Source organism: Stutzerimonas sp. Brlt_14 (assembly GCF_051948915.1).
Classification (GTDB): Bacteria; Pseudomonadota; Gammaproteobacteria; order Pseudomonadales; family Pseudomonadaceae; genus Stutzerimonas; species Stutzerimonas stutzeri.
Window position 1 is genome coordinate 111,163 of sequence record NZ_JAYJLM010000007.1, and the last position, 56,221, is coordinate 167,383.

Sequence of the window (56,221 nt, forward strand, 5' to 3'; positions counted from 1 at the left end):
ATCGCCCCGGCCAGAGGCTGGCCACCCGGCGCCAAGCCGCAGGCCGCGCCCGGTCTGCGCGTCGAGGCATTCGCCACGGACCTGGACCATCCACGCTGGCTGTATGTGCTTCCCAATGGGGATGTACTGGTGGCCGAAAGCGACGCCCCGCCGAAGCAGGAGAACCAGGGCCTGCGCGGTTGGATCGCGAAGAAGCTCATGGCGCGTGCAGGCTCGGGCGGGCCAAGCGCCAATCGCATCACCCTGCTGCGAGACGGCGACGGTGACGGCGTGCCGGAAGTGCGCACCACCTTCCTCGAGAACCTAAATTCGCCGTTTGGCATGGCGCTGATCGGCGACAGCTTCTATGTGGCCAACACCGATGCCCTGCTGCGTTACCCCTACGAACAGGGTGCTGACCGCATCACAGCGCCCGCGCAAAAGGTAGTGGACCTGCCGGCAGGGCCGATCAACCATCACTGGACCAAGAACGTCATCGCCAGCCGGGATGGCTCGCGGCTATACGTTACCAGCGGCTCCAACAGCAACGTGGCGGAGAACGGCATGGCCGCCGAGGTCAACCGCGCCGCGATACTGGAGGTCGATCCGCAGGCCGGCACGCTGCGGGTGTTCGCCTCCGGCCTGCGCAACCCCAACGGCCTGGCCTGGCACCCTGATACCGGCGACCTCTGGACCACCGTCAACGAGCGCGACGAGATCGGCAGTGACCTGGTACCGGACTACATGACCTCGGTCCGGGACGGCGGCTTCTACGGCTGGCCCTACAGCTACTTCGGCCAGCATGTCGATGTTCGGGTCAAACCGCAGCGACCGGATCTGGTCGAACGCGCCATCGTCCCGGACTACGCGCTCGGCGCGCATACCGCCTCCCTCGGGCTCGCCTTCTACGAGGGCAGGCTGCTGCCATCACGCTACCTGCACGGCGCATTCGTTGGACAGCACGGCTCATGGAACCGCAGGCCCCGTAGCGGCTACAAGGTGGTGTTCATTCCCTTTCGCGATGGCAAGCCGGCCGGGCAGACGGAAGACGTGCTGAGCGGCTTCGTCAATGCTGCGGGCGAAGCCATGGGCCGGCCCGTCGGCGTCGCGGTGGATCGGCACGGCGCGCTGCTGGTTGCCGATGACGTGGGTGATGTCATCTGGCGTGTCACTCCAGACGACCGCCGAGCCGCCGGCGCTTTGCCACGTTGAACCTTGCGAGCCGCCTGATGGCCATAAATGCATGACCGTCCGGCATGAGGATCTCACATGTTCAAGCGCACCCTTTTTTTCATCGCTCCGCTGGCTCTGTTGATCGGCTGCTCCGGCAACGTGCAGAACCCCGTCGACCGAATCACCTATCGCGACGAGCCGCTGGTACGGGACGTGGAAACCGGCATGACGCAGGCACGCGTGCTCAGCATCGGCGGTGAGCCGTCCCGGGCCACGGCACGCACCGTGGTACCGGGCCTGTGTCACGACTACATCCTCAACCGGGACGGCAAGCAGCAGCCCTATTACGTCAGTTTCGACAGTGCCGGCCGGGTGGATGGCCAAGGTTTCCTGACCTGCAAGCAGCTCGAGGAAAACCAGCGCAACCTGCGTCGCTGAGGGTCGCATTCACGTCAAAGCACAGTGGTAGATGCCAGAGGAGGTTTCACCATGCCCCGTGGAGACAAATCCAAGTACACCGACAAGCAACAGCGCAAGGCCGAACATATCGAGGAAAGCTACGAAAAGCGTGGCGTCTCGGAGAAAGAGGCCGAAGCACGTGCCTGGGCGACCGTCAACAAGCAGTCCGGTGGCGGCGAACGCAAGGGCGGCTCCGGCAAGGGCAAGAGCGAAACGGCCAAGCGTGCCGATCGCAAGGACTCGGCCCATCGCGCCGCCGATACGCGCAAGGGCAAGTCACCCAACAATGGCTCGGCCCGCAGCTCCGGCTCCTCCAGCACAAGCCTTGCCGACATGACCCGCGACCAGCTGATGGAAAAGGCCCGTGAGCGGGACATTCGCGGCCGCTCGAAGATGCGCAAGGACGAGCTGCTGAAGGCGCTCAGCTGATGCTGCCAATCCTGACCAGCCAACAGCCGCCCGAGCCGTCGCCAAGCAATCCCAAACGCGAGGACCCGGGCCAGCCGGAGCCCATCGACGAGCCTGACCCTGGCCGCTCCGAACCTGAGGCTCCGCCGCCGGAACAGGTCGCAGGCTAAACTTTTCGCCAGCATCCCGATCTCAATTGGCGAACCGTGAAGCACTGCACAGCGGTGCACAGACCAGGAGATGGCGATGAGTTACGTACAACTGAGCGACAAGCAGAGCCTGCGCGAGCGGGCCCGTCAACACGTCGAGAACGGCGCGGTCACCGAGAGCTATTCCGCCGACCGCGAGGTGGTGATCAACCTGCTGAACGAGGCGCTGGCCACCGAGCTGGTCTGCTACCTGCGCTACAAGCGTCACTACTACATGGCGACCGGGCTGAAATCCAGCGTCGCCGCCGCCGAGTTCCTCGAGCACGCCAATGAGGAGCAGGAACACGCCGATCGCCTGGCCGAGCGGATCGTTCAGCTGGGTGGCGAGCCCGACTTCAACCCCGACAGCCTCACCGAACGCGCCCATGCGCAGTACGCCGAGGGCAACGGCCTGCGCGACATGGTCTTCGAGAACCTGGTGGCCGAACGCATCGCCATCGACAGCTATCGCGAGATCGTCCAGTACATCGGCGACAAAGACCCCACCACCCGGCGCATCTTCGAAGACATCCTGGCGCAGGAAGAAGAGCACGCCGACGACCTGGCCGGCCTGCTGGACGGCATGAACTGATCCGGAATCAGCCGGCTCTGCTACGGAATAAAAAAGGTTCATCGCGCTTTCCCGGGGAAGGCGGCCTTGATTTTCAGGAAGAAGTACTCCGAGTCCCGGAATCCATAGGCCATGCGCTTGATTACCTTGATGCGGTTGTTAACACCCTCAAGGACGCTGGTATGCATGTGGAAGTGAGCACTGGCAAGGATGCCTCGCGCGTATTTGCGCAGGTTGCGAGCGAAGCGTTGCAGCGGCGCGAGGTCGCTCTCGCGAGCATGTCGCAGCCAGGTTCGCCAGCGTCGCCAACCCTCTCGTACGCTGGGGGCGTACCAAACATCCTTCAGCGCATCCTTGAGCACATAGACCGTAGCCAACGGCTGGTTGGCAGCAAGCAGCTCCTGTAACTGCACGGCCTGTCCGTCCTTCAGGTTGTCGCGGTTGCGCAGCAGCAGCCAACGACTCTGCTTGACCGCCTTTCGTGCCGGCTTGTCTTCGCGCAGAAGGTTGGCCTGGTCGACCCGGATTCGGTCGATCACATCCCGACCGTAGCGCGCGACGACGTGAAACAGGTCGTACACCACTTCGGCCTGCGGGCAATGCTTCTTCACCTCCAGGTCGAAAGCCGTGTTCATGTCCATGGCCACCGCCTCAATCTGCTGGCAGTGCTCGCCGAGCAATTCAAAGAACGGGCGGATCGCCTCACGGCTGTTGCCGTGGCCGACCCACAGCACCCGTGTTCGCTCGGCGTCCATGATGACCGTGGCATAGCGATGCCCCTTGTGCAGGGCGAACTCGTCCATCACCAGGCGGCGGACACCGCTTGAATAGAAGGTGCCTACCTCGGCTTGCAGGCGGCGCTTGTCGAGCGTCTTGAGGGTGTGCCAGTGCAGGCCGGTGAGCTGGCTGACGTGGCTGATCGGCAGCAGCCGCAGCAAGCTTTCGAGCCAGACCTGTAACCGCCGGGTCAGGCGAGATGCAGGCTCCAGCCAGTCGATCCGCTCGGTCACCCGACCACAGTTCAGGCAATCGACTCGGCGCACGGGTAGTTGAAGCAAGACGCGCTGATCGAACAGATCACGATCGCGCACCAGACGAATTCGGCGCTCGTGAATCAACGGACTGAGCTGACCACAACGCCCGCACTTGGGCACTGAACCGGCTTGAGGCTCGAGCTCAATCAGAAGGGAGTTGTTGGCGGATGAACGGCAGGCAACGGCGTCATAGCCTGGCCAGAACGAGGCAAGATCAATAGGATGCACGGCGACAGCAGGGACAGGTGAAGGGTGTGTTTGGCGACTGCCAATTTACCTGCTTCCCTGACTGTCAACTCGCTCTTCCCCCAGAGTCCGCGAAGAACCATAAAAAAGGCCACCCGAGGGTGGCCTTAAATCTAGGAAGAGAGGTACAGCTTAGCCGGCTGCCACCGGACGCATGTAGGAGATCGGTGCGGTCTGCGGGTCATCGAAGGTCACCAGTTCCCACGCATCCTTTTGTTCCATCAGGGTGCGCAGCAAGCGGTTATTCAACGCGTGGCCGGATTTGTAGCCGCGGAATTCGCCGATCAGACTGGTGCCCAGCAAGTACAGATCACCGATGGCATCGAGAATCTTGTGCTTCACGAATTCGTCCTCGTAACGCAGGCCGTCTTCATTGAGCACACTGGTTTCGTCCACCACGATGGCGTTCTCAACGCTGCCGCCCAGAGCCAGGTTGTGCGAGCGGAGAAACTCGATGTCACGCATGAACCCGAAGGTCCGTGCACGGCTGACTTCCTTGACGAAGGAAGTGCTCGAGAAGTCCACACTGGCAGTCTGGGTGCGACCCTTGAAAACCGGGTGATCGAAATCGATCTCGAAGCTCACCTTGAAGCCGTCGAAAGGCAGGAAGGTCGCGCGCTTGTCGCCCTCCTCGACCGTCACTTCACGCTTGATGCGGATGAACTTCTTGTGGGCGTCCTGCTCCTGCAGGCCGGCGGATTGAATCAGGAATACGAAAGGCCCAGCGCTGCCGTCCATGATCGGCACTTCCGACGCGGAGAGTTCGACGTAGGCGTTGTCGATCCCCAGGCCGGCCATTGCCGAAAGCAGATGCTCCACAGTGTCGACCTTGACGTCACCGTTGACCAGCGTCGTGGACATGGTGGTTTCGCCAACATTCTCGGCCCGCGCGGGAATCTCCACAGGCGGGTTGAGGTCGGTGCGACAGAACACGATCCCGGTGTCCACCGGTGCCGGTTTCAGGGTGAGATAAACCTTCTCTCCCGAATGCAAGCCGACGCCGGTGGCGCGAATGATGTTCTTCAGGGTGCGTTGTCTGATCATGGCCTTTTGCTTCGCTGTAGCACTAGTTGCGAATAGTTTTCAACAATTGGCGGCGATAATAGCAGATGCCAACTTTGCTGAACACCAATCACACCAATACTCCTGATAACTTCAATCAATCGGCCTGACGACGCAGGAACGCCGGAATATCCAGATAATCCAGATCCTCCTGCGGATTCAGCTTGGCAGCGGTGGCCGCCGCATGGGCCTGGTTGCGCATGACGGTCGGGCGCTCCAGATCGCGGTAGTTCACCGCAGCCTGCTCCTGCTGGCGCGGGGCCGGAGCGGCAGCGGCGACGGTCTGCACGGTATTGTCGATGACCTTGACCGGCTTCTCGTTGCGCGGACCCAGGCCGGTGGCGACCACGGTGACATGCAGCTCGTCAGCCATGTCCGGATCGATCACGGCACCAACCTTGACAGTGGCTTCATCGGAAGCGAAGGCCTCGATGATCTCGCCCACTGCGGCGTACTCGCCGAGCGACAGGTCCAGACCGGCGGTGATGTTGACCAGAATGCCACGTGCACCCTGCAGGTTGACGTCTTCCAGCAGCGGGTTGCGGATGGCCGCTTCGGTCGCTTCACGCGCGCGGTTCGGGCCGGTGGAGCAACCGGTGCCCATCATGGCCATGCCCATTTCGCCCATGACAGTCTTCACGTCGGCGAAGTCGACGTTCATCAGGCCCGGACGCTGCATGATGTCGGAGATGCCGCGCACCGCGCCGGTCAGCACGTCGTCAGCCTTGGCAAAGGCGGCCAGCAGGCTCGCGTCCTTGCCGAGGATGGTCAGCAACTTCTCGTTGGGAATGGTGATCAGCGAGTCGACGCACTCGGACAGCGCACGGATGCCCTCGTCGGCAACCTGCATGCGACGGCGGCCTTCGAACGGGAACGGACGGGTGACCACAGCGACGGTCAGGATGCCCATTTCCTTGGCGACCGAGGCGATGATCGGCGCAGCACCGGTACCGGTACCGCCACCCATGCCGGTGGTGATGAACACCATGTCCGCACCTTCCAGTACTTCGGCGATGCGCTCACGATCTTCCATCGCGGCCTGACGGCCGATGTCTGGGTTGGTGCCAGCGCCCAGGCCCTTGGTGATGGCCGAGCCGAGCTGCAGCACGGTACGCGCTTCGATTTTCTTCAGCGCCTGCGCATCGGTGTTGGCACAGATGAATTCGACGCCTTCGACGTTGTTGCGAACCATGTGGTTCACGGCATTGCCGCCACCACCACCAACGCCGATGACCTTGATGACTGCACTTTGCGGGGTATGATCTACGAGTTCGAACATTTCCCTCTCTCCTTCCAGCTTTCTAGTTTTGGTTTTACAGCGCACTGCTTAAAAATTGCCCTGGATCCAGCCCTTGAGCCGGTCCAGAACAGACGCCTTTGATTCGTCGGCGAAATTGCCGAGCCCAGGCACGGGAACGCCGTCGGCCTGCTTGTGCAGTCCGTACAGCAGCAGGCCCACGCCCGTCGAATAAATTGGATTGCGTACTACGTCGGTCAGTCCCTTGACGCTGTGCGGCACGCCCAGGCGCACCGGCATGTGAAAGATTTCCTCGGCCAGGTCGACGGCTCCTTCCATCTTCGCTGTACCGCCAGTGAGAACGATCCCGGCCGGGACCAGATCCTCGTATCCGCTACGCCGCAGCTCGGCCTGGATCAGGGTGAAGAGCTCGTCGTAACGCGGCTCGACCACCTCTGCCAGGGCCTGCCGCGAAAGCTCACGCGGAGGGCGGTCGCCGACGCTGGGAACCTTGATGGTCTCACCCGCACCGGCCAGCTTGGCCAACGCGCAAGCATAACGAATCTTGATCTCCTCGGCATACTGGGTCGGCGTACGCAACGCCATGGCGATGTCGTTGGTGACCTGGTCGCCGGCGATCGGGATGACGGCCGTATGGCGAATCGCACCCTCGGTGAAGATGCAGATGTCGGTGGTGCCCCCACCGATATCCACCAGGCAGACGCCCAGTTCCTTCTCGTCATCGGTCAGCACGGCATGGGCCGAGGCCAGCTGCTCAAGGATGATGTCGTCCACTTCCAGGCCACAGCGGCGCACGCACTTCTCGACATTCTGCGCGGCGTTCACCGCGCAGGTGACCACATGGACCTTGGCCTCCAGGCGCACACCGGACATGCCCAGCGGCTCGCGCACGCCCTCCTGGTTGTCGATCACGTAGTCCTGCGGCAGCGTGTGCAGCACGCGCTGGTCGGCGGGGATCGCCACCGCTTGCGCCGCATCGAGCACGCGCTCCAGATCGGCGCTGCTGACTTCGCGGTCGCGAATCGCCACGATCCCGTGGGAATTCAGGCTGCGGATGTGGTTGCCGGCCAGACCGACGAAGGCCGAATGGATGCGGCAGCCGGCCATCAGCTGGGCTTCTTCGATGGCGCGCTGGATCGACTGCACGGTGGATTCGATGTTGACCACCACGCCCTTCTTCAAACCGCGCGAAGGATGGGTACCGATCCCCACGATTTCCAGTTCGCCATCGGCGGTCACCTCACCCACCAGCGCCACCACCTTGGAGGTGCCGATGTCCAGGCCGACGATCATCTTGCCGCTTTGCACGCTCGACATGTGTTTCATTCCTCAATTCTTCGCAGCGACGGTCGCATCCGTCGCGGTCGGGATCGGCTCATGCCAGGCAACGGCCAGGCCGTTCGCATAGCGCAGATCGATCCGTGCGATCTTCTCGCTTTCCTGCTCCAGCGCCTTTTGATAGATGGCAGTGAAGCGACGCATTTTTTCTACAACCTGGTCCCGCCCCAGCAACAACTCGATGCCCTGGTTGGTGGTCAGGAACCAGCTTCCACGTTCACGCAGCTCGAGGCGGGAAATGGAGAACCCCAGCGGGCGCAGCATTTGGCTGAGCATCTGGTATTGCTGCATGACCCGCTGTTGGGCCCGCTTCGGACCATACAAATGTGGCAAGTGTTCATATCGGCTCAGGTCATCCGGCGAGAAAGCCTGGCCTTTATTGTTAAGCAATGCTTCGCCCCCCCAACGGGCAATCGGCAATTGCTCATCCAGATGCACCATCACCTGATCCGGCCAGACGCGGCGAACCTCGACATGGGCAATCCATGGCATCTGTTCGAGTTGGTGGCGCATGCCGTTCAGATCAACCTTGAAGAAGCTCTGCTCGACGAAAGGCGCGATGCGCTGCTGAACCGCCTCGCGGCTTACGTAACCCAGCTCGCCCTGAACGCTGACCTTGGCGATCGGCCGGTCGGCATAGGGCAGCAGGCGCTCGCCCAGTTCGTACAGCCCGACCGCCAGGCCGACCAGCAGCACTGGCCAGACGAAACGCTTCAGACCGGCAAGGCTGGGCCTGGGCAGGCGCTGCGACAGCGGCTGCGGCGTCACCAGGCGGCTCGCACCCCGTTGCACGGGCTTGCGCGAGGCACGTCCGTTGGCGGGTTGCGAATGACGCAGCGTGGTGATCATGGCTCAGTTCCCCGCCTCGAGGCTGTCGTCGAGAATGCTCAGCACCAGCTGCTGGAAATCCAGCCCGGCGGCACGCGCCGCCATCGGCACCAGGCTGTGATCGGTCATGCCCGGCACGGTGTTCACTTCCAGCAGCCAGAAGTTGCCCTCGGCATCCTGCATCACGTCCACCCGCGCCCAACCGCGAATACCCACCGCCTCGCAGGCACGCGCCGAGAGCACCTTGAGTTCTTCTTCGCGGGCCGCGTCCAGCCCGCAGGGGATGCGGTACTGGGTATCGGAGGCCAGGTACTTGGCGTCGTAATCGTAAAAGGTATGCGGCGTGCCCAGGCCAATCGGCGGCAGGACCTCACCGTGCAGCACCGCCACGGTGAACTCGGGGCCCTGGATCCACTGTTCAACCAGCACCTGCGCGTCATAGGTGCTCGCTGCGCGCCAGGCGGCGATCAGCTCGGCGACATCGCCAACCTTGGCCATACCGATGCTCGATCCCTCGTGCGCCGGCTTGACGATCAGCGGAAAGCCCAGCATCTGGGCCGCGGCCTGGCAGTCGGCTTCGCTGGCCAGCACCGCGTGCCGCGGCGTTGGCAGGCCTAGGCTCTGCCAGACCTGCTTGGTGCGCAGCTTGTCCATGGCCAGCGCCGAGGCGAGGATGCCGCTGCCGGTGTAAGGAATGCCGGCACACTCCAGCAGCCCCTGCATGCTGCCATCTTCGCCACCGCGGCCGTGCAGGACGATAAAGGCACGGTCGATCCGCTCGCTGCTCAGGCGCTGCAGCAGGTCATCACCGGCATCGATACCAAAGGCATCCACACCCGCCGCCTGCAACGCGGCGAGCACGGCAGCGCCGGACTTGAGGGAGACCTCGCGCTCGGCGCTCTTGCCGCCGAAGAGCACGGCGACGCGGCCGAATTCCTTGGGGTCGCGCGTCGATTGCAAAGCCATCATTTGGTTTTCCTTGCGGCGTCATCGCCACCGAACAGGGGACTCTTGAGAAGTTGCGGAGCCAGCCCGCCGATATCACCAGCGCCCTGGCAGAGCAGGATGTCACCGGCACGCAGCAGCGGCTTGACCAGCGGCGCCAGATCGACGCCACGCTCGACATAGATGGGGTCGAGCTGACCGCGCTGGCGGATGCTGTGGCACAGCTGGCGACTGTCGGCACCGGGGATGGGCTCTTCACCGGCCGGGTAGACTTCCATCAGCAGCAGCACGTTGGATTCGCCGAGCACCTGCACGAAGTCGTCGTAGAGGTCCCGGGTACGGCTGTAGCGGTGTGGCTGGTAGACCATCACCAGGCGCCGCTCCGGCCAGCCACCACGTACCGCCTTGATCACCGCAGCGACCTCCCGCGGGTGGTGGCCGTAGTCGTCCACCAGCATCACGCTGCCGCCGTCCACCGGCAGATTGCCGTAGACCTGGAAACGGCGGCCGACGCCGGCGAACTCGGCCAGGCCCTGGACGATGGCTTCGTCATCGATGCCCTCGTCGGTGGCGATGGCGATGGTGGCCAGGGCATTGAGCACGTTGTGGTTGCCGGGCATGTGCACCGAGACGTCCAGCGGTTCGCAGCCGTCGCGCAGCACGGTGAAATAGGTGCGCATGCCTTCCTGACGAACGTTGATGGCACGCACGTCGGCGTCTTCACTGAAACCGTAGGTGGTAGTCGGACGGCCGATCTGCGGAATGATCTCGCGCACCACCGGATCGTCGACGCAGAGCACCGCCAGGCCGTAGAACGGCAGGTTGTGCAGGAACTCGACGAAGGTCTTCTTCAGCTTGCCGAAGTCGCCGCCATAGGTGCTCATGTGGTCGGCGTCGATGTTGGTCACCACCGCCACCATCGGCTGCAGGTGGAGGAAGCTGGCGTCGCTTTCGTCCGCTTCGGCGATCAGGTAACGGCTGCTGCCCAGCTGGGCATTGGTACCGGCCGCGGTCAGACGGCCACCGATGACGAAGGTCGGATCGAGCCCGCCTGCTGCGAACACCGAAGCCAGCAAGCTGGTGGTGGTGGTCTTGCCATGGGTTCCGGCGACGGCGATGCCATGCCGGTAGCGCATCAGCTCGGCGAGCATCTCGGCCCGCGGCACCACCGGGATGCGCTGTTCCAGGGCCAGGGCCACTTCCGGATTGGCCGAATTGATCGCGCTGGACACCACCAGCACGTCGGCACCGGCGACATTGCCGGCCTGGTGGCCGATGAAGATCTGTGCGCCGAAGCTCTGCAGACGCTCGGTACTGGCCGATTCCTTGAGGTCCGAGCCGGACACCTCGTAGCCGAGATTGAGCAGCACTTCGGCGATGCCGCACATGCCGACCCCGCCGATGCCAACGAAATGAATGCGGCGGATGCGCCGCATGCGGCGTACTTCGGCTTTCACCGCAGCGGGCGACTTAGCCATGGGCCACCTCCAGGCAGATATCGACCACGCTGCGGGTGGCGTCGGGCCGGGCCAAGCGGCGCGCGGCGGCCCCCATGGCCTTGAGTTTTGCCGGCTGCATCATTACCTCGGTCAGCTGAGCGGCGAGCGCGGCCGCGTCAGTCTTGGCTTGTGGCAGAAGGACGGCAGCGCCCTCCTTCGCCAGATATTCGGCATTGCGGGTCTGGTGATCGTCGATCGCGTGAGGCAACGGCACCAGGAACGACGGCAGCCCGGCGGCGGCCAGCTCGCACACGGTGAGTGCGCCGGCGCGGCAGATCACCAGATCGGCCCAGGCGTAAGCCCGCGCCATGTCCTTGATGAAGGGCGCAACCTCGGCCTCGACGCCCGCCTCGGCATAGCGCTGCTCGGTGATCTCGGCGTGCTGTTTGCCGGCCTGGTGGAACACTTCCGGCCGCAGTTCGGCGGGGACCTGCGCCAGCGCTGCGGGCAACAGCTTGTTCAGCGGTTCGGCACCCAGGCTGCCGCCCAGCACCAGCAGACGCGGCCGACGATGAGCCAGGCTGTCGCGCGGGGTTTCCAGAAACAGTTCCTCCCGCACCGGGTTGCCGGTGGTCCGGCGCTTGGCGCTGGAGCTGAAGGTATCCGGGAAGGCCTCGCAGACCCGGCTGGCCAACGGCACCAGGCTACGGTTGGCGGTACCGGCCACGGCGTTCTGCTCGTGGATCACCAGCGGCACGCCGGCCAGTTTGGCCGCCAGCCCGCCGGGACCGGTGACGTAGCCGCCAAGCCCCAGCACGCAGACCGGACGCAGCTCGCGGATGATGCGGCGCGCCTGGAACAGCGAGCGGACCAGCTGCAGCGGAGCCTTGATCAGCGACGCCAGACCTTTGCCGCGCAGTCCACTGACCTGAATCAGATGCAATGGCAGCCCGGCAGCAGGCACCAGTTCGTTCTCGATGCCACGCGGCGTGCCGAGCCAATGCACGGCATAGCCACGCGTCTGGAACTCGCGCGCGCAGGCCAACGCAGGGAATACGTGCCCACCGGTACCGCCGGCCATGATCAGGACATTAGCGGCCATGAGCGACCTCCTTGGCCGAGGGCTCGGCAAAGTCGGACTCGTCGAACTCGGTGTCCTCGCTGCCCAGTACGGTGCGGCTTTCCCACTCGATGCGCAGCAGCAGCGCCATGCTCGCGCAGGTCACCACCAGCGAGCTGCCACCGTAACTGAGGAAGGGCAGCGTCAGGCCCTTGGTCGGCAACAGGCCGACATTCACCCCGACGTTGATCAGGAACTGACCGAGCCAGAGGAACGCCAGACCCCAGGCGACATAGGCGGCGAAGAACTGCCGAGCCTTCTCTGCCCAGAGTCCGATGTAGAGGGCACGCACGCCGACGAAGGCAAACAGCGCGATGGTCGCCAGCGCGCCGATCATGCCCAGCTCTTCGGCAAGTACCGAGAACACGAAGTCGGTGTGCGCTTCGGGCAGGTAGAACTGCTTCTGTACGCTGTTACCGAGGCCGACGCCGAGCCATTCGCCACGCCCGAAGGCGATCAGCGCCTGGGTCAGCTGATAGCCGGCGCCATACTGATCGGCCCAGGGGTCGGTAAAAGTGATCAGGCGCTGCAGGCGGTATTCCTGAGTCTGCACCAGGACCACCACTGCACCGACCGCGGCGATCACCAGCAGGCTGAAGCGGATCATCCCGACCCCGCCGAGGAACAGCATGGCCACCGCAGCGCCCATCATCACCACCGTCGCCCCGAAGTCGGGCTCCAGCAACAGCAGGAACGCCATTGGCAGGAGCACCAGGAACGGCTTGGCGAAGCCCCACAGGCTCTCGCGAACTTCCTCCTGCCGGCGCACCAGATAACCGGCCAGGTAGATCACCACGAATACCTTGGCCAGCTCCGACGGCTGCACGTTGAACGCGCCGAAGCCGATCCAGCGCATGGAACCATTGACCTCGCGACCGATGCCCGGCAGCAGCACCAGGATCAACAGCCCGAAGGCCGCCAGGAGCAGCATCCAGTCCATCCGCTGCCAGAACGAAAGCGGTACCAGCAGCATCGCGGCGCCGGCACCCAGCCCCAGCACCACATAGATCAGGTGGCGAATCATGTGGTACAGCGGATTGCCGGAGTTGACCGCCGCCACCTCGGACGACGCCGAGGTGATCATCACCAGGCCGAGACCAAGCAGCGCCAGACAACCGGCCAGCATGGGGAAGTCCAGGTCCACACCACGGCGGCCGTACAGGGGCGAAGGGGCTTGGCGCAGGAAGGCGAGCATCAGTCGAGCGCCTCCACCGCAGCGGCGAAGAGACGACCGCGCTCCTCGAAGTTCTTGAACATGTCCAGGCTGGCGCAGGCCGGCGAAAGCAGTACCGCATCGCCCGACTCCGCACATTCGGCGGCGCGCTGTACAGCCTCTTCCAGGCTGGCGACGCGGATCAGCACCGTCGCTTCGCCCAGCGCCTCGGCCAGACGCGGGGCGTCGCGACCGAGCAGCACCACGGCTCGGCAGTAACGCGCCACGGGAGCGCGCAGCGCGGAGAAGTCGGCGCCCTTGCCGTCGCCGCCGGCGATCAGCACCAGCTTGCCGTCGATGTCGGCGCCGAGGCCTTCGATCGCTGCCAGCGCAGCACCGACGTTGGTGGCCTTGGAGTCGTCGTAATAGCTGACACCGGCACGCTCACCGACCCACTGGCAACGGTGCGGCAAACCGGTGAAACGACGCAGCGTATCCAGCATGGGGCCGAACGGCAGCCCCACCGCGTGCCCGAGTGCCAACGCAGCCAGGGCGTTGGACTGATTATGCGCACCGCGCATCTTCAGTTCGCGCACCGGCATCAGCGCCTCGAACTGGAACGCCAGGTACTTCTCGCCTTTTTCCTCGAAGAGCCCGAAGCCCTTGAAGTCCGGCTTGCCGAGCCCGAAGGTCCAGGTCGGCACATCCTCACCCACCAGCGGCCGGCTCAGGCGGTCATCCCGATTGACCACCACCTGACGCGCGCCACGGAAGATGCGGTGCTTGGCCTGGTGATAAGCCGGCAGCCCACTGTAGCGGTCCATGTGGTCTTCGCTGATGTTCAGGCAGGTGGCCACTTCGGCATTGAGCTGCTCGGTGGTTTCCAGCTGGAAGCTGGAAAGCTCCAGTACGTAGAGATCGACTTCATCGGCAAGCAGATCGAGCGCTGGCGTGCCCAGATTGCCGCCGACCGCCACGGTACGCCCGGCTGCCGCGGCCATCTCGCCGACCAGGGTGGTCACAGTGCTCTTGGCGTTGGAGCCGGTGATCGCGACGATGGGTGCCTTGGCTTCGCGGGCGAACAGCTCGATGTCCCCCGACAGCTTGACGCCCCGTGCCGCGGCTTCCTGCAACGCCGGCGTGCTGACCGCAAGCCCGGGGCTCACCAGCAGCTCGCTGGCGGTACAGAGGAAATCCACATCCAGTTCGCCGCAGCGTACCTGCACATCCGGGTACTCGGCCTTCAGCGTGGCCAGTTCCGGCGGGTTCGCACGAGTGTCCACCACGGCAAACGGCAGCCCGCGGCGCGCCAGGTGGCGAACCAGGGACATGCCGCTCTTGCCGAGGCCGACAACGATGCGGAACTGGTCGGAAGCGATGAGCACTCTCGGTTACCTCAGTTTCAGGGTGGCAAGGCCGACGAGCACCAGGATCACGGTAATGATCCAGAAGCGCACGATCACCCGGGGTTCGGGCCAGCCCTTGAGTTCGAAATGGTGATGGATCGGCGCCATGCGGAAAACGCGTTTGCCGGTGAGCTTGAAGCTGGCGACCTGGATCATCACCGACAGCGTTTCCATCACGAACACGCCGCCCATGATGAACAGCACCACTTCCTGGCGGACGATCACGGCAATGGTGCCCAGCGCTGCGCCCAAGGCCAGCGCGCCGACGTCGCCCATGAAGACCTGCGCCGGATAGGTGTTGAACCAGAGGAAGCCGAGGCCGGCACCGATCAGCGCGCCGCAGAAGACGATGAGTTCTCCGGAACCGGGGATGTAGGGGATCAGCAGATACTCGGCGAAATTCACGTTACCGGAGAGGTAACAGAAGATGCCCAGACCGCCGCCGACCATCACGGTCGGCATGATCGCCAGGCCGTCGAGGCCGTCGGTGAGGTTGACCGCATTGCTCGAACCGACGATGACGAAATAGGTGAGAATCACGAAACCGATGCCCAGCGGGATCTCGATGTTCTTCAGCAGCGGCAGGATCAGCGTCGTTTCAACCGGCGTCTGCGCAGTCATATAAAGGAAGATCGCCGCACCGAGGCCGAACACCGACTGCCAGAAATACTTCCAGCGGCTTGGCAACCCGCGCGAGTTCTTCTCGATCACCTTGCGGTAGTCATCGACCCACCCGATGGCGCCGAACAGCAATGTCACCGCCAGCACGACCCACACGTAGCGGTTGGCCAGGTCGGCCCAGAGTAGCGTGGAAATGCCGATGGCACTGAGGATCAGCGCGCCACCCATGGTGGGCGTGCCGGATTTCGACAGATGCGACTGCGGTCCGTCGGTACGCACCGCCTGGCCGATCTGGCGCAACTGGAGGGTGCGGATCAGCCACGGGCCCATCCACAGCGACAGTACCAGCGCGGTGAGGACGCCGAGGATTCCACGCAGCGACAGGTACTGGAAGACCGCGAAGCCCTTGTGGAACTGTTGCAGATACTCGGCGAGCAGCAGCAGCATCAGTGTTTCTCCATGGATGGCCCAGCGAGCGCATCGACGACTTTGTCCATCGCCGCGCTACGCGAGCCCTTGATCAGAATGGTGGTGCCGCTGCCCTGCTCGGCACGCAGGCTTTCGATCAGGCTGGCCTGATCGGCGAAATGCCGGGCACCCTGCCCGAAAGCGGCGACCGCATGGGCCATCAGTGGCCCAACGGCATAGAGGGTGTCGACCTTGCCCGCCGCGTAGGCACCGACATCGCGATGCCCCTGCTCGGCCCACTCGCCCAGCTCACCCATGTCCCCCAGGACGAGAATGGTGCGCCCGGCGAAACTGGCAAGCACGTCGATCGCGGCGCAGATCGAAGCGGGGTTGGCGTTGTAGCTGTCGTCGATGAGACGCACACCATTGGCGAGCATCTGCGCCACGGCACGCCCCTTGACGGGTTGCAGGCCCTGCAATCCGGTCACGACAGCCTCGGCGGTGATGCCCAGGGCGTGGGCGGCCGCGGCGGCAGCCAGCGCATTGGCCACATTGTGGCGGCCCAGCAGGTTGAGCTGCACGCGCAGGTTGCCCAGCGGGCCGGTCAGTACGAAATTCGGGCAACCGCGCTGGTCGTAGGCGATCGAACCAGCGGAAAAATCGGCAAGCGGGTTGTCCAGACCGAACGACACGATGCGCTTGCCAGCCACACGCTCGGCCCAGATGGGGTAGGCCTTGTCGTCACGATTCAGCACGGCGGTGCCGGTTGCGCTCAGGCCGTCGAGAATCTCGCCCTTGGCCTGAACGATCTTTTCCGGGCCGCCGAATTCGCCGACATGGGCGGTTCCGGCGTTGTTGATCAGGCTGACATCCGGGCGCACCAGGCTGACGGTGTAAGCGATGTCACCCACTCGCGAGGCGCCGAGCTCGATGACCGCGCTGCGGTGTTCGGCGCTCAGTTCCAGCAGCGTCAGTGGCGCACCGAGGTCGTTGTTCAGATTGCCGCGCGTAGCCAGCACGGCGTCGTGCCCGTGAGCACTGCGCAGAATGCTGGCGAGCATTTCCTTGACGCTGGTCTTGCCACTCGAGCCGGTGATGGCGGCGAGTGGCCCCTTGAAGGCCTCACGGTTGAGCGCCCCCAGACGCCCCAGCGCCAGGCGAGTATCGGCGACAACCAGCTGCGGCAGCGGCGCGCCCTCGACTTCGCGTGCGACCAGAGCCGCCACCGCGCCTTTGGCGGCCACCTCGGCGAGATAGGCATGACCATCGAAGCGCGGACCGGTCAGCGCAATGAACAGCTGCCCCGGCTGGATCGCCCGGCTGTCAGTGCTGACCGCAGAGAAGCTGGCATCGGCACCCACCAGACGGCCGGACAACGGCAGCTGCAGCTCGCTCAGTCGCATGGCTTCAAGCATCGGGCTTCTCCCAGGTGGACAGTGCGGTACAGGCTTCCTCGATATCGGAGAACGGCAGCCGCTCGCCGCGAATTTCCTGATAGTCCTCGTGGCCCTTGCCAGCGAGCACTACCACATCCCTGGCATTGGCGGCCGCGATGAGCCGGGCAATCGCCTGGGCGCGACCCTGCACAAAGGTCACCGCTTCCGGATTGACGAAGCCTCTGCGGATATCGTCGAGAATGCGTTCCGGCGCCTCGTTGCGCGGGTTGTCATCGGTAACCACAACCCCATCGGCCAGCCGCTCGGCGACCTCGGCCATGAGTGGGCGCTTGCCGGTGTCGCGATCACCACCGCAGCCGAACAGGCAGAGCAAGCGACCACGTGCGTGCGGACGTAGTGCAGTAAGCACCTTTTCCAGAGCGTCGGGGGTATGGGCGTAATCGATCACCACCAGTGGCCGGTCGCCGCCGCCCAGACGCTGCATTCGGCCGGCCGGGCCTTCAAGCTCCGGCAGCACGGCGAGGATCTCGTCCAGCGGGTAGTCCATGCCGAGCAAGGCGCCAACGGCGGCGAGCACGTTGCTGACGTTGAAGCGGCCCAGCAGCGGGCTGCGCAGCGAGCGCTCACCCTGCGGGGTGATCAACCGCGCATGAATGCCGTCATCGTCGAGCTGCGCCTCGGGGCAGTACAGGTAGGCAGAGGCGTCTTCCAGGCTGTAGCTGATCAGCCGCGATTCGCGCTCCTCACCGGCCAGCGCACGGCCGAAGCCATCGTCGAGATTGATCACCCGACAGCTCAGACCAGGCACGCCGAAAAGCCGCGCCTTGGCAGCGCCGTAGGCTTCCATGGTGCCGTGGTAATCGAGATGGTCGCGCGACAGGTTGGTAAAGACAGCGACGTCGAACTCCAGCGCGGCGACGCGGCCCTGATCGAGGCCATGGGACGACACCTCCATCGCCACGGCGCGCGCGCCTTCCTGCTTCAGCTGAGCGAGGGTCGCCTGAACGCCGATCGCATCCGGCGTGGTATGCCGCCCCATTTCCAGCTGACCGTAGAAACCGGTGCCCAGGGTGCCGATGATCCCGCAGGGTTCCCCGAGACGGTCGAGGGCCTGGGCGATCAGCTGGCTGACGCTGGTCTTGCCGTTGGTTCCGGTGACACCGACCAGACGCAGGTTGCGGCTGGGCTCTCCGTAGAAGCGCCCGGCTATGGCCGAGAGCTGACCGGCCAAGTGATGCACCGGCACCATTACCGCGGCACCGGTCAGCGCCTGATCCAGCCCTTCGGATTCGTAAGCGACCGCAGCGGCGCCGCGGGCAATGGCGTCCTGTACATGATCGCGCCCGTCATGCTGCAGCCCCGGCACCGCCAGGAACAGGTCGCCACCACGAACCTTGCGGCTGTCGAGCGTCAGCTCGCGGATCAGGACGTCACTGCCGGCGTGTGGCAGCAGGTGATTCAATGGCATCGGCATCAGCTGCGCCCTCCCTTGCCTTTGGCCGCTTCCGCGGTCTGCAGCTCGGCGGGCGGCGGCAGGTTGTCCGGCGCGACATTCATCAGGCGCAGTGCGCGCGCCATGACCTTGCCGAACACCGGAGCGGCCACCAGACCACCGTAGTACTGACCCTTGCTCGGCTCGTCCACGACGACCACCGCGGCGATTCGCGGGTTGGAAAGCGGCGCGACGCCGGCGAAGAACGAACGGTAAGCATCCTTGGTATAGCCACCGGTACCGGAGATCTTCTTCGCGGTACCGCTCTTGCCGCCGACGTGGTAGCCCGGCACCTTGGCCCGCGCGCCACCGCCGCCTTCCTCCTCGACCACCGCCCGCAGCATCTGCAGCACGGTGCCGGAAATCTGCTTGTCGATAACTTGCACGCCGTCCTGCGCGCGATCCAGGCGCAACAAGGAGAGCGGCACGTTGGTGCCTTGGTTGCCCAGCACGGCATAGGCGTGCGCCAGCTGTACTGCCGTCACGGAAAGGCCATAGCCGTAGGCCAGGGACGCGGTTTCCGCATCCCGCCACTTGCGATGGTTGGGCAGGTTGCCGACGCGCTCGCCAGGGAAGCCCAGGCCGGTGTCCTGGCCGAAGCCCGCCTGCTGCATCACCGCGTAAACCGGCTCGGCACCTATATCCAGGGCGATCTTGCTGATGCCGACGTTGCTCGACTTCATCAGGATTCCGGTCAGCGACAGCATGCCGCCGCGGGACACGTCGCGGATGGTATAGCGGCCGATGCGCATCCAGCCCGGCAGCGTGTTGACCACCGAATCCGGCTGGTACTTGCCGGTCGCCAGCGCCGCCGCGATGCTGAACGGCTTGACCGTCGAGCCCGGCTCAAAGACGTCGATCATGGCGCGGTTGCGCATCGCCGCCGGCTGCAGGTTGCGCCGGTTGTTCGGGTTGTAGGTCGGCTGGTTGGCCATGGCGAGGATCTCGCCAGTCTTGACGTCCACCATCACCAGGCTTGCCGCCTTGGCACCGTATTCATGCACGACGTTGCGCAGCTCGCTGTGGGCGAGGTACTGCAGGCGCAGGTCGATCGACAGCGCCATGGCCTTGCCGGGCTTGGCGTTCTTGGTGACCTGGACGTCCTTGATCAGACGCCCGCGGCGGTCCTTGAGCACCTGGCGCTTGCCCGGGACACCGGCCAGCCACTCGTCATAGGCCAGCTCCATGCCTTCACGACCTCGATCGTCGATGTCGGTGAAGCCGACTACGTGCGCTGCCACTTCGCCTGCCGGATAGAAGCGACGGAACTCCTCCTGCGCGTAAACGCCGGGAATCTTCAGGTCGAGAATTTCCTGGCCCTGCTCCGGCGTCAGGCCGCGCACCAGGTACATGAATTCGCGCGAGGCTTGCGATTGCAGCCGTTCGCTCAGCACCGCTGCGTCCTGCCCGAGCGCCTTGGCGAGTTCTGGCCAGCGGGCGCGCGCGGCCTGCAGTTCCTTGGGGTTGCCCCAAAGAGTGGTCACAGGCGTGCTCACGGCGAGCGGCTCGCCGTTACGATCGGTGATCAGACCGCGGTGTGCAGGAATCGGAATATGGCGAACGCTGCGCGCGTCGCCCTGGCCTTTCAGGAAGCCCTGATCCATGACCTGCAGATCGACGATGCGCCAGGCGATCACGCCCACCAGCAACGCCAGCAGCGCGAGAACGATGCGAAAGCGCCAGGGATAAAGCGCGCCCTGAAGACTCATCATGGCTTCACCAATCGGACGTCTGCCGCCGCAGGAATGTGCATGCGCAGCTGCTCGGTAGCCAGCGTCTCGATGCGGCTGTGTGCCGTCCAGGTGCTCTGCTCGAGAATCAGTCGTCCCCATTCGGCCTGAGCCTTGTCACGCACGCTGAGTTCGCCATACAGCTCGTTCAACAGCTGACGGTTCCAATGCGCGCAGTAGGCAACCGCGATCGCCGACAGGAGAACGCTGACGAACAGCACCAGCATCAGCAGGCTGCCATTGGGCATGGCACGCAGCACGCGGCTCATCGCACTTTCTCCGCGACACGCATGACAGCGCTGCGCGAGCGTGGGTTGGCCTTCACTTCCGCTTCGGATGCGTACTGCGGCTTGCCGATCAGTTTCAGGCGCGGCTCGAAGGCCTTCGGGATGATTGGCAGGTCACGCGGCAGCTTGTCTGCCTCGCCCTTGGCGTGCCGACGCATGAACTGTTTGACGATGCGATCTTCCAGCGAATGGAAGCTGATGACGACCAGGCGACCGCCCACTTCCAGCGCATCCAGCGCTGCGTCGAGACCACGCTCCAGATCGCCCAGCTCGTTGTTGATATGAATACGCAGCCCCTGGAAGGCCCGCGTTGCCGGGTTCTTGCCTTTCTCCCAGGCTGGATTGGCGTCGGTCAGCACCTTGGCCAGATCGGCGGTTCGCTCGAAGGGTGCCTCAGCGCGCCGCTGTACCACTGCACGAGCCATACGTTTGGCGAAACGCTCTTCACCGTACTCCTTGAGCACTCGTGCGATCTCGTCCTCATCGGCCGAGGCAATCCATTCGGACGCACTCACGCCACGACTCGGATCCATGCGCATGTCCAAGGGGCCATCGTTCAGAAAACTGAAGCCGCGAATGGGGTCGTCCAGCTGAGGCGACGACACGCCGAGATCAAGCAGAATGCCGCTCACAGCCCCCATCCAGCCGCGTTGCGCGACTTCGTCACCGAGCTCGGCAAAACTTCTCTGCACAACGACAAAGCGGCCGTCCTCGGCCGCCAGCGCTTGTCCCGTAGCGATAGCTAATGGGTCCTTGTCGAACCCTAGCAACTGGCCATTAGGACCGAGCTGTTGCAGAAGTAGCCGGCTATGGCCGCCCCGCCCGAAGGTCCCGTCCAGATAGCGACCATCGGCGCGCACGTTCAGCGCCGCGACGGCTTCGTCGAGCAACACGGTGATATGTCGCAGGCTGCTGATCTGGCTCACAGGATAAGGTCACGTAGTTCTTCCGGCAGACCGCCGGGTTGCTTGATGGCCGCCAGGTCCGCGTCAGAAATCGCGTTCCAGTCGTCCTCGTTCCACAGTTGAAACTTGTTGAGTTGCCCCACCAACATCGCGCGCTTGTCCAGCCGGGCGTATTCACGCAGACGCGGCGGCACGACCACTCGACCGCTGCCATCCATTTCCAGGTCGACCGCGTTGCCGATCAACAGACGCTGCAGGCGGCGGGCCTCTTCTCGCAGGGAAGGCAACTCACGAAGTTTTGCCTCGATGAGTTCCCACTCGGGTAGTGGATATATGCACAAGCAGCGGTCCACGGCGTCGATCGTGATGATCAGCTGGCCATCGCCACGGGAATTCAGCTCGTCACGGTACCGGCTGGGCATGGCTAGCCGGCCTTTGGCGTCGAGACTGATGGCGTTAGCTCCGCGAAACACGCTTGCGCTTCCCCTGAATTAGCTATCCATGCCCATATTTACCCACTTTCTGCCACTTCCTACCACTTGTGCGCACTATAGAAACGCAGCCGCCCCACCGTCAAGGCGAGCCCAGCGGGAAAAAGCCTTACGGAGCGGCAATTTAGCGATGTCAGGTGGGGATAAATGGGGAAAAGCGGACAGGCCCAGAATGGCTTTTTAGGAGCAGCAAGGAGTTACTCAACAAAGTTAAAGTACTTTGTTAAGAGCAAGAATCTTTCGAAATTAAAAACGGAGATTACGGAAGGAAGAAACGGAGAGTCGATCTGTAAGCCGGGTTCTGTCGAGGACAGCCATTCCTCTACGACAGCCATCACTGACTGCCTCTAGCAACCTACCCGGATCCAGCGCGGGCCACGCCAATGGATCCCTATTTGGTCTTGCTCCAAGTGGGGTTTACCTAGCCACGGACTGTTACCAGCCGTGCGGTGCGCTCTTACCGCACCTTTTCACCCTTACCGGCGCCGAGGCGCTTAGGCGGTTATTTTCTGTGGCACTTTCCGTAGGCTCACGCCTCCCAGGCGTTACCTGGCACTTTGCCCTATGGAGCCCGGACTTTCCTCCCTCCCTTCTTGCCGGAACAAAAAGAGACAGCGACTGTCCGATCGACTCTCCGACCGCCAGAGTACCGTCGCGCGCACCATGCCGCAAGCGAAACGCCGGCAGGGCGCCTTGCTACTTACGCTCTAGCGCCGCCTGATACAGCAGATTCTTGCGCACGCCAGTAATGTCGGCCGCGACGGCAGCAGCGCGCTTGAGCGGCATTTCTGCCAATAACAGATCGAGCACCCGCAGCGCTTCGGCGCTCACCGCGCTCTCGCCTTGCGGCGCCTCCCACCCTTCCACCAGCAGCACGCATTCGCCTCGCTGCTGGTTGCTGTCCGCCTCGACCCAAGCGCGTAAAGCCCCCAACGGCAAGCCCTTCAAGGTTTCGAAGGTCTTCGTCAGCTCGCGCCCAAGCACCGCCATGCGCTCACCACCGAACACATCCTCGAAATCTCCCAGCGACTCGAGTATGCGATGCGGGGCTTCATAGAAGATCAGCGTACGCGGCTCCTCCTTCAGCGCCTCGAGACGTGTACGTCGCGCAGCCGCCTTGGCGGGAAGAAACCCCTCGAAGATGAAACGGTCCGACGGCAAACCCGCCGCCGAGAGAGCGGCTATCAGTGCGCAGGCCCCCGGCACCGGGACGACAGCCACTCCTGCCGCCCGGGCCTGACGCACCAGATGGTAGCCAGGATCGGAGATCAAGGGCGTGCCGGCATCGGAGATCAGCGCCACGTCATCCCCTGCCTGGAGTCGCTCGATGAACCGCCCCCCTTCGTTGCGCTCGTTATGCTCATGACAAGCGGCCAGCGGCGTCTGGATACCGAAGTGCGCCAGCAGCCGCGAGGAGTGGCGAGTGTCCTCGGCGGCGATAAGCGCCACCTCGCGAAGTACACGCAGCGCCCTGGCGCTGATGTCCTCCAGATTGCCGATCGGCGTGGCGACGACATAAAGCGTACCCACTCCGGAATTCGCACCACCGCTGGCAGTCACAGGGCATACCTCAAACAGGAAATCCGCATTGTAGCCCGATTCACCGCCGCAACATCGCGGCCCCTTCGGTGGTTGGGTACAATCGGCCGACACTCGCAGTGCTTTCAGGAACGATTAACCAATGGCTTGCTTACGCCCCCTCCTTCTCCTCTGCGTCGCCACCCTGCTCGCAGCCTGCTCCAGCTCCCCCTCGTCCACGCTCGGCGAACTTCCCCGGACGCCGCAGGCATCCACTCAGCAACTGTTGAAGCAGGCTGAGCAGAGCGACGCCGAACAGGCCGCCCAGCTGCGCCTGGCAGCTGCCGATCAGAGCATTCAGCAGGGCAACCGCGCGCAAGCCCGCAGCATTCTGCAGCAGGTTCAACTGGACGCACTGAAGCCTGCGCAGCAAATTTTCGCACTGACGCTGCAGGCCGAAATCGCACTCGCCGACGGGGAGCCCGAAAAGGCAGAACAAGCGCTGCAGCACCCGTCATTCGAGCGTCTGGGCGAGCTTCCCGTCAGCCAGCAGATTCGCAGCCAGCTCGCTCGCGCCCAAGCACTGGAGGCAAACAACAAGCCTTTAGCAGCCGCCCGTGAGCGCGTATTCACTGCGCCACTGCTGAGCGGCGAGCAGGCGCAGGCCAACCACGAAACCATCTGGAAACTCCTGTCCGCCCTTCCCGAGCAGCAACTGCAAGGCGCCGCCGATACCGATCTGGCCGGCTGGCAAGCCTTAGCGCTTTCGCTCAAACGCGCCGGCACCATCGCGCAGCAGCAACGCGCTATCGACGACTGGATCGCGCAGAACCCTCAGCACCCCGCCGCGCAGCAGCTCCCGGAGTCACTGCAGAAGCTGCGTGAACTCGCCGACCAACCGCTGAATCACGTAGCGCTGCTTCTTCCTATGGAAGGCCAACTGGCGAGCGTTGCTCGTGCCCTTCGCGACGGTTTCCTGGCTGCTCATCTGCACGCACAGCAGGCCGGTGCCGAACTGCGCATCGAGCTGTATGACAGCTCGCGGATGAAGTCCATCGACGACTTCTATCGCCAAGCCCAGGCCGCTGGCGTACAGCTGGTGGTCGGCCCGCTCGAAAAGGACCTGGTGCGCCAGCTCGCGGAACGCGATCAGCTACCTATCACCACATTGGCGCTCAACTACAGCGACGCCGGACAGCGCACACCACCTCAGCTCTTTCAGTTCGGCCTAGCTGCGGAAGATGAAGCACGCGAAGTCGCTCGCCGCGCGTGGGCGGACGGCCATCGCCGCGCAATCGCGCTTGCACCTCGCGGAGAATGGGGCGTAAGGATTCTGGAAGCCTTCCGCCAGAGCTGGCAGGAAGCAGGCGGAACGCTGGTCGCATCAGAGCCACTGGCCGAACCCGTCCAGCTGGCCAACCAGATCGCCGATCTGCTGCAGCTACGCAACAGTGAGCAGCGCGGACAGCGCGTAAGCAGCATCACAGACGCATCCACCGCCAGCCAGCCAACACGTCGGCAGGACGTCGATTTCATCTTTCTGGCGGCCACACCACAACAGGCCCAGCAGGTCAGGCCGACCCTGATCTTCCAGTACGCGGGCGACCTGCCGGTATACGCCACATCCCACCTGCACGCGGCCAATCATGACCGCACACAGTACCTCGACCTTGAAGGGATCCGCTTTGCCGAGACGCCATGGCTGCTGAACGACCAGCTGCCCCTTCGGCAGGAAGTCGAGCAGAAATGGCCGCAAGCGGGCGGAAGCCTCGGCCGGCTCTATGCCATGGGTGCCGACGCCTACCTGCTGGCACCCCGACTCAATCAGTTGCTGGCCCTTCCGGACACTCACCTCGATGGGCTTTCCGGCACCCTAAGCCTGAACCCACAGCAGCGAATCGAGCGCCAGCTGCCCTGGGCACAGTTCCGCGATGGCGCCGTAGAGCGGCTGGACGAGCCGCAGTAATGAGCGAAAGCCAGAGCAGCGGACGCTCTGCCGAAGCACTGGCCCTGCAGCATCTCAGCGACAGCGGCCTGCGCCTACTCGAACGCAACTGGTCGTGCCGCAGCGGCGAGCTCGATCTGGTCATGCTCGACGGCGATACAGTAGTATTCGTCGAAGTCCGCTACAGGCGGCATACCGCCTGGGGCGGCGCCCTGGAAAGCGTCGATGTGCGCAAGCAGCAAAAGCTGATCAAGGCTGCCCAGTTGTTTCTGCAGGCACATGGCCGCTGGGCCAAGCACCCTTGCCGCTTCGACGTAGTCGCCATCACCGCGCCAGGCCAAGCAAAGGACCTGAACTGGATCCGCAACGCATTTGAAAGCTGAACGAAACACTGCGCGGCGACCGCTGCGCGATGCCGTCCGGCCCTAGCGAACCGCAAGTGCATCGTCCGACCGCTTTTTCGGGCGAGCCTGCCACCTTGAAGGTCAACCACCAATGGACATGCAAACCCGAATCCGCCAACTCTTCCAGGCCAGCATCGAAACCAAGCAGCAGGCCATGGAGGTGCTAGCCCCCAGCATCGAGCAAGCCGGCCAAGCGATGGTTAATGCACTGCTCAGCGAAGGCAAGATCCTGACCTGCGGTAATGGCGGTTCAGCCGGCGATGCCCAGCACTTCTCCTCGGAACTGCTGAACCGCTTCGAGAGAGAGCGCCCAAGCCTTCCGGCCATCGCACTGACCACCGACAGCTCCACCATCACCTCGATTGCCAACGACTACAGCTACAACGAGGTGTTCTCAAAGCAGATCCGCGCGCTGGGGCAACCCGGGGACGTGCTGCTCGCCATCTCCACGAGCGGTAACTCCGCCAACGTGATCCAGGCGATCCAGGCTGCCCACGACCGGGAAATGCTGGTAGTTGCCCTCACCGGCCGCGATGGCGGCGGGATGGCCTCGCTGCTGCTGCCGGAAGACGTTGAAATCCGCGTACCGGCAAAAGTGACCGCACGCATCCAGGAAGTCCATCTCCTGGCGATCCACTGCCTCTGCGACCTGATCGACAATCAACTGTTTGGGAGTGAGGAATGAACCGTTTCCGCTTGCCTGCCATCACCCTGGGAATTTGCCTGGCCGTCAGCGGCTGCAGCTCGGTGTTGACGGCCACGCGCGACGACCCGATCGCCGACAATCGGGGCACACGGACCATCGGCAGCAAGATCGACGACTCGCTGATCGAGACAAAGGCAGCGGTCAACATTGCCAAGGCCCATCCGGACCTCGACCAGCGTAGCCACATCGTGGTTGCCAGCTACAACGGCGTCGTGCTGTTGGCCGGGCAGACGCCTCGCGAAGAACTCAAGCAGATGGCAGAACAGGCAGCCAGCGGCGTGCAACGCGTCAAGCGCGTACACAATGAGCTACAGATTCTGCAGCCCTCGTCCGCACTGGCACGCAGTAACGACTCCTGGCTGACCACCAAGATCAAGACGCAGATGCTCGCCGACAACAGCGTGCCTGGCTCGCGAATCAAGGTGATCACTGAGAACGGGATCGTCTATCTGCTAGGCCTGGTCACACGCCAGGAAGGCAGCCGCGCGACTAACCTTGTCCAGGGCGTCGCCGGGGTACAGCGGATCGTCAAGCTGTTCGAATATATCGACTGATCGGTCAGCGGCGCCCTATCACCGGGCGCCGCATCACCTCATTTTACGACCTTCAGACTCGGGCGACCGCCCGGTCGCGGCCCCTCTCCTCCAGCAGCGCCACCAGCATCGCTCGGCGCGTCATCGTCCGGTGGAGTCGGCTCGATCTCGAACACCATGCCTTGCCCGTTTTCCCGGGCATAGATCGCCATGACCGCAGCGGACGGCACGTTCAATGAATGAGCTACGCCACCAAAGCGCCCCTCGAAACTGATCGCCTCGTTATCCATATGAAGATGCCGCACGGCGCTGGGGGCGACGTTCAATACGATCTGACCATCGCTGGCGTAGCCTGCCGGCACCTGCACCCCCGGATAATCGACATTCACCAGTAGGTGCGGCGTGCAATCGTTGTCGACGATCCACTCGTAAAGTGCTCGTACCAGATACGGGCGACTCGAATTCATTGATGACCTCGCTTAGCGCATGTTGCGCTCGACGGCGGAAAGACTGGCCTGGAAAGCCTCGCGAGCGAAATTGCGCTCCATGTAATCGAGCAGCGGCTTGGCCGCTCGAGGCAACTCGATACCGAGTCTGGGCAAACGCCAGAGGATAGGCAACAGACAGCAGTCGACAAGGCTGATCTCGTCACTCATGAAGTAAGGCTTTTCCGCGAATATCGGCGATACACCGATCAGGCTTTCACGGAGCTCCTTGCGTGCCTGAGCGCGCTGAGCCTCCGCGACGCGCTGGTCGAGAATGCGGTCGGCCAGCGAACACCAATCACGCTGGATACGATGGGCCAACAGACGCGTATTGGCGCGCGCGACCGGATAGACCGGCAGCAGCGGTGGATGCGGATAGCGCTCCTCCAGGTACTCGAGAATCACGCCGGGCTCGTATAGCGCCAGATCTCGATCCACCAGTGTGGGCACGCTGGCGTATGGATTCACCTCGGCCAACTTGACCGGACACTGGCCTGCATCGACATCGACGATGTCCACGCTAACCCCTTTCTCGGCGAGAACAAGGCGAACGCGATGACAGTAATGATCGGCAGGATCGGAATAGCAGCCCAACCGGTTGGTCGCAGCCATAGGGCCTTCCTCACTATATCTCGAGGCAGAAAAAACACGCGCGCCCATTGGGCGCGCGCAAGGTACAACGATTACCGCGAAGTGCTTAGTGAACGTCTTTCCAGTACTCGCGCTTGAGCAGGTAGGCGAACACGAAGAACACAGCCAGGAACAGCAGCACGTAGGTGCCGATGCGCTGGCTTTCCAGCTTGACCGGATTGGCCGAGTAAGCCAGGAAGGTCACCAGATTCTTGATCTTCTCGTCGTACTCAGCCTCGGAGAGCGACCCAGTACCAGGCTCGACAACCATCTGGTCACAGGCTTCCTGAGTGATCGGTGTGCCGGTCAGCGGATCGAACTGCTTGCGGCCATTCTCGACCACTTGAACCTGCTTACATCCGACAACCCGGCGCCCCTGGAGCGGAGCCAGAACATGCGGCATACCAACATTGGGGAACACGCTGTTGTTGACGCCGTACGGACGCGCCGGATCTTCATAGAAGCTGCGCATGTAGGTATACAGCCAGTCGTTGCCACGAACACGAGCAACCAGGGTGAGATCCGGCGGAGCGGCGCCGAACCAGACTTTGGCGTCTTCAGGCTTCATACCGATCTTCATGTGATCGCCAAACTTGGCGTCCGTGAAGACGATATTGTCCATCATCACCTCTTCCGGGATACCCAGATCGGTGGCGACGCGCTCATAGCGCTGATACTGCGCACCATGGCAACCCATGCAATAGTTGGCGAAGGTCTTCAGACCATCCTGCATGGCCGCCTTGTCGGTCAGGTCGATATCGACCTTATCCAAATGTACCGCCGGGCCGGCCGCGAAAGTGAAGGCCGGCAGAATTGCAAGAATCAATGCAGCAAATTGCTTTTTCATCAGCCATCCACCCTTTCCGGAACCACTTTGGTCTTCTCGAGCTTGGTGTAGAACGGCATCAGGATGAAGTATCCGAAGTAGATAGCAGTACAGATCCGCGACACCAGAGTACGCTCAGGCGTCGGCGACAGTACGCCCAGTACACCGAGAATGATGAAGGAGATGCAGAACGCCAGCAGCGCGATCTTGCTCATCCAGCCCTTGTATTTCATGGACTTGACGGGGCTGCGATCCAGCCACGGCAGAACGAACAACACTGCGATAGCGGCCCCCATAGCGATCACGCCGAGCAACTTGTCGGGTACCGCACGCAAAATCGCGTAGAACGGAGTGAAGTACCAGACAGGTGCGATGTGCTCAGGCGTCTTGAACGCGTTCGCCACTTCGAAGTTCGGCTTCTCGAGGAAGTAGCCGCCCATTTCCGGGAAGAAGAATACAACCGCGCAGAAGACGAAGAGGAACACCACGACCCCGACGATGTCCTTCACGGTGTAGTACGGATGGAAGGGAATGCCATCGAGCGGCACGCCGGCTTCATCCTTGGTCTTCTTGATATCCACGCCCAGCGGGTTGTTCGAACCCACTTCGTGCAGCGCCAGAATGTGCAGGACGACCAGACCGAGAATCACGATCGGCAGCGCAATCACATGCAGGGCGAAGAAGCGGTTCAGCGTGATGCCCGAGATCAGGTAGTCACCACGGATCCACTGGGTCAGATCGTCGCCGATGACCGGAATGGCACCGAACAGCGAAATGATCACCTGCGCACCCCAGTAGGACATCTGGCCCCACGGCAGCAGGTAGCCCATGAAGGCCTCGGCCATCAGCGCGAGGTAGATCATCATGCCGAAGATCCACACCAGCTCACGCGGCTTCTGGTAGGAGCCGTAGAGCAGACCGCGGAACATGTGCAGGTACACCACCACGAAGAAAGCCGAAGCTCCGGTGGAATGCAGATAGCGGATGATCCAGCCGTACTCGACATCACGCATGATGTACTCGACGGAGGCGAACGCACCTTCAGCCGACGGCTCGAAGCTCATGGTCAGCCAGATACCGGTAAGAATCTGATTGACCAGCACGAGCAACGCCAACGAACCGAAGAAGTACAGGACGTTGAAGTTCTTGGGAGCGTAGTACTTCGAGAGGTGATCTTCCCACATCTTGGTAGCGGGGAAGCGGGCGTCAACCCATTCCATGAACTTGCTCATCAGGCGTTCTCCTGGTCCACACCGATGATGATGACATTATCGGTCTCGTACGAGTGCGGGGGCACCGGCAGGTTCAAGGGAGCAGGCTGCGCCTTGTAGACGCGACCGGCCATATCGTATTTGGAGCCGTGGCAAGGGCAGAAATAGCCACCCAACCAGTCGGCGCCGAGATCGGCCGCAGCCACCTCGGGACGGAACGAAGGCGAACAACCCAAATGAGTGCACAGCCCTACGACCACAAGAAGCTCGGGCTTGATAGACCGGTTCTTCGGGTCGACATATGCAGGCTGGTCGGACTCCTTGGACTCAGGATCGGCCACCTGGGCAGCGACCTTCTCAAGATTCCCGAGAACCTCGTCGGTTCGACGCACAATAAACACCGGCTGACCACGCCATTCAGCAACCATTTGCTGTCCAGGCTCGATCTTGCTGATATTTACCTTTACCGGCGCACCGGCAGCCTTGGCCTTGGCACTTGGGAACCACGATCCCACGAACGGGACCGCAGCACCCACCGCTCCTGCAGCGCCCACCACCGAAGTGGCGGCCACAAGGAAGCGACGCCGGCCTGCATTCACGCCGTCATTGCTCATTCAGTCGTCTCCCATCAGCTTCTTATGGCCTGCCGTGAAGCAGGCATGTACTACGTAAAATTGAGCCGCGAAAAATTCGCCAAATGGTAAAGAAAAGACCCTCTTCTGACAAGGTAATAGCCTGTCACAATGCCTTTACCCTCAGGCAAACCAAGCCCTCCAGCGCGCGACACACTGTCGCACCAAAACAAAAGTGCAAGGCAAAAAAAACGCCCAGCTCCGAACGAAACTGGGCGTTTCTTTGAAAGCGCGAATTAGCGCTTGGAGTACTGCGGACGCTTGCGTGCTTTACGCAGACCGACCTTCTTACGCTCGACTTCACGGGCGTCACGAGTGACGAAGCCAGCCTTGCGCAGCGGGCTACGCAGGCTCTCGTCGTAGGAGATCAGTGCACGAGTGATACCGTGGCGGATAGCACCAGCCTGACCACTGACACCACCACCCAGAACGGTGACGTAGATATCGAACTTTTCGACGGTCTCGGTCAGCTCCAGCGGCTGACGCACGACCATGCGAGCAGTTTCGCGGCCGAAGAAATTATCCAGCTCACGGTTGTTGATGGAAATCTTGCCAGTGCCCGGGCGCAGGAAGACGCGCGCGGTTGCAGTCTTGCGACGGCCAGTGCCGTAATTTTGAGTCGCCGACATAATGAACTATTCCGTTAAATCTTCAGTTCTTGGGGCTGCTGAGCGGTGTGCGGGTGGTTAGCACCCTTGTAAACCTTCAGCTTACGATACATGTCGCGACCCAGCGGATTCTTCGGCAGCATGCCTTTCACCGCAGTCTCGATCACGCGCTCAGGCGCCTTGGCGATCAGCTTCTCGAAGTTGATCGACTTGATGCCACCCGGGAAACCGGAGTGAGAGTAGTACATCTTGTCGCTGGTCTTGGCACCGGTAACACGCACTTGCTCAGCATTGATCACGACGATGTAATCGCCAGTATCGACGTGAGGGGTGTATTCCGGCTTGTGCTTGCCACGCAGGCGGCTGGCGATTTCGGTTGCCAGACGACCCAGGGTCTGGCCGGCAGCGTCGACGACGAACCAGTCGCGCTTGACGGTTTCCGGTTTAGCAGTAAATGTCTTCATTCGTTATAGCCTCAGGGGCCGCCCTGAAAATAAGACGGCGAATCTTACTGAATAGTGCTCGCCCTGACAAGAACAGGGCAGCCGGAAACAGACGCTATCGGGGGCTCGGGTCAGCGCGTCCGCCACGGCAGTGGTTCGGTAGGCTAGGCATCCCCTACCATTGGCTTGCGTCGACGGGCTAGGCATCCCCGCCGACAGGCTGCGGAATTATCCTGATTGCCAGAAAAATAGCAACCAACATTTATCCTCTCGGAGTTCCGAAGCGCCCGTCGTCTCAGCAAGCGCCGGCGTGCATGCACCGCTATATGCCAGAGCCCCATCGGGCACTTCGGGCGGTCGCGATCACTCTCATGTCATGGCCAACTTCGTTAATCTCGCATCCCTAAAACTTTCGCCAGCCCGGAGGCACTCCATGGAATTTCGTCCGCTCGGCCGAACCGACCTGAATGTAAGCTCACTCTGCTTGGGCACCATGACATGGGGCGAGCAGAACACCGAGGCTGACGCCTTCGCTCAGATCGACATGGCCAAAGCCGCTGGCATCAACTTCATCGATACTGCGGAGATGTATCCCGTCCCGCCGCGCCCGGAAACCTACGCCACCACCGAGCAGTACATTGGCACCTACTTCAAGAGCCGCGGCGATCGAGCCGACTGGATACTCGCAACCAAGATCGCCGGCCCTGGCAACGGCATCAGCCACATTCGCAACGGCCGTCCGCGATTCAACCGTGAGCACATTCGCACCGCCCTTGATGACAGCCTGCGCCGACTGCAAACCGACTGGATCGACCTTTATCAGCTGCATTGGCCGGAACGCAGCACGAACTTTTTCGGGCGTTTGGGCTACCAGCACCTGCCGGACGATGATTTCACACCTCTGGAAGAAACGCTTGCCGCCCTTGATGACGAAGTCAGAGCCGGTCGAATCCGCCACATTGGCATTTCCAACGAGACCCCCTGGGGCGCCATGAAGTACCTGCAACTGGCCGAGACGCACAAATGGCCGCGCGCCGTCTCGATACAGAACCCCTACAACCTCCTCAACCGCAGCTTTGAGGTGGGCCTGGCGGAGATCAGCATGCGTGAACAGTGCAGACTGCTGGCATACTCGCCATTGGCGTTCGGCATGCTGAGCGGCAAATACGAAAACGGCGCCAGCCCGGCGAATGCGCGACTTTCACTATTCCAGCGCTTCGCACGCTACAACAACCCACAGGCACGAGCCGCCTGTTCCCGCTATGTCGCCCTAGCCCACCAGCATGGCCTGGAGCCCGCGCAGATGGCCCTTGCCTACGTAACATCCCGGCCCTTCGTCACCAGCAATATCATCGGTGCCACGACACTGCAGCAGCTCGAATCCAATATCGGCAGCCTTGATCTGACACTGTCGAACGAAGTCTTGGCAGCCATCGACGCCATTCATACGGCGCGACCGAACCCGGCGCCCTGACACAGAAAAAACGAGCCATCAGCAGTTTCAGGTAACGACACACAGGATCCGACAGGATGATCGCCGCGCATCTCCTAGCTCCCTCCACCCTTGTCGCAGGTTGGCTGATCTATTCGCTTGCCTTGCTCTGGGCGGCGTGGCGCGCCCCCTGGGTCGAGCTCTTCAGCGATGCGCGACGGCAACACCTGCTGTTCGGAGCGATGCTGGCCATCTTTCTGCTGTGGTTGGTTCGCCGGGACTTCGACTCCGGTCTTTCATTCCACTTCATCGGGCTGACGGCAGTGACCCTGCTGCTCGATTGGCCGCTGGCGATCATCGCAGCTCTGGCGGCCCAGCTGGGCCTGACCCTTACCGGCCATCAGCATCTCACCGCCCTGGGGACCAACGGCGTGCTGCTGGTGTTGATCCCGGTCTTTGTCACAGTCATCTGCGCCCGCCTGGTGGAGCGATCCCAGCCGCGCAACCTCTTCGTCTTCATCTTCTTTGCGGGCTTCTTTCCAGCGGCACTCGCCGCCCTGGCCTGCATCCTGGCATCACTCGGCATACTTCTGCTCGACGGTCGCTTCCCGATGCCGCCCTGGCTGGAAGACTTTGCCGGCTACATCTGGCTCGTGATGTTTCCCGAGGCGTTCATCAACGGCACGGCAATCACGGCGCTGGTCGTCTTCTATCCGGACTGGATGGAAAGCTTCAACCAGAGCCGCTACCTGCAGGCGCCCTGGAAAGAAGATAAATGAGGAAACTGCGAGTCAATGCTCGCGGGGCGGCAGATCACCGGAAAACAGCTCATCCTCCAGATCGCTTCCGGGAATGGCGTGCTCCTCCGCAGCCCAAGCCCCAAGATCGATGAGTTTGCAGCGCTCAGAGCAAAACGGCCGACTTGGGCTCTGAGGCCCCCACTCCACTGGCGCCCCGCAGGTGGGGCACTCGACTACAGTCGCGGTCATTTCTGGCCTCCTCGCAATGTCAGATAGAAGCGGTGCAAACGCTCGACTTCCGATTTGAGCCACGCCAGATCACGGTCATTCACAAGGACATCGTCCGCATGCCGCAGGCGCTCCTCCCGCCTGGCCTGGACCTGGATAATCGCCCGCACCTGCTCTTCAGTTGCCTGATCACGAGCCGCGGTGCGAACGACCTGGAGAGTATCCGGCACATCGACCACCAGTACACGCTCAACCTGGCGATACTGCCCGGTTTCTATAAGCAACGGAGACACCATGATGGCGTAAGGAGACGTCGCTGCCGCCAGGTGCTGCGCCACCTCGGCGCGAATCAGAGGATGCAAAAGGCTCTCGAGCCATTGGCGCTCAGCCGTATTCGCAAATACCCGCTCACGCAGCGCAGCACGATCCAAGCCGCCCTCTGGCAGCAGTACGGCATCGCCGAAATGCTCAGCAATCTGCCGCAACGCCGGGCGACCGGGCTCAACGACCCAACGCGCCGCTTCATCGGCATCGACTACATGCACGCCAAGACTTGCAAACTGGTTTGCCACTGCAGTCTTGCCACTGCCAATACCGCCGGTCAACCCGAGAACCCAAGGCTTCATCCGTCTAATATCCCAGGCCAAATAAGACGCGCGCAGTAGTAACCACTCGGCGAGCTATGCGCAAGCCTCAGCGTTCGAAATAGGACGACAGAGAAAAGCCGATCGGTGACAGGTCGACCGACCGAGCGGAGTTAGAAGCGAGCGAACTGGAGGTAGCTTTCGGTAATTCGGTCGCCCCAAAGCAACGCAATCCACCCCGCTATCGCCAGATACGGCCCGAACGGAATGGGCGTACTGCTTTCAGCCCGCTGCACCCTCAGCAGAATACTGCCAAGCACGGCGCCGACCACCGACGACAGCAAGATAGTGAGCGGCAGAACCTGCCAGCCACCCCAGGCACCAAGCATCGCCAGCAGCTTGAAATCGCCGTAGCCCATCCCCTCTTTGCCTGTGATCAGCTTGAACAGCCAATAAACGGACCATAGGCTCAGGTAACCGGCTATCGCCCCCCACAGCGCATCCTCGAGAGAGGCGAACAAAGCAAAGCTGTTGGCAATCAACCCTAACCACAAGAGCGGCAGCACGAGCGAGTCAGGCAGCAACTGATGATCGACATCGATCATGCTCATCGCCAGCAACCCCCAGGTCAGCAGAAGCATCGCCCCTGCCTGCCAGGAAAAACCGAAATGCCATGCCACGTATCCGGATAGCACACCACACGCCAGCTCAACCAACGGATATCGACAGCTGATCGGCGTCTGACAAGACGAGCACTTTCCACGCAGCGCCAGCCAGCTGACCAAGGGAATGTTCTCCCAGGCACGGATACGATGACCGCAGTGAGGGCAGCGTGAACTCGGCACCAATAGATTGAAACGCTCCCCAATTGGCTCGGGCGGATAATCCAAATATTCCCGCGCCTGCATGCGCCATTCGCGCTGCATCATGATAGGCACACGGTAGATGGCAACATTGAGAAAGCTGCCAACCAGCAGACCGAGCACTGCAGCAGACAAAACAAAGGCCAGCACATGGCTGGCCAAGAAATCAATCAAACCCATACTTAAACGACAGCACCTAGCTGGAAGATCGGAAGGTACATAGCGATGATCAAGCCACCCACCAGAACCCCGAGCACGGCCATGATCATCGGCTCCATCAGGCTAGTCAGGCTATCTACCATGTTATCGACTTCGTCCTCATAGAAAGTCGCAACCTTAGCCAGCATCTCATCAAGTGAACCAGACTCTTCACCGATTGCTGTCATCTGCACTGCCATTGTAGGGAACGTGCCCGTGGTGCGCATGGAGAAGTTAAGCTGCATGCCGGTGGACACATCATTCTTGACTTTCATCGTCGCACTTCGAAAGACCACATTGCCTGTAGCCCCAGCCACCGAATCCAGCGCATCCACAAGTGGCACGCCCGCAGCGAAAGTCGTCGATAGAGTGCGGGCGAAGCGGGCGACAGATGACTTGTAAAGAATGTCACCAACAACTGGCACCTTCAGCAGCAAACGATCGAACCAATTGCGAAATTTTTCGGAGCGCTTGTGCGCCTCCTTGAAAGCAAACGCCCCCACGATCAACCCCGCCAGAACAATGAACCACCACTCCTGCAGCGCTTCCGACAATCCAATGACCATCAAGGTAAAAGCTGGAAGCTCGGCCCCGAAGTTGGCGAATACTTCTTGGAACTGTGGCACCACCTTGATCAACAGAATGGCCGACACGATGACCGCCACCAAGACTACCGCAATGGGATAGTTCATCGCCTTCTTGATCTTGGCCTTCAATGCCTCAGTCTTTTCCTTGTAAGTCGCCACGCGATCGAGCAAGGTTTCCAAGGCACCGGATTGCTCACCGGAATCGACCAAGTTGCAATACAGGTCATCGAAGTATTGTGGCTTCTTGCGCAAAGCCGTCGCGAAACTGTTACCCGCCGCGACCTCCTGCTTGAGATCATCGACCAGCTTACGCATGTTCGGGTTATCGAACCCCTCGCCAATAATGTCGAATGACTGCAGCAGCGGCACACCGGCCTTCATCATGGTCGCCATCTGACGAGTGAACAAGGCGATATCCATCGGCTTGATCTTCTTGCCAGCACTGAACAGCGACGCCGACTTCTTACGCACCTTCTGAGGGTTTACGCCCTGCTTGCGCAGCTGCGCCTTGACCATCGCAGGGCTGACGCCGCTCAGCTCGCCCTTTATCTTCGCGCCCTGCTTGTTGGTGCCTTCCCAGGTGAACACACTGGTTTTAATCGCTTTCTGCGCCATGCTAATCCTTGGTCACCCGGTTGACTTCTTCCAGGCTGGTCACGCCCTGCATGGCTTTCAGCAAAGCCGAGGTGCGCAGGTCATTGAAGCCATCTTTTCGCATCTGGGTTGAAATATCGATGGAGTTTCCGTCTTCCATGATAATCCGCTGCAACGATGGCGTGTTTTTAACCACTTCATAAATACCGACACGACCTTTGTAACCGCCTTTGCAATTGTCGCAACCAACCGGACCATAGATCTTGAAGGTTCCAAGCTTCTGCTCAGGGAACCCTTCGCGCAGCAAAACGTCACGGGGGACATCAACCTCTTTCTTGCAGCTATTGCAGAGCTTTCGTGCCAGACGCTGAGCAATGATCAGGTTCACGGAGGTCGCGATATTGAACGCGGGCACACCCATATTGCGCAGACGGGTAAGCGTTTCGGCGGCGCTGTTGGTGTGCAGGGTCGACATCACCATATGCCCGGTCTGCGCAGCCTTGATCGCAATCTCGGCGGTCTCCAGATCGCGGATCTCCCCTACCATGATGATGTCCGGGTCCTGACGTAGAAAGGCACGGAGGGCCTGAGCGAAGTCCATACCTTGGCGCGGGTTTACGTTGACCTGGTTAATACCCTCCAGATTGATCTCCACTGGGTCTTCCGCGGTGGAGATGTTCACGTCCACGGTATTGAGGATATTCAGACCGGTATACAGCGAAACCGTCTTGCCCGACCCAGTCGGGCCGGTAACCAGGATCATGCCTTGTGGCTGGCGCAAGGCATTCATGTAGAGCTCTTTCTGTTCTTCCTCGTAACCCAGGGCATCGATCCCCATCTGCGCACTGGACGGGTCGAGGATACGCATCACGATTTTCTCGCCCCATAGGGTGGGTAGCGTATTTACGCGGAAATCGATGGCCTTGGTCTTAGACAGCTTCATCTTGATCCGGCCATCCTGCGGCTTACGCCGCTCGGAGATATCCAGCCCGGCCATGACCTTTAGGCGCGCAGAAATTCGCGGTGCAAGCTGAATCGGCGGACGCGCGACCTCATGCAGGATGCCATCCGTGCGAAGCCGCACGCGGTAGGCTTTTTCGTAGGGCTCGAAGTGCAAATCGGACGAGCCACCACGAATGGCGTCGAGCAGCATCTTGTTGACGAAGCGCACTACAGGGGCGTCGTCAGCAGCCTCTCCGCCTTCCTCAGCTTTTCCATCTTCGGTGACGGACTCGACATCGACCCCATCCAGATCGACTTCGCCCAGCTCCTCTAGTCCGGTGGCGCCGCTTTCGTACAGTTTGTCGATGGCCTCGCCCAGCTTGTCGTCTTCCACCAGAATCGACTCGATGCTCAGCCCGGTGCTGAACTGGATATCGGCAATCGATTGATGGTTGGCGGGGTCGGAAACTGCGATATACAGCTTGCTGCCGCGCTTGGAGAGCGGTAGTACCCGGTGCTGCTTGGCCAGTTTCTCGCTCACCAGATCCTTGGGCAGCGACTCCTTATCCAACGCAGCAAGATCCAGCAGCGCAACACCGAACTGCTCGGAGGCGAGTTCGGCAATGACACGGCCCTTGGCCAACCGGTTCTGGACGACGTAGGTAACAAAGGGAGTCTTGCCGCGAATGGCCTGAGCCTGGGCCTGCTGCGCCGTCCTCTCGTCCAGCACACCAGCCGCCACCACCTGCCGCGCCAGCCCGGAAAGGGAAGTATTCTCGCTCATAAGGGTCTCGCCTTGTTCTTAGCCTGCCTTATAGCGCGAAAGCCTTTCACTGCAAACATGCGCAACTCCGAGTGACGCTATTGGTCACATATCGCCCTAGCAATTAACCAACCCGAAGTACATGCCGGCACATCTCCCACCCAACGCCGATACGCTTTGCTCCCTGGGACGAAGAGCAAGACTCCAAAAGCGCACAACTATTGAAGCTCATCACACTCCGGGACGCTCTACTTGGGCGCGGCGCAACCTGGCACGCCAACTGCTTTACCTCAGCCAGGCTCAACGCCTCAACACTTAAGGAGATTCACATGAAAGCTCAGATGCAGAAGGGTTTCACCCTGATTGAATTGATGATCGTTGTTGCGATCATCGGTATTTTGGCGGCGATTGCATTGCCGGCCTATCAGGACTACACAAAGCGCTCACATGTTTCGGAAGGTCTGACTTTAGCAGCTGGCGCTAAATCAGCAGTCACCGAATATTATGCCTCCCAGGGAGCATTCCCAACGACAAACGAAATGGCTGGAATTGCTGAAACTATTAGCGGGAATGCCGTGAAAACTGTTGCTATCGGCAACGGTGGTGCAATTACCGTCACCTACAACGCAAAAGTCGCTGACGATGCCACTCTTATTCTGGCGCCAACCGACCGAAATGGAGCAATACAATGGACCTGCACAGGTGGCGACGTGGACGATAAATACCGCCCAAGCAACTGCCGTTGATGCCTAGCCCTGTAGGGCGGGTGAAACCCGCGCGGTTACACATCGTCTGACCGGAATCCAAAACCCTGCCCTAACCGGCAGGGTTTTGTTTTTTTTGCATCGACGAAACACGCCGAAACCTTATGAAGACCAGACTGCTGCCTTGTGACGCTCTGCGTCTCGCTGACCGGTCATCGGCGGGCTTACCCGCCCCACGGCTATTCAACGTATTGCATGGCGCCCGCCACGCCGCTGCCAGTCCAATCCGCGGAATAAACGCCATGTCGAAACCAACGATGGGACGACGACCATTGCCAATCGATGGCAACATCAACAAACCCATGCTTCACCGGATTGGCATGCAGATAACGCGGTAAGGCGGATCAATTCGTAAGATGGATTAGCGAAGCGTAATCCGTCGCTCACCGCGAACCTGCTGTATCCGCCGTTGCAAACTAAACGCCTCGCCTTTGTGCGGGGCGTTTTGCTGTTTGAGGTGGCGACGCCGATTTCTTGCGGCGGATCGGTCCGGCGAAACGCTTTTCGTATGATGGAATCGCCAAAGACGCTTCCGTCGTTTACCGCGAATCGGCTGCACCATCAACTCGACACCGCAACCGCGCCAACCCACTCGAACGTCGGATTACGCCTTCGGCTAATCCAACCTACGTTGGCTGAACATCGCGGAGCGGCGAAACGCTTTTCGTATGATGGAATCGCCAAAGGCGCTTCCGTCGGTTACCGCGAATCGGCTGCATCCACCGCCCAACACCGCAACCGCGCCAACCCACTCGAATGTCGGATTACGCCTTCGGCTAATCCAACCTACGATGACTGGACCTCGCGGATCGGCGAACCGCTTTTCGTATGATGGAATCGTCGAAGGCGCTTCCGTCGGTTACCGCGAATTGCCTGCAACCATCAACTCGACACCGCAACCGTACCCACCCTCGCGAACGTCGGATTACGCCTTCGGCTAATCCAACCTACGTTGCCTGAACATCGCGGAGCGGTGAACCGCTTTTCGTATGATGGAATCGCCAAAGGCGCTTCCATCGGTTACCGCGACTGGGCCACACCTCCGACGGCTGATCCAACTTACACTTTTGGCTCATTAATACGTCGAGGGGGCAAGGATGCCTAACTATCGTCGCGCCCTGGCTCCAGGGGCGAGCTGGTTTTTTACGGTGAATCTTCTTGAGCGGCGCGGCAATGATTTGCTGGTGCAACACATCGATGTTCTGCGGACTGCCGTCCGGAGCGTGCATCGACTCCATCCCTTTACTATCAATGCCTGGGTGGTTTTACCCGAGCATATGCATTGCGTCTGGACACTACCGCCGGGTGATGCGGACTATTCGCTGCGTTGGCGCTTGATCAAAACGTTCTTCAGCCGCGCCTTGCCCCTGGACGAATACCGTTCGGCTGTACGCCTGCATCGCGGCGAGCGGGGTATCTGGCAGCGCCGTTATTGGGAACACCTCATCCGTAACGAAGCCGATTTCCGGCGGCATATGGATTACGTGTATGTAAACCCACTCAAGCATGGCCTGGTTCGGCGCGTTGGGGATTGGCCCTATTCGAGCTTTCACCGCGACGTTCGTGCCGGGCTGTACCCTGCCGACTGGGCGGGCGATCCGGAGCTTGTATTGCCAAGAGCCAAGCGTTCTACTCGCGGCCTGATGCATCCTTTTCCGTAGGATGGAATCGCCGAAGGCGCTTCCGTCGTTTACCCCCGAACTGGCTGCATCCATCGCCCAACGCTGAAACCGCACCCCCTCCCGAACGTCGGATTGTGCCTTCAGCTAGTCCAACCTACGTAAGGCATTGATCGGGGGATCGCTGGCCCTCACGCAGCCTGCTGGGCTAGCATCAGTCCCTTCTTGCCGCGAGACATGTCGCAGGCGATACCGATTTTTCAGCCCTGTAGGGCGGGTGAAACCCGCGCGGTTACGCACCGCTTGACGGCTACCTACGAAGCCCCGCCCTAACCCGGCGGGGCTTCGTTTTTCTGCATCGACGAAACATGGGCAACATAATGAAAATCGGCTGCTGCCTTGCTGACATTTGGCGCCGCGCCAACCTGATATCGGCGGGTTTCACCCGCCCTACATTGGCTGTCGCTCCGTGCAACCCGCGTGGTTACACCTCGCCTGACCGGTACCCAAAACCCCGCCCTAACCCGGCGGGGTTTTGTTTTTCTGCATCGACGAAACATGGCCAACATAATGAACATCGGCTGCTGCCTTGCTGACGTTTGGCGTCGCGTCAATCTGATATCGGCGGGTTGCACCCGCCCTACGGTTATTCAACGTCGTGCATGGTGGCGCCCGCCACGCCGCTTCCAGCCCAATCGGGAAGATAAACGCCATGCCGAACCCAGCGATGGAACGACGACCACTGCCAATCAATAGCAGCATTAACAAGCCCATGCTTCACCGGGTTGGCGTGCAGGTAATCCATATGTTGTCGGAAGTCTCGTTCATCCCTAATAAGGTGCTCCCAAAAACGGTGTTGCCATAGCGTGCCGTATTGCTTGGCACAGCGACGCTGTGTCAAAAGCTCAGGACGGCGATAATCAGGACTACAGACGTGGGTCACGTGGCGCTTGATCAGGCGCCAGCGGTTGGAGAAATCAGCGTCACCATCCGGCAGTGTCCAGATTGCATGCAAATGATCAGGAAGCAGAACCCAGCCATCAATTCTGAAAGGCAACGTTTGCCTAACCGAGACGATGGCTTCACGCAGAGCCAAACGAACGGCAGGGTCGATCAAGATCGGCTGGCGCCGCTCTGTTACGACGGTGAAGAAATAGGAGCCTCCAGGCACAGCTGCACGGCGGTAGTGGGACATTCAATAACATCCATGTTCATTGATTGCCGCAAGCGTACCCCATACATGGCATCAACCCAACGTGGGCAAAACCCGCCGCACCGGGATGCCCCCGCAACCAATAGTGCAAAGGCTGACAACCAAGGCTTGGATGCTCGGAGAAAATCGCTGGTGCGAGGTTGCTCTTGGCGGGTTGCACCCGCCCTGCAAATTGGATGCTCCCAGAAAAGCGCTGTAGGGCGGGTGAAACCCGCGCGGTTACGCACCGCCTGACGGTCACATACGAAACCCTGCCTGGCTGGCCGGGGATTTATATCTTACGGGGGCGTCCCACAACGGCACCGCTGTTCATTCAACCACGACGAATTGCTTTCGGCGGGTTTCACCCGCCCTACTACTGCACCCGCCCTACAGCTAATAGGGACGACTTCGCCCAAGCAAAAACGCCCTGCATGGGCAGGGCGTTTTTGTTTCAACAGAAGGTGCGCTAGATAACGCCGCGCTTACGCAACAGGTCGATGACCTGCTTGGCACCCTCTTCTACGCTCAGCGACTCGGTGTCGATCACCAGATCAGCGTTCGCCGGCACGTCGTAGGGGAAGGATTCGCCCGGAATGTTGTCGCCGCCAGCTGCATACAGCCCTTGCGGATCGCGCTGCTGGCAGGCCTGCGGTGAAGCCTGAACATAAACGGTGATAGCCCGATCAGTGCCAATCAGCACCCTGGCCTGCTCGCGGCCTTCCGCGTCCGGAGCGACAAATGCGGCGAGCGTTAGCAGGCCTGCCTCGTTGAACTGACGGGCCACATTGGCGGCACGGCGCCAATTCTCGGTGCGACCTGCCCGGTCCTGCGGAAGGCCTTTGTTCAGGTCGTGACGCAGGTTCTGCCCATCCAGCACGTACACAGCGCGGCCCATATCGAACAGCTTGCGTTCCACCGCGTAGGCCAGGGTGCTCTTGCCGGCGCCGGAAAGCCCAGTGAACAGCACGGTTGCCGGCTGCTGACCGAAGCGTGTGGCACGCTCTTCCGTTGAAACATGCGCCAGCGCACCGTGATGACCGCCCGATCCATGGGCAACCGGGTCGGCGATGATCATGCCGGCACCGACGGTGCCATTGGTGAGGCGATCGATGACAATGAAGGCACCGGTGGTGCGGTTCTGTGCGTAGCCGTCCAGAGCGATCGGCGCGTCCAGGCTGACCTTGACCTTGCCGATCTCGTTGAGCTGAAGGCTACTCGCAGCGCCCTTCTCCAGCGTGTTCACATCCACCTTATGGCTGATGCTGGCGATGGAGCCCGGCACGTAACTGGTGGCGCGCTTGATGTCGTATTTCTTGCCCGGCAGCATCGGCTCTTCGCCCATCCACACGAGCATCGCCTCGAAGCTGTCGGCGATACGCGGGCGGCTGTCGGCATGCACCAGCATGTCGCCGCGGGAGACATCGATCTCGTCTTCCAACGTCAGGGTGACAGCCTCGCCAGGGGTCGCCTGCTCGAGTTCACCATCGAAGGTGACGATGGACTTGACTCGACTGGTCTTGCCGGACGGCAGCACGGCGATCTCGTCGCCCTTGCGCACGATGCCGCTCGCCAGGGTACCGGCGAAGCCACGGAAGTTCAGATTCGGGCGGTTGACGTACTGCACCGGGAAGCGCAGGTCGTCGAAATTGCGGTCGCCGGCGATTTCCACGCTCTCGAGGATTTCCATCAGCGACTGCCCCTCGTACCAGGGTGCGCGCTCGCTGCGATTGACCACGTTGTCGCCCTTGAGCGCGGACATCGGCACGAAGTGCAGGGACGACGGCTTGAGCTCGATGCGCTCGGCAAACGCCAGGTAGTCGGCCTTGATCCTCTCGAAGACGTCCTGATCGAAGTTCATCAGGTCCATCTTGTTGATGGCGACGACGATGTGCTTGATGCCCAGCAGCGAGGTGATGAAGCTGTGACGCTTGGTCTGGGTCTGCACGCCATAGCGCGCATCGACCAGAATGATCGCCAGGTCGCAGGTGGACGCGCCGGTGGCCATGTTGCGGGTGTACTGCTCGTGGCCAGGAGTATCGGCAATGATGAACTTGCGCTTGGCGGTCGAGAAGTAACGGTACGCCACATCGATGGTGATGCCCTGCTCGCGCTCGGCCTGCAGGCCATCGACCAGCAGCGCCAGATCGACATCTTCGCCGGTAGTGCCGACCTTCTTCGAGTCCCGGGTGATGGCTTCGAGGTGGTCCTCGTAGATCATCTTCGAGTCGTGCAGCAGGCGGCCGATCAGCGTGCTCTTGCCGTCATCGACGTTACCGCAGGTCAGGAAACGCAGCAGTTCCTTGCGCTCGTGTTGCGCCAGGTAGGCGAGGATGTCCTCGCTGATCAGATCGGATTGGTGACTCATGATGCGTTTCCTTAGAAGTAACCCTGGCGTTTCTTTTCTTCCATCGAGCCCGTGGCATCGTGGTCGATGACGCGGCCCTGGCGTTCGGAGGTTCGGGTCAGGAGCATTTCCTGGATGATCTCCGGCAGCGTGGTCGCGGTGGACTCGACCGCACCGGTCAGCGGGTAGCAGCCGAGGGTGCGGAAACGCACCATCTTCTTGTGGATGCTCGCCTTCTGTTCGGGCGTGAGGTAGCTGAGGATTCGCTCGTCATCGATCATCACCAGGGTGCCATTGAGCTCGACCACTTCGCGCTCGGCAGCGAAGTACAGCGGCACGATCGGGATCTGCTCCAGATAGATGTACTGCCAGATGTCCAGCTCGGTCCAGTTCGACAGCGGGAACACACGGATGGACTCGCCCTTCTTCACCTTGCCGTTGTACAGGTTCCACAGCTCGGGGCGCTGATTCTTCGGGTCCCAGCGGTGCTTGCTGTCGCGGAAGGAGTAGACGCGCTCTTTGGCACGGGACTTTTCCTCGTCGCGGCGAGCACCACCGAAGGCGGCGTCGAAGCCGTACTTGTCCAGCGCCTGCTTGAGGCCCTCGGTCTTCATCACATCGGTGTGCTTGGCGCTGCCATAGGTGAAGGGGTTCATGTCCTGCGCCACACCGTCCGGGTTGATGTGGGTGATCAGGTCCAACCCCATCTCGCTGACCATCTTCTCGCGGAAACGGTACATCTCCTGGAATTTCCAGCGTGTATCGACATGCAGCACAGGAAACGGCAGCTTGCCCGGGAAGAAGGCCTTGCGCGCCAGGTGCAGCATTACGGCCGAATCCTTGCCGATGGAATAGAGCATCACCGGGTTACCGAACTCGGCGGCGACCTCGCGGATGATATGGATGCTTTCCGCCTCCAGCTGTTTCAGATGCGTCAGTTTGTCGACCATGGCTACTCACGATTTTGCAGGTTGACGGCCAGACGGCCGTGAATTGGGCGCAACTCTAACACGGCCATAGATTCTAATCAGGCCGCCTTTTAGACCTAAAAGCTATAGATTTATACCGACTCGAAGCCGGTCCGACGCAGGCAAATGACAGGCGCCGGAAGCACGGTGATGCGACAGTGCGGATCGGCTCAGGCCGGATTGTCGCAATCGATGAAGCGGTGCTCGATGCCGAAATGCCGGGCCAGGTACTCGCCCAGCGCACGCACCCCGTAACGCTCTGTGGCGTGATGACCGGCGGCGAAGAAGCTGAGGCCGTTCTCCCGCGCGACATGTGCGGTGGGCTCGGAAATCTCTCCGGTGATATAGGCATCCACCCCGGCGGCCACCGCCTGCTCGATATAACCCTGGGCCGCGCCGGTACACCATGCCACGCGCTGGATCGGCCTGTGCCCGTCGACCATCAGCGGCTCGCGACCCAACGCCTGTCCGATCCTCGCCTTGAACTCGCCCGGTGCCAGCGACTCGGGCAGCGAGCCGACCAGGCCGACCGACCGCGGATTACCGGGCTCCAGCGGCCCCTCGACACTCAGACCAAGCAGGGCGGCCAGCTGCGCGTTGTTGCCCACCTCAGGATGCACATCCAGGGGCAGATGGTAGGCCAGCAGCGAAATATCGTGGCTCAGCAGGGTTTTCAGGCGGCGCTGTTTCATGCCCACGACACGGGCATCCTCGTTCTTCCAGAAGTAGCCATGATGCACCAGCACCACATCCGCCTGTGCTTGGACCGCAGCATCCAGAAGTGCCTGGCTGGCGGTCACGCCGCTGACGATCCGAGCGACCTGCGGCCGCCCTTCGACCTGCAGTCCGTTGGGGCAGTAATCGGCGATCCTGGCGGCATCGAGAAACCGGTCCGCCTCCTGTACCAGGGTGGAGAGTGCTACTGGCATGGGTTCCCCTTCGTCGCAGCCGGCGCGCAGCAGTTGAACAGCGCGACCGAATCGATCTTACGGATGAAGCTGCATTTCGGTCGCAGCTTCGTATAATGCCGCCACCTTAAGGGGCACTCCCCATGCCCGCAACTCTGTCCGGACTCCCGCGCGATGTTCAATGCCCTGCGTTTCCTCGGCTGGCCGCTGCTGGTCGGCATACTCGTAGCACTGCTGATCATCCAGCGTTATCCGCAGCTGGTAGGACTCAAGGAGCACGACCTCGGCCTGCAACAGGCGCCGCTGGTGGCCGCCGCACCGCAGCAGGGCCCGTACTCCTACGCCAATGCCGTGGCCGGGGCCGCACCGGCCGTTGCCAACCTGTACACCACCAAGGTTATCGAAAAGACCGAGCAGCAGCCGCCGCTATCCAAGGATCCCCTGTTCCAGCGCTTCTTCAGCGACAACCTGCCAAGGCAGCGGCGGATGGAGTCCAGCCTCGGCTCGGCGGTAATCATGAGTTCGGAAGGCTACCTGCTCACGAACAACCATGTGACGGCCAACGCTGAGCAGATCGTGGTAGCGCTCAAGGACGGCCGCGAAACCTTGGCCCGGGTGATCGGCAGCGATCCGGAAACCGACCTCGCCGTGCTCAAGATCGATCTGGCCGACCTGCCCGCCATCACGCTCGGCCATTCCGACCGCATTCGCGTAGGCGACGTCACCCTGGCGATAGGCAACCCCTTCGGCGTCGGGCAGACCGTGACCATGGGCATCATCAGCGCCACCGGTCGCAACCAGCTGGGCCTCAATACCTACGAGGACTTCATCCAGACCGATGCTGCGATCAACCGTGGCAACTCGGGTGGCGCGCTGGTGGATGCCGGAGGCAACCTGATCGGCATCAACACCGCCATCATTTCCGAGTCCGGCGGTTCGCAGGGCATCGGATTCGCCATCCCGGTGAAGCTTGCGCTGGAGGTGATGAAATCGATCATCGAACACGGCCAGGTTATTCGCGGCTGGCTCGGCGTGGAGGTGCAATCGCTGACCCAGGAGCTTGCCGAGTCGTTCGGCCAGGAAGGCCGCCCGGGCATCGTCGTCGCGGGCGTTTACCGCGACGGTCCGGCTGCTCGTGCCGGGCTGCAGCCGGGCGACCTGATCCTGAGCATCGACGGCGTACAGTCTGCCGACGGACGCAGCTCGATGAACCAGGTTGCCCGCGCCCGCCCAGGCGAGAAGATCGATATCGACATTCTGCGCAACGGCAAACCGCTGACGTTGACGGCGGAAGTGGGCATGCGCCCGCCAGTGGCGCCGAAGTAACCCGGTACGTCCCCGAAAAACCACCGGAGGACGCGCCCGCCCTGCGTCAGCCGAGCCCCTCGAGCAGAGCCTGGTTCTGTTCCGGCGTGCCGATGGTGATGCGCAGGAACTGCTCGATGCGCGGCTGCTTGAAGTGACGCACGATCACGCCCTGCTCGCGCAGCGCGGCGGCGATGGCGGCGGCGTCGCGCTGAGGGTGACGCGCGAAAATGAAGTTCGCCGCCGACGGCAGCACCTCGAAGCCGCGCTCGTGAAGCGCCGCCACCACCGCCTCGCGGCTGGCAATGACCTGCCGGCAGGTCTGCTCGAAATACTCACGATCCGCGAACGCTGCAGCCGCGCCGGCGATGGCGATGCGGTCCAGCGGGTAGGAGTTGAAGCTGTTCTTGATCCGCTCCAGCGCCTCGATCAGGTCCGGATGTCCTACCGCCAGGCCGACCCGCAGGCCGGCCAGCGAGCGTGACTTGGAAAGCGTCTGGGTGACCAGCAGGTTCGGATAGCGATCGACCAGCGCAATCGCCGACTCGCCACCGAAGTCCACATAGGCCTCGTCGACCAGCACGACGGACTCGCTATTGGCCTGCAGCAATCGCTCGATAGCCTCAAGCGGCAGCAGGCAACCAGTCGGGGCGTTCGGGTTGGGAAAGATGATGCCGCCGTTCGGCCGCTGATAATCCGCCACGTCGATCTGGAACTGCTCGTTCAGCGCAACGGCTTGGTAGTCGATGCCGTACAGGCCGCAATAGACCGGGTAGAAGCTGTATGTCACGTCCGGAAACAGCAGCGGGCGGCCATGCTGGAACAGGCCGTGAAAGGCATGCGCCAGCACTTCGTCCGAGCCGTTGCCGACGAACACCTGCGCCATCTGCACACCGTAGTAGTCCGCCACAGCCTGCTTCAGGCGCTCGCCGTTGGGGTCAGGATACAGCCGCAGGCCGTCGTTGATTTCCGCCTGCATGGCGGCGATTGCCCGCGGCGACGGGCCATAGGGATTCTCGTTGGTGTTGAGCTTGACCAGCTTGCTCAACTTGGGCTGCTCGCCCGGCACATAGGGCACCAGGTCCTTGACGAAGGGGCTCCAGAATTTGCTCACCGCCCTTCTCTCCTCGAATTCGATCTGCTTGGCGTAGGGTGGATATCGCGTGACGCTTTCCACCAGTGACGTCAGGCGGAAGGGGCCGGCGGCCTCGCTCCCACCTTAGGGCTTACTTGATCCGATACTCGGCGCTGCGCGCGTGAGCGGTCAGCGATTCACCACGGGCCAGAACCGATGCCACCTTGCCCAGTGTCGAAGCGCCCTCGGCCGAGCAATTGATGATCGACGAGCGCTTCTGGAAGTCGTAAACGCCCAGCGGCGAGGAAAAGCGCGCGGTACCGGAGGTCGGCAGCACGTGGTTGGGCCCTGCGCAGTAATCACCCAGCGCCTCGGCGGTGTAGCGTCCCATGAAGATCGCACCGGCATGACGAATCTGCGGCAGCCATTGTTCCGGCTCGGCGACCGAAAGTTCCAGGTGCTCAGGGGCGATGCGGTTGGCCACCTCGATGGCCTGCTCCATGTCGGCCACTTGGATCAGCGCGCCGCGGCCCTCAAGGGAGGTGCGAGCGATGTCGGCGCGCTCCAGGGTCGGCAGCAGACGGGCAATGCTCTCGGCGACGCGATCGAGGAAAGCGGCGTCCGGGCTGACCAGGATCGACTGCGCATCCTCGTCGTGTTCGGCCTGGGAGAACAGGTCCATGGCGATCCAGTCCGGATCGGTCTGGCCATCGCAGACCACGAGAATTTCCGACGGCCCGGCGATCATGTCGATGCCGACCTTACCGAACACGTGGCGCTTGGCCGTGGCGACGTAGATATTGCCCGGGCCGACGATCTTGTCCACCGGCGGTACGCTCTCGGTGCCATAGGCCAATGCTGCGACGGCCTGCGCCCCGCCAATGGTGAAGACGCGGTCTACGCCGGCGATGCAGGCAGCAGCCAGCACCAGCTCATTGACCTCGCCGCGCGGTGTGGGCACCACCATGACCACCTCCGGCACGCCGGCGACCTTGGCCGGGATGGCATTCATCAGCACTGAAGATGGGTAGGAAGCCTTGCCGCCCGGCACGTAGAGGCCGGCGCGATCGAGCGGGGTGACCTTCTGACCGAGCACCGTGCCGTCGGCTTCGGTGTAGGTCCAGGAGTCCTGTTTCTGCCGCTCGTGATAGCTGCGTACGCGCTCGGCGGCGATCTCCAGAGCCTCGCGCTGCGCTGGCGTGATCCGCTCGAGCGCCTGCTCCAGGCGCGCGCGCGGTAGGATCAGGTCGGCCATGGAGGCGACTTCCAGAGCATCGAAGCGCTGGGTCAGTTCGACAACCGCTGCATCACCACGCTCGCGCACGGCCTTGATGATCTCAAGGACCCGCTCGTTCACACCGTCATCAGAAACACTTTCCCAGCTCAGCAGATGGTCCAGATGACGGGCGAAGTCGGCATCGGCAGCGTTGAGTCGGCGAATGGCGGAAGGAGCGGTCATGGTGGGCCTCATGGTTGGCTGGGCTTCGGATCGACAAACTGGCTTTCGAGACCTGTGCAGCGTCTCGCGCGCTAAAGCAATGCTGGGCAGAACTGGCGAGGAGGCGCACCTTCAATGAGCTGTTGAGCTGTAGATGGGCCTTCCGAGCCTGCTCCCAAGGCCGCAGTACCGACGCACCGTCGTCCTTCGGCCAGGTTCTCAGGCGCCGCTAGAATATCAAGCCCACCGTGCGGGCACCCGAGAATTTCAGCTATGGCACGAATAGGCAGGCGCGGTGAAGACCGCGAGGCGCATCAATGCTGATGCTGCTCGACCGCCGCGTGCAAGGTGTCGATCAGCGCCTGGATACGCGCATGCTGCATCTTCATCGAAGCCTTGTTCACGATCAGACGCGAACTGATGGTGGCGATCAGCTCCTGTGGCTCCAGACCGTTGGCGCGCAGGGTGTTGCCGGTGTCGACCACGTCGATGATCTTGTCGGCGAGCCCCACCAGCGGGGCCAGCTCCATGGAGCCGTACAGCTTGATGATGTCGACCTGGCGGCCCTGCTCGGCGTAGTAACGCTTGGCGACATTGACGAACTTGGTAGCCACGCGCAGACGCCCCTTGGGCTCGGGCGCGCCGACCTTGCCGGCAGTCATCAGCTTGCAGTTGGCAATCTTCAGATCGAGCGGCTCGTACAAGCCCTGGCCGCCGTATTCCATCAGCACGTCCTTGCCAGCGACGCCGAGGTCAGCCGCACCATGTTCGACGTATGTCGGTACGTCGGTGGCGCGAACGATCAACAGCCGCACGTCATCCTGGGTGGTTGGAATGATCAGCTTGCGGCTCTTGTCCGGGTTCTCGGTGGGTACGATACCCGCAGCAGCCAGCAACGGCAGGGTGTCGTCGAGGATGCGGCCTTTGGACAGGGCGATGGTGAGCATGGAGCGTTTTCCTTGAACGGCAACGGCCAACCTTGATGGGACGACCAAATGACCAACGGCGTTCTTGCGAACTGAGTCATGCAAGGCGCAATGACCAACGAGAGTAACAGCCAAAGGCTGGCCCGAAGGGCGAGCGCCAGCGAGTCAAACAGGCGAGCAAGCAGAGTTTACTAGCTGTAAATGAGCAATTCCGAGCCTGTTTTTAACGCAGCAGGACCGACGCGCAGCAGATCGCTATCAGCCGGGAACGCGGCGAATCTTCGCCCCCAGCAACTGCAGTTTCTCCTCGATGCACTCGTAGCCACGATCGATGTGGTAGATGCGGTCGATCAGCGTATCGCCTTCGGCCACCAGACCGGCGATCACGAGGCTCGCCGACGCGCGCAGGTCGGTCGCCATGACCGGGGCACCCTTGAGGTGATCGACGCCCGTGACGATGGCGGTATTGCCCTCGACGAGGATCTGCGCACCCATGCGATTCATCTCGTAGACATGCATGAAGCGGTTTTCGAAGACCGTTTCGATGACCGTGCCGGTGCCCTCGGCGATGGCGTTCAGAGCGATGAACTGCGCCTGCATGTCGGTGGGGAACGCTGGGTACGGCGCGGTGCGCACATTGACCGCCTTCGGCCGCTTGCCCTTCATGTCCAGCTCGATCCAGTCACTGCCGGTATCGATATGCGCGCCAGCCTCCACCAGCTTGTGCAGCACAGCCTCGAGCAGCGTCGCGTCGGTATCCTTCAGACGTACACGCCCGCCAGTCGCCGCAGCGGCGACCAGATAGGTTCCAGTCTCGATACGGTCGGGCATCACGCTGTAGCGACCACCACCGAGGCGCTTGACGCCATCGATGACGATGGTATCGGTGCCGGCGCCGGACACTTTGGCGCCCATGGCGTTGAGGAAGTTGGCCAGATCGACCACCTCCGGCTCACGCGCGGCGTTTTCCAGCACGCTGCGGCCGTTCGCCAGCGCAGCGGCCATCATGATGTTCTCGGTACCGGTCACGCTGACGGTGTCGAAGAAGAAGTGCGCGCCACGCAGGCCGCCGGCCGGCGCCTTGGCCTTGATGTAGCCCCCCTCGACGTCGATCTGTGCGCCCATGGCCTCGAGTCCGCGGATGTGCAGGTCGACCGGACGCGAACCGATGGCGCAACCACCGGGCAGCGCGACCTCCGCCTCGCCGAAACGCGCAACCATCGGGCCGAGCACCAGGATCGACGCACGCATGGTCTTCACCAGTTCGTACGGCGCCACCAGAGTCTTGATGCTGCTGGCGTCGACTTCGACGCTGAGCTTCTCGTCGATGATCGGCTGCACGCCCATGCGGCCGAACAGCTCGATCATCGTGGTGATGTCGTGCAGGTGCGGCAGGTTGCAGACGGTAACCGGGGTGTCGGCCAGCAAGGTGGCGGCCAGGATCGGCAGTGCGGAGTTCTTCGCGCCGGAAATGCGAATCTCGCCATCGAGGCGAATGCCGCCGGTAATGATCAGTTTGTCCATGGATATACCCGTAAGCCGCAGGCTCGAAGCACTGTCGAAGGGGGCGGCGCGGTCATCGAGACGCGCTCTGCCTGGAATGATTGGTTGCGCGGGCCTGAGCCGATCAGGCGCGAGCGGCCCAGTCTGTGCGACTGAAGAACTTCATGGTGACGGCGTGGATGCTGCCGTCGGCGATCCATGGATTGAGATGAGCGTAGATCTGCTGCTGACGCTTCACCGGGCTCAGGGCGGCCAGTTCATCACTGATCACGTTGAGCTGGAAGTTGCAGCCTTCGCCTTCCACTTCCACCTGGGTTCCCGGAATCTTCGCTTCCAGGAAATTCTTCACTTCTAGGGCCTGCATGTTCTACCTCGATCGGGCGCAGGACGCGCACGGGCCGGCCATCATACAAAAAAGCCCGAAGGCTGCGAACCCCGAACCTCGCGCACAGATCTCAATCCAGCGTTTCGGCCCCCTGATCGCGCTCGCGCCGATGCCGGGACAGCCCGCTGTCGCTCTGCACGGCCGGGAAGCGCGAGGAGGCGAAGCGCACCACCAGGATCGCCAGCGCCAGCAGCAGGATCGCGCCGGACACATAGACCACGCCCATGTCCGGACGGTGGTGATGGGAAATATCGGAAATCAGCAGGCGGGTCAGCGCGGTGATCGCCACATAGATAAGGAAGCGCACCGGCATGTGGTTGGTCTTGAAATAGATGCCAACCATCGCGCCCAGCTCGAGATAGATGAACAGCAGCAGGATGTCATCGATCGTGATATGGCCCTTCTCGACCATGCCGAGAAACGCCATGACTGCCGCCCAGGCCGTCACGGCGCCGATGGCGAACAGCGCCAGGTAGTGAAAACTCTCGACCAGCAGATTGCCGAAGGACTCGGCCAGCTCGTGCAGGCTATCGCGCAGATTTTCCGCCCAGCGCAGTTTCATACGGCATCCTTTTCTAAACCCGGGAAGCTTCCAGCGGCAGGATATCCAACAAGCCGGACACCTTGGCAATCTTGTGCATATCGCCTGGCAATGCACTGACGCGCAGATCGATGCCCGCAGCCTTGGCATCGCGCATGAAAGCCAGCAGCAGCGACAGCCCGACACTGCTGGAACGCTCGACCGCCGAGCAGTCCAGCGTCAACGGCGCCCGGCTGCCGGCGATCAGCGCCCGACCAGCCTCACGCAAGGCCGGGCCGCTGCGGTAATCCAGCACGCCGATCAGGCGCAACTCGCCTTCTCCACCGCGCTCGATCCGGGCCTCACTCATCGCCGACAGCCTGCTGTCCAGCCTCGGTGTCCTTGGCACGCGCCACGACCTCGGCCCAGCCATCGATGGTTTTGTCCAGATCACCGCCGTTGCGCTGCATAGAGTCGGCGAACTGGTCGCGGAACAGCTTGCCGATGTTGATGCCGTTGATGATCACGTTGCGCACGCGCCATTCGCCGTCATTGACCATGGTGTAGGACACCGGATAGATCTCGCCCTGGCGCCCCACCACCTCCATACCGACGCTGGTGCGCTTGGGGTCCTGCTTGCCGCTGGGCGGCAATACGCGGATCTGCTGGTTGTTGTACTCGAGCAGGGCGTTGCCGTAGAACTGCATCAGGCTGCGCTTGAAGTTCTCCTGGAAGCGCTTCATCTGCTCGGGAGTGGCGTTGCGTGAATACTTGACGGTCATGATGCTGCGCGAGATACCGTCGGCATCGACCACCGGACCGAGAATCTCGTTGAGCGAGTCATAGAAGGCGGCCGGATCGCTGCGGTACTGCTCCTTGTTGGCCTTCAGGTCGGCCAGCAACTCGTCGGTGGTCTTCTGGATCACCTGATGCGCGGTCAGCGCGGCATGGGAGAACAGGGGCAACACGGCCAGCAGAACCAGCAGACCGCGACGCAGGGCAGTGATCATGGATGTCTCCTTCAATCTTTATTCACAGAATTGAGCAGGAACTTGCCGATCAGATCCTCGAGTACCAGCGAAGACTGGGTGTCCTGAATGGTGTCACCATCCTTGAGCACTTCGTCGTCGCCGCCCACGCTGATTCCGACATATTTCTCACCCAGCAGACCAGCCGTCAGGATCGACGCCGTGGAGTCAGCCGGCAGGATGTTCACGTCTTCCTGGATTTCCAGGGTCACCCGACCGGTGTAGCTGTCGCGATCGAGGTCGATCGCCGTGACCTTGCCGATGGTCACACCCGCCATGGTCACCTTGGATCGGACAGTCAAACCGGCAATATTGTCGAAATAGGCATACAGCTTGTAGGTATCGGCACTGCCAACGCTCAGTCCGCTGACGCGCAGCGACAGCAGCAGCAGGGCCAGCAGGCCGGCAAGCAGGAACAGGCCGACACCCATTTCCAGTGTGCGGATACGCATCAGAAATCTCCAAACATCAACGCGGTCAGAATGAAATCGAGGCCGAGTACTGCCAGCGAGGCATACACCACGGTCCGGGTGGTGGCACGACTGATCCCCTCGGAAGTCGGTTCGCAGTCGTAGCCCTGGAACACCGCTATCCAGGTCACGACCAGTGCAAAGACGACGCTCTTGATCACGCCGTTGAGCACATCCGAATGGAAATCGACACTGTTCTGCATGTTGGCCCAGAACGAGCCTTCGTATACGCCGAGCCAGTCCACGGCGACCATCGCTCCGCCCCAGATGCCGACCACATTGAAGATCAGCGTCAGCAGTGGCAGGGAAATGAAGCCGGCCCACAGACGCGGCGCGATGATGTACTTCAGCGGATCGACGCCAATCATCTCCAGGCTCGACAGCTGCTCGGTGGATTTCATGTTGCCGATCTCGGCCGCCAGCGCGGAACCTGCGCGACCGGCGAACAGCAATGCGGTGACCACCGGGCCGAGTTCACGCAACAACGTCAGCGCCACCATCTGCCCGACCGCCTGCTCGGAGCCATAGCTGCTGAGGATGTTGTAGCCCTGCAGCGCCAGCACCATGCCGATGAAAATACCGGACACGACGACGATCGCCAGCGACAGCACGCCAACCGAGTACAGCTGCTTGACCAGCAGCGAAAAGCCGTTGCGCAAGCCGCTGCGGCCAAACAGCGCATGAACGAGGAAGATCGTCGAGCGCCCCAGCGCCGCCAGCACATCCAGGCCGGCACGCCCGAGCAGGGCGATCCGGTCCATCAACGAACGCTTACGCATCGGCGCCTCCGAGCAGGTCATCGGCGTAGGCTGGCGCCGGAAAGTGGAAGGGCACCGGGCCGTCCGCCGAGCCTTTCATGAACTGCCGGATGCGAGGATTGTCCGACTCCATCAGCTCGGCCGGCGTGCCCTGGCCAAGCACCTGAGCATCGCCGACCACATAGATGTAATCGGCGATGGAGGC

At 61.9% G+C, this 56,221-nt stretch carries 58 protein-coding genes and 1 other RNA gene (2 of these 59 running past the window's edge); 13 read left to right on the forward strand and 46 right to left on the reverse strand.

Annotation, left to right across the window (positions count from 1 at the left end):
- The 4 genes from VF716_RS17620 to VF716_RS17635 all read left to right on the forward strand — a co-directional run.
- Positions 1-1,191: the 3' portion of a PQQ-dependent sugar dehydrogenase gene (locus VF716_RS17620; RefSeq protein ID WP_125871383.1), read on the forward strand. 153 nt of this gene lie to the left of the window's left edge; 1,191 of the gene's 1,344 nt are visible here — the last part of the coding sequence; the start codon falls outside the window, past its left edge; the stop codon is at positions 1,189-1,191.
- 57 nt (positions 1,192-1,248) lie between these two features.
- Complete coding sequence (gene osmE, locus VF716_RS17625; RefSeq protein WP_014595977.1) at positions 1,249-1,590, forward strand: osmotically-inducible lipoprotein OsmE; 342 nt, start codon at positions 1,249-1,251, stop codon at positions 1,588-1,590.
- A 51-nt stretch (positions 1,591-1,641) separates the two neighbouring features.
- The gene (locus tag VF716_RS17630) at positions 1,642-2,040 is read left to right on the forward strand and encodes a Rho termination factor N-terminal domain-containing protein (protein WP_125873188.1); all 399 of its coding nucleotides are present in this window, start codon (positions 1,642-1,644) and stop codon (positions 2,038-2,040) included.
- A gap of 225 nt (positions 2,041-2,265) precedes the next feature.
- On the forward strand, positions 2,266-2,799 hold the full coding sequence (locus tag VF716_RS17635; protein WP_011912275.1) for a ferritin-like domain-containing protein: 534 nt from the start codon (positions 2,266-2,268) through the stop codon (positions 2,797-2,799).
- Positions 2,800-2,837: 38 nt separating this feature from the next.
- Here VF716_RS17635 and VF716_RS17640 read toward each other — a convergent pair whose 3' ends face one another.
- From VF716_RS17640 to rsmI, 19 genes are all read right to left on the reverse strand, one after another.
- On the reverse strand, positions 2,838-4,040 hold the full coding sequence (locus VF716_RS17640) for an ISL3 family transposase (protein ID WP_003282047.1): 1,203 nt from the start codon (positions 4,038-4,040) through the stop codon (positions 2,838-2,840).
- Positions 4,041-4,190: 150 nt separating this feature from the next.
- A complete protein-coding gene (gene lpxC, locus VF716_RS17645; protein ID WP_003302766.1) occupies positions 4,191-5,102 on the reverse strand; it encodes a UDP-3-O-acyl-N-acetylglucosamine deacetylase in 912 nt (303 codons plus the stop codon).
- A 115-nt stretch (positions 5,103-5,217) separates the two neighbouring features.
- The gene (ftsZ, locus tag VF716_RS17650; protein ID WP_125872877.1) at positions 5,218-6,399 is read right to left on the reverse strand and encodes a cell division protein FtsZ; all 1,182 of its coding nucleotides are present in this window, start codon (positions 6,397-6,399) and stop codon (positions 5,218-5,220) included.
- Between the two features lie 48 nt (positions 6,400-6,447).
- Positions 6,448-7,695: a cell division protein FtsA gene (gene ftsA / locus VF716_RS17655; protein WP_063544519.1), complete on the reverse strand. Its 1,248-nt coding sequence runs from the start codon at positions 7,693-7,695 to the stop codon at positions 6,448-6,450.
- Positions 7,696-7,707: 12 nt separating this feature from the next.
- Positions 7,708-8,565 carry a cell division protein FtsQ/DivIB gene (locus VF716_RS17660; protein WP_125872876.1) on the reverse strand — a complete coding sequence of 286 codons (858 nt, stop codon included), beginning with the start codon at positions 8,563-8,565 and terminating at the stop codon, positions 7,708-7,710.
- Between the two features lie 3 nt (positions 8,566-8,568).
- The gene (locus tag VF716_RS17665; protein WP_045631888.1) at positions 8,569-9,513 is read right to left on the reverse strand and encodes a D-alanine--D-alanine ligase; all 945 of its coding nucleotides are present in this window, start codon (positions 9,511-9,513) and stop codon (positions 8,569-8,571) included.
- Positions 9,510-10,967 (reverse strand): UDP-N-acetylmuramate--L-alanine ligase, encoded by a 1,458-nt coding sequence (gene murC / locus VF716_RS17670; RefSeq protein WP_011912270.1) that lies wholly within the window; start codon positions 10,965-10,967, stop codon positions 9,510-9,512. The genes VF716_RS17665 and murC overlap by 4 nt, the downstream gene beginning before the upstream one ends.
- Positions 10,960-12,030: an undecaprenyldiphospho-muramoylpentapeptide beta-N-acetylglucosaminyltransferase gene (gene murG / locus VF716_RS17675; RefSeq protein ID WP_440552814.1), complete on the reverse strand. Its 1,071-nt coding sequence runs from the start codon at positions 12,028-12,030 to the stop codon at positions 10,960-10,962. Before murG ends, murC begins: the two co-directional genes overlap by 8 nt.
- Positions 12,020-13,243, reverse strand: coding sequence for a putative lipid II flippase FtsW (gene ftsW, locus VF716_RS17680; RefSeq protein ID WP_017246359.1), 1,224 nt, complete (start codon positions 13,241-13,243; stop codon positions 12,020-12,022). Before ftsW ends, murG begins: the two co-directional genes overlap by 11 nt.
- Positions 13,243-14,586: a UDP-N-acetylmuramoyl-L-alanine--D-glutamate ligase gene (gene murD, locus VF716_RS17685; protein ID WP_440552815.1), complete on the reverse strand. Its 1,344-nt coding sequence runs from the start codon at positions 14,584-14,586 to the stop codon at positions 13,243-13,245. Before murD ends, ftsW begins: the two co-directional genes overlap by 1 nt.
- Positions 14,587-14,592: 6 nt before the next feature.
- Positions 14,593-15,675, reverse strand: coding sequence for a phospho-N-acetylmuramoyl-pentapeptide-transferase (gene mraY, locus VF716_RS17690; protein WP_011912266.1), 1,083 nt, complete (start codon positions 15,673-15,675; stop codon positions 14,593-14,595).
- Entirely contained in the window at positions 15,675-17,051 is a 1,377-nt protein-coding gene (locus VF716_RS17695) for a UDP-N-acetylmuramoyl-tripeptide--D-alanyl-D-alanine ligase (protein WP_440552816.1), read from the reverse strand. Before VF716_RS17695 ends, mraY begins: the two co-directional genes overlap by 1 nt.
- The gene (locus VF716_RS17700) at positions 17,044-18,507 is read right to left on the reverse strand and encodes a UDP-N-acetylmuramoyl-L-alanyl-D-glutamate--2,6-diaminopimelate ligase (protein WP_440552817.1); all 1,464 of its coding nucleotides are present in this window, start codon (positions 18,505-18,507) and stop codon (positions 17,044-17,046) included. The genes VF716_RS17695 and VF716_RS17700 overlap by 8 nt, the downstream gene beginning before the upstream one ends.
- Positions 18,507-20,234 (reverse strand): peptidoglycan D,D-transpeptidase FtsI family protein, encoded by a 1,728-nt coding sequence (locus VF716_RS17705; RefSeq protein WP_011912263.1) that lies wholly within the window; start codon positions 20,232-20,234, stop codon positions 18,507-18,509. The genes VF716_RS17700 and VF716_RS17705 overlap by 1 nt, the downstream gene beginning before the upstream one ends.
- The gene (gene ftsL, locus VF716_RS17710) at positions 20,234-20,524 is read right to left on the reverse strand and encodes a cell division protein FtsL (RefSeq protein ID WP_013981957.1); all 291 of its coding nucleotides are present in this window, start codon (positions 20,522-20,524) and stop codon (positions 20,234-20,236) included. Before ftsL ends, VF716_RS17705 begins: the two co-directional genes overlap by 1 nt.
- Positions 20,521-21,468 carry a 16S rRNA (cytosine(1402)-N(4))-methyltransferase RsmH gene (gene rsmH, locus VF716_RS17715; protein WP_125912597.1) on the reverse strand — a complete coding sequence of 316 codons (948 nt, stop codon included), beginning with the start codon at positions 21,466-21,468 and terminating at the stop codon, positions 20,521-20,523. Before rsmH ends, ftsL begins: the two co-directional genes overlap by 4 nt.
- A complete protein-coding gene (mraZ, locus tag VF716_RS17720) occupies positions 21,465-21,920 on the reverse strand; it encodes a division/cell wall cluster transcriptional repressor MraZ (RefSeq protein WP_003281171.1) in 456 nt (151 codons plus the stop codon). The genes rsmH and mraZ overlap by 4 nt, the downstream gene beginning before the upstream one ends.
- 292 nt (positions 21,921-22,212) lie before the next feature.
- Positions 22,213-22,572: RNase P RNA component class A (gene rnpB, locus VF716_RS17725), an RNA gene on the reverse strand.
- Between the two features lie 62 nt (positions 22,573-22,634).
- On the reverse strand, positions 22,635-23,498 hold the full coding sequence (rsmI, locus tag VF716_RS17730) for a 16S rRNA (cytidine(1402)-2'-O)-methyltransferase (protein ID WP_013981955.1): 864 nt from the start codon (positions 23,496-23,498) through the stop codon (positions 22,635-22,637).
- A gap of 121 nt (positions 23,499-23,619) precedes the next feature.
- Between rsmI and VF716_RS17735 the strand changes: the two genes are divergently transcribed.
- The 4 genes from VF716_RS17735 (at position 23,620) to VF716_RS17750 (ending at position 27,065) form a co-directional block, all read left to right on the forward strand.
- Positions 23,620-25,422, forward strand: a complete 1,803-nt coding sequence (locus tag VF716_RS17735) for a penicillin-binding protein activator (protein WP_049338792.1) — start codon at positions 23,620-23,622, stop codon at positions 25,420-25,422.
- A complete protein-coding gene (locus VF716_RS17740; RefSeq protein WP_011912257.1) occupies positions 25,422-25,784 on the forward strand; it encodes a YraN family protein in 363 nt (120 codons plus the stop codon). Before VF716_RS17735 ends, VF716_RS17740 begins: the two co-directional genes overlap by 1 nt.
- A gap of 112 nt (positions 25,785-25,896) precedes the next feature.
- On the forward strand, positions 25,897-26,490 hold the full coding sequence (locus tag VF716_RS17745) for a phosphoheptose isomerase (protein ID WP_013981954.1): 594 nt from the start codon (positions 25,897-25,899) through the stop codon (positions 26,488-26,490).
- Positions 26,487-27,065, forward strand: a complete 579-nt coding sequence (locus tag VF716_RS17750) for a BON domain-containing protein (protein WP_125872868.1) — start codon at positions 26,487-26,489, stop codon at positions 27,063-27,065. Before VF716_RS17745 ends, VF716_RS17750 begins: the two co-directional genes overlap by 4 nt.
- A gap of 38 nt (positions 27,066-27,103) precedes the next feature.
- Here VF716_RS17750 and VF716_RS17755 read toward each other — a convergent pair whose 3' ends face one another.
- From VF716_RS17755 to rplM, 7 genes are all read right to left on the reverse strand, one after another.
- Complete coding sequence (locus tag VF716_RS17755; protein ID WP_011912254.1) at positions 27,104-27,511, reverse strand: ClpXP protease specificity-enhancing factor; 408 nt, start codon at positions 27,509-27,511, stop codon at positions 27,104-27,106.
- A 12-nt stretch (positions 27,512-27,523) separates the two neighbouring features.
- Entirely contained in the window at positions 27,524-28,141 is a 618-nt protein-coding gene (locus VF716_RS17760; protein WP_049325403.1) for a glutathione S-transferase N-terminal domain-containing protein, read from the reverse strand.
- 85 nt (positions 28,142-28,226) lie between these two features.
- Entirely contained in the window at positions 28,227-29,006 is a 780-nt protein-coding gene (locus VF716_RS17765; protein WP_013981951.1) for a cytochrome c1, read from the reverse strand.
- On the reverse strand, positions 29,006-30,217 hold the full coding sequence (locus VF716_RS17770) for a cytochrome b (protein WP_013981950.1): 1,212 nt from the start codon (positions 30,215-30,217) through the stop codon (positions 29,006-29,008). Before VF716_RS17770 ends, VF716_RS17765 begins: the two co-directional genes overlap by 1 nt.
- Positions 30,217-30,810, reverse strand: a complete 594-nt coding sequence (petA, locus tag VF716_RS17775; protein ID WP_013981949.1) for a ubiquinol-cytochrome c reductase iron-sulfur subunit — start codon at positions 30,808-30,810, stop codon at positions 30,217-30,219. The genes VF716_RS17770 and petA overlap by 1 nt, the downstream gene beginning before the upstream one ends.
- 254 nt (positions 30,811-31,064) lie before the next feature.
- Positions 31,065-31,457 (reverse strand): 30S ribosomal protein S9, encoded by a 393-nt coding sequence (gene rpsI, locus VF716_RS17780; RefSeq protein WP_013981948.1) that lies wholly within the window; start codon positions 31,455-31,457, stop codon positions 31,065-31,067.
- 14 nt (positions 31,458-31,471) lie between these two features.
- Entirely contained in the window at positions 31,472-31,900 is a 429-nt protein-coding gene (gene rplM, locus VF716_RS17785; RefSeq protein WP_003287302.1) for a 50S ribosomal protein L13, read from the reverse strand.
- 412 nt (positions 31,901-32,312) lie between these two features.
- Between rplM and VF716_RS17790 the strand changes: the two genes are divergently transcribed.
- Both VF716_RS17790 and VF716_RS17795 read left to right on the forward strand, forming a co-directional pair.
- The gene (locus tag VF716_RS17790) at positions 32,313-33,353 is read left to right on the forward strand and encodes an NADP(H)-dependent aldo-keto reductase (protein WP_440552818.1); all 1,041 of its coding nucleotides are present in this window, start codon (positions 32,313-32,315) and stop codon (positions 33,351-33,353) included.
- Between the two features lie 56 nt (positions 33,354-33,409).
- Positions 33,410-34,090 (forward strand): energy-coupling factor ABC transporter permease, encoded by a 681-nt coding sequence (locus VF716_RS17795; protein ID WP_265661086.1) that lies wholly within the window; start codon positions 33,410-33,412, stop codon positions 34,088-34,090.
- Between the two features lie 12 nt (positions 34,091-34,102).
- On the opposite strand, the gene yacG is transcribed toward VF716_RS17795, so the two are convergent.
- The 5 genes from yacG to pilB all read right to left on the reverse strand — a co-directional run bounded on the left by yacG (position 34,103) and on the right by pilB (position 38,831).
- A complete protein-coding gene (gene yacG / locus VF716_RS17800) occupies positions 34,103-34,300 on the reverse strand; it encodes a DNA gyrase inhibitor YacG (RefSeq protein WP_041771656.1) in 198 nt (65 codons plus the stop codon).
- Positions 34,297-34,905 carry a dephospho-CoA kinase gene (gene coaE, locus VF716_RS17805; RefSeq protein ID WP_440552819.1) on the reverse strand — a complete coding sequence of 203 codons (609 nt, stop codon included), beginning with the start codon at positions 34,903-34,905 and terminating at the stop codon, positions 34,297-34,299. Before coaE ends, yacG begins: the two co-directional genes overlap by 4 nt.
- A 131-nt stretch (positions 34,906-35,036) precedes the next feature.
- Complete coding sequence (locus VF716_RS17810) at positions 35,037-35,906, reverse strand: prepilin peptidase (protein ID WP_111481657.1); 870 nt, start codon at positions 35,904-35,906, stop codon at positions 35,037-35,039.
- A gap of 2 nt (positions 35,907-35,908) precedes the next feature.
- A complete protein-coding gene (locus VF716_RS17815) occupies positions 35,909-37,126 on the reverse strand; it encodes a type II secretion system F family protein (RefSeq protein WP_440552820.1) in 1,218 nt (405 codons plus the stop codon).
- 1 nt (position 37,127) lies between these two features.
- A complete protein-coding gene (gene pilB, locus VF716_RS17820) occupies positions 37,128-38,831 on the reverse strand; it encodes a type IV-A pilus assembly ATPase PilB (RefSeq protein WP_440552821.1) in 1,704 nt (567 codons plus the stop codon).
- A 308-nt stretch (positions 38,832-39,139) separates the two neighbouring features.
- Here pilB and VF716_RS17825 point away from each other — a divergent pair, with 308 nt between their 5' ends.
- Positions 39,140-39,556: a pilin gene (locus VF716_RS17825; RefSeq protein ID WP_440552822.1), complete on the forward strand. Its 417-nt coding sequence runs from the start codon at positions 39,140-39,142 to the stop codon at positions 39,554-39,556.
- A gap of 1,115 nt (positions 39,557-40,671) precedes the next feature.
- Complete coding sequence (locus tag VF716_RS17830) at positions 40,672-41,235, forward strand: REP-associated tyrosine transposase (RefSeq protein ID WP_440552823.1); 564 nt, start codon at positions 40,672-40,674, stop codon at positions 41,233-41,235.
- Between the two features lie 604 nt (positions 41,236-41,839).
- Here VF716_RS17830 and VF716_RS17835 read toward each other — a convergent pair.
- The 4 genes from VF716_RS17835 to VF716_RS17850 form a co-directional block, all read right to left on the reverse strand.
- Positions 41,840-42,388, reverse strand: coding sequence for an REP-associated tyrosine transposase (locus VF716_RS17835; RefSeq protein WP_135265932.1), 549 nt, complete (start codon positions 42,386-42,388; stop codon positions 41,840-41,842).
- Between the two features lie 466 nt (positions 42,389-42,854).
- The gene (gene cysN / locus VF716_RS17840; RefSeq protein ID WP_440552824.1) at positions 42,855-44,753 is read right to left on the reverse strand and encodes a sulfate adenylyltransferase subunit CysN; all 1,899 of its coding nucleotides are present in this window, start codon (positions 44,751-44,753) and stop codon (positions 42,855-42,857) included.
- Between the two features lie 11 nt (positions 44,754-44,764).
- Positions 44,765-45,682 (reverse strand): sulfate adenylyltransferase subunit CysD, encoded by a 918-nt coding sequence (cysD, locus tag VF716_RS17845; protein ID WP_011912238.1) that lies wholly within the window; start codon positions 45,680-45,682, stop codon positions 44,765-44,767.
- Positions 45,683-45,870: 188 nt separating this feature from the next.
- Positions 45,871-46,629 (reverse strand): Nif3-like dinuclear metal center hexameric protein, encoded by a 759-nt coding sequence (locus VF716_RS17850; protein ID WP_256045608.1) that lies wholly within the window; start codon positions 46,627-46,629, stop codon positions 45,871-45,873.
- A 153-nt stretch (positions 46,630-46,782) separates the two neighbouring features.
- On the opposite strand from VF716_RS17850, the gene algW reads away from it, so the two are divergent.
- Entirely contained in the window at positions 46,783-47,934 is a 1,152-nt protein-coding gene (gene algW, locus VF716_RS17855; protein ID WP_440552825.1) for a Do family serine endopeptidase AlgW, read from the forward strand.
- A gap of 46 nt (positions 47,935-47,980) precedes the next feature.
- Here algW and hisC read toward each other — a convergent pair whose 3' ends face one another.
- The 11 genes from hisC to VF716_RS17910 form a co-directional block, all read right to left on the reverse strand.
- Positions 47,981-49,027, reverse strand: coding sequence for a histidinol-phosphate transaminase (hisC, locus tag VF716_RS17860; protein WP_440552826.1), 1,047 nt, complete (start codon positions 49,025-49,027; stop codon positions 47,981-47,983).
- Between the two features lie 112 nt (positions 49,028-49,139).
- Positions 49,140-50,447 carry a histidinol dehydrogenase gene (hisD, locus tag VF716_RS17865; protein WP_181091327.1) on the reverse strand — a complete coding sequence of 436 codons (1,308 nt, stop codon included), beginning with the start codon at positions 50,445-50,447 and terminating at the stop codon, positions 49,140-49,142.
- Between the two features lie 293 nt (positions 50,448-50,740).
- Positions 50,741-51,373 carry an ATP phosphoribosyltransferase gene (hisG, locus tag VF716_RS17870; RefSeq protein ID WP_013981935.1) on the reverse strand — a complete coding sequence of 211 codons (633 nt, stop codon included), beginning with the start codon at positions 51,371-51,373 and terminating at the stop codon, positions 50,741-50,743.
- Positions 51,374-51,610: 237 nt separating this feature from the next.
- On the reverse strand, positions 51,611-52,876 hold the full coding sequence (murA, locus tag VF716_RS17875) for a UDP-N-acetylglucosamine 1-carboxyvinyltransferase (protein ID WP_013981934.1): 1,266 nt from the start codon (positions 52,874-52,876) through the stop codon (positions 51,611-51,613).
- A gap of 103 nt (positions 52,877-52,979) precedes the next feature.
- Positions 52,980-53,219, reverse strand: coding sequence for a BolA family protein (locus VF716_RS17880; RefSeq protein ID WP_013981933.1), 240 nt, complete (start codon positions 53,217-53,219; stop codon positions 52,980-52,982).
- Between the two features lie 91 nt (positions 53,220-53,310).
- A complete protein-coding gene (locus VF716_RS17885; protein WP_440552827.1) occupies positions 53,311-53,802 on the reverse strand; it encodes a phosphate-starvation-inducible protein PsiE in 492 nt (163 codons plus the stop codon).
- A gap of 13 nt (positions 53,803-53,815) precedes the next feature.
- A complete protein-coding gene (locus VF716_RS17890; RefSeq protein WP_017246380.1) occupies positions 53,816-54,130 on the reverse strand; it encodes an STAS domain-containing protein in 315 nt (104 codons plus the stop codon).
- The gene (locus VF716_RS17895; protein WP_011912228.1) at positions 54,123-54,770 is read right to left on the reverse strand and encodes an MlaC/ttg2D family ABC transporter substrate-binding protein; all 648 of its coding nucleotides are present in this window, start codon (positions 54,768-54,770) and stop codon (positions 54,123-54,125) included. The genes VF716_RS17890 and VF716_RS17895 overlap by 8 nt, the downstream gene beginning before the upstream one ends.
- 11 nt (positions 54,771-54,781) lie before the next feature.
- Positions 54,782-55,240 (reverse strand): outer membrane lipid asymmetry maintenance protein MlaD, encoded by a 459-nt coding sequence (gene mlaD, locus VF716_RS17900; protein WP_011912227.1) that lies wholly within the window; start codon positions 55,238-55,240, stop codon positions 54,782-54,784.
- On the reverse strand, positions 55,240-56,037 hold the full coding sequence (gene mlaE, locus VF716_RS17905; RefSeq protein WP_011912226.1) for a lipid asymmetry maintenance ABC transporter permease subunit MlaE: 798 nt from the start codon (positions 56,035-56,037) through the stop codon (positions 55,240-55,242). Before mlaE ends, mlaD begins: the two co-directional genes overlap by 1 nt.
- Positions 56,030-56,221 carry the end of an ATP-binding cassette domain-containing protein gene (locus VF716_RS17910; RefSeq protein WP_011912225.1) on the reverse strand. The gene runs 624 nt beyond the window's last position, so only the last 192 of its 816 coding nucleotides appear in the window; the start codon falls outside the window, past its right edge; its stop codon occupies positions 56,030-56,032. The genes mlaE and VF716_RS17910 overlap by 8 nt, the downstream gene beginning before the upstream one ends.

Excerpts from the sequence above, each read along its gene's own strand:
- osmE (WP_014595977.1), top strand. The coding sequence starts at position 1,249 with ATGTTCAAGCGCACCCTTTTTTTCATCGCTCCGCTGGCTCTGTTGATC.
- VF716_RS17630 (WP_125873188.1), top strand. The coding sequence starts at position 1,642 with ATGCCCCGTGGAGACAAATCCAAGTACACCGACAAGCAACAGCGCAAG.
- VF716_RS17635 (WP_011912275.1), top strand. The coding sequence starts at position 2,266 with ATGAGTTACGTACAACTGAGCGACAAGCAGAGCCTGCGCGAGCGGGCC.
- lpxC (WP_003302766.1), bottom strand. The coding sequence starts at position 5,102 with ATGATCAGACAACGCACCCTGAAGAACATCATTCGCGCCACCGGCGTC.
- ftsZ (WP_125872877.1), bottom strand. The coding sequence starts at position 6,399 with ATGTTCGAACTCGTAGATCATACCCCGCAAAGTGCAGTCATCAAGGTC.
- ftsA (WP_063544519.1), bottom strand. The coding sequence starts at position 7,695 with ATGTCGAGCGTGCAAAGCGGCAAGATGATCGTCGGCCTGGACATCGGC.
- VF716_RS17660 (WP_125872876.1), bottom strand. The coding sequence starts at position 8,565 with ATGATCACCACGCTGCGTCATTCGCAACCCGCCAACGGACGTGCCTCG.
- VF716_RS17665 (WP_045631888.1), bottom strand. The coding sequence starts at position 9,513 with ATGATGGCTTTGCAATCGACGCGCGACCCCAAGGAATTCGGCCGCGTC.
- murC (WP_011912270.1), bottom strand. The coding sequence starts at position 10,967 with ATGGCTAAGTCGCCCGCTGCGGTGAAAGCCGAAGTACGCCGCATGCGG.
- murG (WP_440552814.1), bottom strand. The coding sequence starts at position 12,030 with ATGGCCGCTAATGTCCTGATCATGGCCGGCGGTACCGGTGGGCACGTA.
- ftsW (WP_017246359.1), bottom strand. The coding sequence starts at position 13,243 with ATGCTCGCCTTCCTGCGCCAAGCCCCTTCGCCCCTGTACGGCCGCCGT.
- mraY (WP_011912266.1), bottom strand. The coding sequence starts at position 15,675 with ATGCTGCTGCTGCTCGCCGAGTATCTGCAACAGTTCCACAAGGGCTTC.
- VF716_RS17695 (WP_440552816.1), bottom strand. The coding sequence starts at position 17,051 with ATGCTTGAAGCCATGCGACTGAGCGAGCTGCAGCTGCCGTTGTCCGGC.
- VF716_RS17700 (WP_440552817.1), bottom strand. The coding sequence starts at position 18,507 with ATGCCGATGCCATTGAATCACCTGCTGCCACACGCCGGCAGTGACGTC.
- VF716_RS17705 (WP_011912263.1), bottom strand. The coding sequence starts at position 20,234 with ATGAGTCTTCAGGGCGCGCTTTATCCCTGGCGCTTTCGCATCGTTCTC.
- ftsL (WP_013981957.1), bottom strand. The coding sequence starts at position 20,524 with ATGAGCCGCGTGCTGCGTGCCATGCCCAATGGCAGCCTGCTGATGCTG.
- VF716_RS17735 (WP_049338792.1), top strand. The coding sequence starts at position 23,620 with ATGGCTTGCTTACGCCCCCTCCTTCTCCTCTGCGTCGCCACCCTGCTC.
- VF716_RS17740 (WP_011912257.1), top strand. The coding sequence starts at position 25,422 with ATGAGCGAAAGCCAGAGCAGCGGACGCTCTGCCGAAGCACTGGCCCTG.
- VF716_RS17745 (WP_013981954.1), top strand. The coding sequence starts at position 25,897 with ATGGACATGCAAACCCGAATCCGCCAACTCTTCCAGGCCAGCATCGAA.
- VF716_RS17750 (WP_125872868.1), top strand. The coding sequence starts at position 26,487 with ATGAACCGTTTCCGCTTGCCTGCCATCACCCTGGGAATTTGCCTGGCC.
- VF716_RS17755 (WP_011912254.1), bottom strand. The coding sequence starts at position 27,511 with ATGAATTCGAGTCGCCCGTATCTGGTACGAGCACTTTACGAGTGGATC.
- VF716_RS17760 (WP_049325403.1), bottom strand. The coding sequence starts at position 28,141 with ATGGCTGCGACCAACCGGTTGGGCTGCTATTCCGATCCTGCCGATCAT.
- VF716_RS17765 (WP_013981951.1), bottom strand. The coding sequence starts at position 29,006 with ATGAAAAAGCAATTTGCTGCATTGATTCTTGCAATTCTGCCGGCCTTC.
- VF716_RS17770 (WP_013981950.1), bottom strand. The coding sequence starts at position 30,217 with ATGAGCAAGTTCATGGAATGGGTTGACGCCCGCTTCCCCGCTACCAAG.
- petA (WP_013981949.1), bottom strand. The coding sequence starts at position 30,810 with ATGAGCAATGACGGCGTGAATGCAGGCCGGCGTCGCTTCCTTGTGGCC.
- rpsI (WP_013981948.1), bottom strand. The coding sequence starts at position 31,457 with ATGTCGGCGACTCAAAATTACGGCACTGGCCGTCGCAAGACTGCAACC.
- rplM (WP_003287302.1), bottom strand. The coding sequence starts at position 31,900 with ATGAAGACATTTACTGCTAAACCGGAAACCGTCAAGCGCGACTGGTTC.
- VF716_RS17790 (WP_440552818.1), top strand. The coding sequence starts at position 32,313 with ATGGAATTTCGTCCGCTCGGCCGAACCGACCTGAATGTAAGCTCACTC.
- VF716_RS17795 (WP_265661086.1), top strand. The coding sequence starts at position 33,410 with ATGATCGCCGCGCATCTCCTAGCTCCCTCCACCCTTGTCGCAGGTTGG.
- yacG (WP_041771656.1), bottom strand. The coding sequence starts at position 34,300 with ATGACCGCGACTGTAGTCGAGTGCCCCACCTGCGGGGCGCCAGTGGAG.
- coaE (WP_440552819.1), bottom strand. The coding sequence starts at position 34,905 with ATGAAGCCTTGGGTTCTCGGGTTGACCGGCGGTATTGGCAGTGGCAAG.
- VF716_RS17810 (WP_111481657.1), bottom strand. The coding sequence starts at position 35,906 with ATGGGTTTGATTGATTTCTTGGCCAGCCATGTGCTGGCCTTTGTTTTG.
- VF716_RS17815 (WP_440552820.1), bottom strand. The coding sequence starts at position 37,126 with ATGGCGCAGAAAGCGATTAAAACCAGTGTGTTCACCTGGGAAGGCACC.
- pilB (WP_440552821.1), bottom strand. The coding sequence starts at position 38,831 with ATGAGCGAGAATACTTCCCTTTCCGGGCTGGCGCGGCAGGTGGTGGCG.
- VF716_RS17825 (WP_440552822.1), top strand. The coding sequence starts at position 39,140 with ATGAAAGCTCAGATGCAGAAGGGTTTCACCCTGATTGAATTGATGATC.
- VF716_RS17830 (WP_440552823.1), top strand. The coding sequence starts at position 40,672 with ATGCCTAACTATCGTCGCGCCCTGGCTCCAGGGGCGAGCTGGTTTTTT.
- VF716_RS17835 (WP_135265932.1), bottom strand. The coding sequence starts at position 42,388 with ATGTCCCACTACCGCCGTGCAGCTGTGCCTGGAGGCTCCTATTTCTTC.
- cysN (WP_440552824.1), bottom strand. The coding sequence starts at position 44,753 with ATGAGTCACCAATCCGATCTGATCAGCGAGGACATCCTCGCCTACCTG.
- cysD (WP_011912238.1), bottom strand. The coding sequence starts at position 45,682 with ATGGTCGACAAACTGACGCATCTGAAACAGCTGGAGGCGGAAAGCATC.
- VF716_RS17850 (WP_256045608.1), bottom strand. The coding sequence starts at position 46,629 with ATGCCAGTAGCACTCTCCACCCTGGTACAGGAGGCGGACCGGTTTCTC.
- algW (WP_440552825.1), top strand. The coding sequence starts at position 46,783 with ATGTTCAATGCCCTGCGTTTCCTCGGCTGGCCGCTGCTGGTCGGCATA.
- hisD (WP_181091327.1), bottom strand. The coding sequence starts at position 50,447 with ATGACCGCTCCTTCCGCCATTCGCCGACTCAACGCTGCCGATGCCGAC.
- hisG (WP_013981935.1), bottom strand. The coding sequence starts at position 51,373 with ATGCTCACCATCGCCCTGTCCAAAGGCCGCATCCTCGACGACACCCTG.
- murA (WP_013981934.1), bottom strand. The coding sequence starts at position 52,876 with ATGGACAAACTGATCATTACCGGCGGCATTCGCCTCGATGGCGAGATT.
- VF716_RS17880 (WP_013981933.1), bottom strand. The coding sequence starts at position 53,219 with ATGCAGGCCCTAGAAGTGAAGAATTTCCTGGAAGCGAAGATTCCGGGA.
- VF716_RS17885 (WP_440552827.1), bottom strand. The coding sequence starts at position 53,802 with ATGAAACTGCGCTGGGCGGAAAATCTGCGCGATAGCCTGCACGAGCTG.
- VF716_RS17890 (WP_017246380.1), bottom strand. The coding sequence starts at position 54,130 with ATGAGTGAGGCCCGGATCGAGCGCGGTGGAGAAGGCGAGTTGCGCCTG.
- VF716_RS17895 (WP_011912228.1), bottom strand. The coding sequence starts at position 54,770 with ATGATCACTGCCCTGCGTCGCGGTCTGCTGGTTCTGCTGGCCGTGTTG.
- mlaD (WP_011912227.1), bottom strand. The coding sequence starts at position 55,240 with ATGCGTATCCGCACACTGGAAATGGGTGTCGGCCTGTTCCTGCTTGCC.
- mlaE (WP_011912226.1), bottom strand. The coding sequence starts at position 56,037 with ATGCGTAAGCGTTCGTTGATGGACCGGATCGCCCTGCTCGGGCGTGCC.